This is a genomic window from Pseudomonas ceruminis, from assembly GCF_021602025.1.
GTDB classification, from domain to species: Bacteria; Pseudomonadota; Gammaproteobacteria; order Pseudomonadales; family Pseudomonadaceae; genus Aquipseudomonas; species Aquipseudomonas ceruminis.
On record NZ_BQHW01000021.1, the window covers coordinates 57,672 to 115,342 of the forward strand.

Annotated in this window: 40 protein-coding genes and 6 pseudogenes (2 of these 46 cut by a window edge); 25 read left to right on the forward strand and 21 right to left on the reverse strand. The window is 58.6% G+C overall.

What is annotated here, in order from left to right:
- From L6D80_RS21765 to L6D80_RS21780, 4 genes are all read right to left on the reverse strand, one after another.
- A protein-coding gene (locus L6D80_RS21765) for an IclR family transcriptional regulator (protein WP_176515458.1) crosses the window boundary here: on the reverse strand, nt 1–570 show its 5' portion. Its footprint begins 204 nt before the window's first position; 570 of the gene's 774 nt are visible here — the first part of the coding sequence; it begins with the start codon at nt 568–570; its stop codon lies off the left edge, out of view.
- A 73-nt stretch (nt 571–643) separates the two neighbouring features.
- Complete coding sequence (locus L6D80_RS21770) at nt 644–2,098, reverse strand: amidase (RefSeq protein WP_176515460.1); 1,455 nt, start codon at nt 2,096–2,098, stop codon at nt 644–646.
- Complete coding sequence (locus tag L6D80_RS21775; protein ID WP_176515462.1) at nt 2,095–3,405, reverse strand: citrate-proton symporter; 1,311 nt, start codon at nt 3,403–3,405, stop codon at nt 2,095–2,097. Before L6D80_RS21775 ends, L6D80_RS21770 begins: the two co-directional genes overlap by 4 nt.
- Before the next feature lie 96 nt (nt 3,406–3,501).
- Nucleotides 3,502–4,677, reverse strand: coding sequence for a M20 aminoacylase family protein (locus L6D80_RS21780; protein ID WP_176515464.1), 1,176 nt, complete (start codon nt 4,675–4,677; stop codon nt 3,502–3,504).
- Nucleotides 4,678–4,945: 268 nt separating this feature from the next.
- Between L6D80_RS21780 and L6D80_RS21785 the strand changes: the two genes are divergently transcribed.
- The 5 genes from L6D80_RS21785 to L6D80_RS21805 all read left to right on the forward strand — a co-directional run bounded on the left by L6D80_RS21785 (nt 4,946) and on the right by L6D80_RS21805 (nt 9,618).
- Nucleotides 4,946–5,380 carry a hypothetical protein gene (locus L6D80_RS21785; RefSeq protein WP_176515466.1) on the forward strand — a complete coding sequence of 145 codons (435 nt, stop codon included), beginning with the start codon at nt 4,946–4,948 and terminating at the stop codon, nt 5,378–5,380.
- A gap of 14 nt (nt 5,381–5,394) precedes the next feature.
- Entirely contained in the window at nt 5,395–6,060 is a 666-nt protein-coding gene (locus L6D80_RS21790; RefSeq protein ID WP_176515468.1) for a hypothetical protein, read from the forward strand.
- A complete protein-coding gene (locus L6D80_RS21795; RefSeq protein WP_236183064.1) occupies nt 6,053–6,715 on the forward strand; it encodes a hypothetical protein in 663 nt (220 codons plus the stop codon). Before L6D80_RS21790 ends, L6D80_RS21795 begins: the two co-directional genes overlap by 8 nt.
- Nucleotides 6,716–6,788: 73 nt before the next feature.
- A complete protein-coding gene (locus tag L6D80_RS21800) occupies nt 6,789–8,237 on the forward strand; it encodes a M48 family metallopeptidase (protein WP_236183065.1) in 1,449 nt (482 codons plus the stop codon).
- A gap of 242 nt (nt 8,238–8,479) precedes the next feature.
- A protein-coding gene (locus tag L6D80_RS21805; protein WP_176515472.1) for an IS3 family transposase occupies nt 8,480–9,618 on the forward strand; the annotation gives its coding sequence in 2 pieces (ribosomal slippage) (nt 8,480–8,723 and nt 8,723–9,618; 1,140 coding nt in all).
- Nucleotides 9,619–10,074: 456 nt separating this feature from the next.
- Here L6D80_RS21805 and L6D80_RS21810 read toward each other — a convergent pair.
- The 17 genes and pseudogenes from L6D80_RS21810 to tssI all read right to left on the reverse strand — a co-directional run bounded on the left by L6D80_RS21810 (nt 10,075) and on the right by tssI (nt 33,161).
- A complete protein-coding gene (locus tag L6D80_RS21810; protein ID WP_176515474.1) occupies nt 10,075–10,551 on the reverse strand; it encodes a hypothetical protein in 477 nt (158 codons plus the stop codon).
- A gap of 321 nt (nt 10,552–10,872) precedes the next feature.
- Nucleotides 10,873–12,428: pseudogene (locus L6D80_RS21815) on the reverse strand (RHS repeat domain-containing protein); the annotation flags it as partial.
- A gap of 90 nt (nt 12,429–12,518) precedes the next feature.
- Nucleotides 12,519–12,830, reverse strand: a pseudogene (locus L6D80_RS30550) (DUF6531 domain-containing protein); the annotation flags it as partial.
- 156 nt (nt 12,831–12,986) lie between these two features.
- Entirely contained in the window at nt 12,987–13,598 is a 612-nt protein-coding gene (locus tag L6D80_RS21820) for a hypothetical protein (RefSeq protein ID WP_176515478.1), read from the reverse strand.
- Nucleotides 13,599–13,979: 381 nt separating this feature from the next.
- Nucleotides 13,980–15,665 (reverse strand): annotated as a pseudogene (locus tag L6D80_RS21825) (RHS repeat-associated core domain-containing protein); the annotation flags it as partial.
- A gap of 202 nt (nt 15,666–15,867) precedes the next feature.
- Nucleotides 15,868–16,305 carry an NTF2 fold immunity protein gene (locus L6D80_RS21830; RefSeq protein ID WP_176515481.1) on the reverse strand — a complete coding sequence of 146 codons (438 nt, stop codon included), beginning with the start codon at nt 16,303–16,305 and terminating at the stop codon, nt 15,868–15,870.
- A gap of 199 nt (nt 16,306–16,504) precedes the next feature.
- Entirely contained in the window at nt 16,505–16,915 is a 411-nt protein-coding gene (locus L6D80_RS21835) for an immunity 22 family protein (protein ID WP_176515483.1), read from the reverse strand.
- Between the two features lie 388 nt (nt 16,916–17,303).
- A pseudogene (locus L6D80_RS21840) lies at nt 17,304–20,307 on the reverse strand (RHS repeat-associated core domain-containing protein); the annotation flags it as partial.
- 187 nt (nt 20,308–20,494) lie between these two features.
- Nucleotides 20,495–20,866, reverse strand: coding sequence for a hypothetical protein (locus tag L6D80_RS21845; RefSeq protein ID WP_176515485.1), 372 nt, complete (start codon nt 20,864–20,866; stop codon nt 20,495–20,497).
- A 146-nt stretch (nt 20,867–21,012) separates the two neighbouring features.
- Nucleotides 21,013–21,251: pseudogene (locus tag L6D80_RS30395) on the reverse strand (hypothetical protein); the annotation flags it as partial.
- Nucleotides 21,250–21,858: a hypothetical protein gene (locus L6D80_RS21855; RefSeq protein ID WP_176515486.1), complete on the reverse strand. Its 609-nt coding sequence runs from the start codon at nt 21,856–21,858 to the stop codon at nt 21,250–21,252. The gene L6D80_RS21855 and the pseudogene L6D80_RS30395, both read right to left, overlap by 2 nt.
- A gap of 16 nt (nt 21,859–21,874) precedes the next feature.
- Nucleotides 21,875–24,429, reverse strand: a pseudogene (locus L6D80_RS21860) (RHS repeat-associated core domain-containing protein); the annotation flags it as partial.
- A 1,154-nt stretch (nt 24,430–25,583) separates the two neighbouring features.
- On the reverse strand, nt 25,584–26,048 hold the full coding sequence (locus tag L6D80_RS21865) for a hypothetical protein (protein ID WP_176516906.1): 465 nt from the start codon (nt 26,046–26,048) through the stop codon (nt 25,584–25,586).
- Nucleotides 26,042–30,202, reverse strand: a complete 4,161-nt coding sequence (locus L6D80_RS21870; RefSeq protein WP_236183067.1) for an RHS repeat-associated core domain-containing protein — start codon at nt 30,200–30,202, stop codon at nt 26,042–26,044. The genes L6D80_RS21865 and L6D80_RS21870 overlap by 7 nt, the downstream gene beginning before the upstream one ends.
- A 4-nt stretch (nt 30,203–30,206) precedes the next feature.
- Nucleotides 30,207–30,674, reverse strand: a complete 468-nt coding sequence (locus L6D80_RS21875; RefSeq protein ID WP_176516744.1) for a DcrB-related protein — start codon at nt 30,672–30,674, stop codon at nt 30,207–30,209.
- A gap of 38 nt (nt 30,675–30,712) precedes the next feature.
- A complete protein-coding gene (locus tag L6D80_RS21880; protein ID WP_176516746.1) occupies nt 30,713–31,300 on the reverse strand; it encodes a hypothetical protein in 588 nt (195 codons plus the stop codon).
- Nucleotides 31,301–31,310: 10 nt separating this feature from the next.
- Nucleotides 31,311–33,161, reverse strand: coding sequence for a type VI secretion system Vgr family protein (gene tssI, locus L6D80_RS21885; RefSeq protein WP_176516748.1), 1,851 nt, complete (start codon nt 33,159–33,161; stop codon nt 31,311–31,313).
- A 243-nt stretch (nt 33,162–33,404) separates the two neighbouring features.
- Here tssI and L6D80_RS21890 point away from each other — a divergent pair, with 243 nt between their 5' ends.
- The 20 genes from L6D80_RS21890 to tssM form a co-directional block, all read left to right on the forward strand.
- Nucleotides 33,405–34,412 carry a hypothetical protein gene (locus L6D80_RS21890; protein WP_176516750.1) on the forward strand — a complete coding sequence of 336 codons (1,008 nt, stop codon included), beginning with the start codon at nt 33,405–33,407 and terminating at the stop codon, nt 34,410–34,412.
- 4 nt (nt 34,413–34,416) lie between these two features.
- Nucleotides 34,417–34,977 carry a hypothetical protein gene (locus L6D80_RS21895; protein WP_176516752.1) on the forward strand — a complete coding sequence of 187 codons (561 nt, stop codon included), beginning with the start codon at nt 34,417–34,419 and terminating at the stop codon, nt 34,975–34,977.
- Nucleotides 34,978–35,297: 320 nt separating this feature from the next.
- Nucleotides 35,298–35,840 (forward strand): hypothetical protein, encoded by a 543-nt coding sequence (locus L6D80_RS21900; RefSeq protein ID WP_176516754.1) that lies wholly within the window; start codon nt 35,298–35,300, stop codon nt 35,838–35,840.
- 332 nt (nt 35,841–36,172) lie between these two features.
- Entirely contained in the window at nt 36,173–36,733 is a 561-nt protein-coding gene (locus L6D80_RS21905) for an ABC transporter permease family protein (RefSeq protein ID WP_176516756.1), read from the forward strand.
- Nucleotides 36,734–36,776: 43 nt separating this feature from the next.
- Nucleotides 36,777–37,118: a hypothetical protein gene (locus L6D80_RS21910; RefSeq protein WP_176516758.1), complete on the forward strand. Its 342-nt coding sequence runs from the start codon at nt 36,777–36,779 to the stop codon at nt 37,116–37,118.
- Nucleotides 37,119–37,284: 166 nt separating this feature from the next.
- Nucleotides 37,285–37,743, forward strand: a complete 459-nt coding sequence (locus tag L6D80_RS30400) for a hypothetical protein (RefSeq protein WP_176516760.1) — start codon at nt 37,285–37,287, stop codon at nt 37,741–37,743.
- Nucleotides 37,744–37,946: 203 nt separating this feature from the next.
- Entirely contained in the window at nt 37,947–38,495 is a 549-nt protein-coding gene (locus tag L6D80_RS21920; protein WP_176516798.1) for a hypothetical protein, read from the forward strand.
- A 579-nt stretch (nt 38,496–39,074) separates the two neighbouring features.
- The gene (locus L6D80_RS21925; protein WP_176516761.1) at nt 39,075–39,824 is read left to right on the forward strand and encodes a hypothetical protein; all 750 of its coding nucleotides are present in this window, start codon (nt 39,075–39,077) and stop codon (nt 39,822–39,824) included.
- Between the two features lie 64 nt (nt 39,825–39,888).
- Complete coding sequence (tssB, locus tag L6D80_RS21930; protein ID WP_176516769.1) at nt 39,889–40,422, forward strand: type VI secretion system contractile sheath small subunit; 534 nt, start codon at nt 39,889–39,891, stop codon at nt 40,420–40,422.
- 14 nt (nt 40,423–40,436) lie between these two features.
- Nucleotides 40,437–41,939, forward strand: coding sequence for a type VI secretion system contractile sheath large subunit (gene tssC, locus L6D80_RS21935; protein WP_176516771.1), 1,503 nt, complete (start codon nt 40,437–40,439; stop codon nt 41,937–41,939).
- 27 nt (nt 41,940–41,966) lie between these two features.
- Nucleotides 41,967–42,449: a type VI secretion system baseplate subunit TssE gene (gene tssE, locus L6D80_RS21940; protein ID WP_176516773.1), complete on the forward strand. Its 483-nt coding sequence runs from the start codon at nt 41,967–41,969 to the stop codon at nt 42,447–42,449.
- Complete coding sequence (gene tssF / locus L6D80_RS21945; RefSeq protein WP_176516781.1) at nt 42,449–44,269, forward strand: type VI secretion system baseplate subunit TssF; 1,821 nt, start codon at nt 42,449–42,451, stop codon at nt 44,267–44,269. Before tssE ends, tssF begins: the two co-directional genes overlap by 1 nt.
- A complete protein-coding gene (tssG, locus tag L6D80_RS21950) occupies nt 44,233–45,303 on the forward strand; it encodes a type VI secretion system baseplate subunit TssG (RefSeq protein ID WP_176516783.1) in 1,071 nt (356 codons plus the stop codon). Before tssF ends, tssG begins: the two co-directional genes overlap by 37 nt.
- The gene (gene tssH / locus L6D80_RS21955) at nt 45,300–47,897 is read left to right on the forward strand and encodes a type VI secretion system ATPase TssH (RefSeq protein ID WP_176516785.1); all 2,598 of its coding nucleotides are present in this window, start codon (nt 45,300–45,302) and stop codon (nt 47,895–47,897) included. The genes tssG and tssH overlap by 4 nt, the downstream gene beginning before the upstream one ends.
- Nucleotides 47,898–47,922: 25 nt before the next feature.
- Entirely contained in the window at nt 47,923–48,642 is a 720-nt protein-coding gene (gene tssJ / locus L6D80_RS21960; RefSeq protein ID WP_176516787.1) for a type VI secretion system lipoprotein TssJ, read from the forward strand.
- The gene (gene tssK, locus L6D80_RS21965; RefSeq protein WP_054901377.1) at nt 48,639–49,982 is read left to right on the forward strand and encodes a type VI secretion system baseplate subunit TssK; all 1,344 of its coding nucleotides are present in this window, start codon (nt 48,639–48,641) and stop codon (nt 49,980–49,982) included. Before tssJ ends, tssK begins: the two co-directional genes overlap by 4 nt.
- Entirely contained in the window at nt 49,979–50,695 is a 717-nt protein-coding gene (gene icmH, locus L6D80_RS21970) for a type IVB secretion system protein IcmH/DotU (RefSeq protein ID WP_054901378.1), read from the forward strand. The genes tssK and icmH overlap by 4 nt, the downstream gene beginning before the upstream one ends.
- A gap of 30 nt (nt 50,696–50,725) precedes the next feature.
- Nucleotides 50,726–54,532, forward strand: coding sequence for a type VI secretion protein IcmF/TssM N-terminal domain-containing protein (locus L6D80_RS21975; RefSeq protein ID WP_176516789.1), 3,807 nt, complete (start codon nt 50,726–50,728; stop codon nt 54,530–54,532).
- Nucleotides 54,529–55,437 carry a type VI secretion system-associated protein TagF gene (gene tagF, locus L6D80_RS21980; protein WP_054901380.1) on the forward strand — a complete coding sequence of 303 codons (909 nt, stop codon included), beginning with the start codon at nt 54,529–54,531 and terminating at the stop codon, nt 55,435–55,437. Before L6D80_RS21975 ends, tagF begins: the two co-directional genes overlap by 4 nt.
- Nucleotides 55,434–57,671: the 5' portion of a type VI secretion system membrane subunit TssM gene (gene tssM, locus L6D80_RS21985; RefSeq protein WP_054901381.1), read on the forward strand. The gene runs 258 nt beyond the window's last position; the window shows 2,238 of its 2,496 coding nt (coding positions 1–2,238); it begins with the start codon at nt 55,434–55,436; the stop codon falls past the right edge of the window. Before tagF ends, tssM begins: the two co-directional genes overlap by 4 nt.

Consider the following 57,671-nt stretch of genomic DNA (forward strand, 5'->3'; position numbering starts at 1 on the left):
GCGCTGCCCGAAGCCCTTGTGCGCGTCCGCCTCGATATCCCGCAACACCCCCTCGTCGCCTACCCGCTCATGGGCCGCCAGGCGTTGCACTTCATCCTCTGCTAGCTCCTTCAGGCATGCCCGGCCCATCGCTGAATGGAACAGGCTGGCATGGTGCCCAACGATCTGGCAGTTGCTGGGGTAGCGCTTGCGCAGCACCTGTGGAATCGCACTCTCCATCACCTCGAGGCGCTCGCCGTCGAAGCACGAGAGGTCCGCCACCAGCCCGGTACGCTCGCTCAGGTCCAGCAACAACGGTGCTGCGCGCTCCACCAGTTGCCGCTTGAAGCGCTGCTGACCGTCGCCGAACAGGCGCCGGGCACACAAGCGATAACGCCGATCGCTCAAGCCCCGGTACACCCAGCCCTGCTCCTGCAAGGTGGCGAGCATGCGCGACACCGTGGCCTTGGGCAGCGCGGTGAGGTAATGCAGCTCCTCCAGCCCCAGCGCCTGGTGTTCACCGAGCAGTTCGACGATGGCCAATGCCCGCTCCACCGAACGGACGCCGCCGCTGTCTGGCGTAATACCCATGGGGTTCGACCTCCCTGACTGTGCGTGGATGGTCATCATGCGCAGCAAGATACGGGCCTGCCCAGGGAGTGCATCACCCCCGCAGGCACCCCGGCGGTCGCCGCTCGACCCAGCGGGTCAGCTGCTCGTGGGCGAACGCCAGCTGCAGTACCGCATGATCGGCCTGCGCCGGGCCTATGATCTGCAGGCCCATCGGCAGCCCGGCAGCGTTGAAACCCACCGGCACGCTCATGCTCGGCAAGCCCGCCAGGGTGGGACCGATCACTACCTCCATCCAGCGGTGGTAAGTGTCCATCGCCCGCCCGCCTACCACCTTCGGCCACGGCACCGCTGCGTCGAAAGGGAACACTTGGGCGGCGGGCAGCAGCAGGAAATCGTAACGTTCGAACAACTGGCTCATTGCCTGGTACCAGGCGCTGCGGTCCAGCGCAGCGCGGTACACCTGTGCCGCCGTCAACCGCAGCCCGCCTTCCACTTCCCACTGCGCCTCGGGCTTGAGCAGCGCGCGCTTGCGTGGGTCTGCATAGGCCGCGCCCAGGTTACCGTGCACCAGGAAGTGGCGATGGATGAGCCAGCATTGCCATAGACGCGCCATGTCAAAGCCTGGCTGGCACGCCTCGACCCGGCAGCCCAGCTCGGCGAAGTCCGCCAGCGCGGCTTCGCACAGGCCCATTACCCCATCCTCCATCGGCAGGTAGCCGTCATGATTCCCTAGCCAACCGACCCGCACGCCCGTGAAGTCACGCTGCAACCCGACAGCGTAGTCACGCGGCCTGTCACGCAGCGACAACGGCACCCGTGGGTCATAGCCGGCCTGCACCGACAGCAGCCGCGCCACGTCCGTTACCGTGCGGCCCATCGGCCCCTCAGTGGCCAACTGCTGCATGAACAGTTCCGGCGTCGGCCCATAAGGCACCCGCCCTTGCGAAGGGCGCAGGCCGTAGACGTTGTTGAACGCCGCCGGGTTGCGCAGCGAGCCCATCATGTCGCTGCCGTCGGCCACCGGCAGCAGGCGCATGGCCAAGGCCGCTGCAGCGCCGCCGCTGCTGCCGCCTGCCACACGGCTGTGGTCATAGGCATTGGTGGTGGTGCCAAACAGCGTGTTGTAGCTCTGCGAGCCCAGGCCGAATTCAGGCACATTGCTTTTGCCAACGATCAGCGCCCCACTCGCCCGCACCCGCGCCACGCTGATCGCATCCTGCGTGGGTACCTGTTCGGCGAACAACGGCGAGCCCAGGGTGGTACGCAGCCCGGCGGTGGCCGCCAGGTCCTTGATCGCCTGGGGCATGCCATGCATCCAGCCGCGTGACTGGCCACGGGCCAGCTGCGCATCGCATTGGTCGGCTTCGCCCAGCAGCACCTCGCCATCGCGCAGCGATACCAAGGCATTGACCAACGGGTTGAACCGCTCGATATGGCCCAGGTAGGCCTGCATCACCTCACGGCACGACACCTGGCGGGCATGGATCGCCTGAGACAACCCGTGGGCATCGAGGGCGACGATCGGGTCAATGGCTAACGGGTTCACGGTTTCACTCCCAAGTTGAAGGCAACAGGCTTGCCGGCGCGCGGTGCCTCTTTCAGGCAATAGGTGCCCAGCAATGTCAGCAGGCAGGCGAACAGTACGTAAAACGACGGTGCCACCGGGGTGCCCAGTGCCTTGCTCAGCCAGGTGACGATCAGCGGCGCGAAGCCGCCGAATACCATCACCGCCACGTTATAGGCCACCGACACCCCTGTGGAGCGCACCTCGACGGGGAACTGCTCGGCCAATGCGGTGGGTGCAGGGCCGAAGAAGCCGCCAATGGCTGTGCACAACAGCAACTGCATCACCAGCAGGCGTTCGATCGACGGCGCCGCGGCCACCCAGACATACAGCGGGTAGACCATCACGAAGAATGCCAGGGTGAACGCCATCAGCACCGGTCGCCGGCCAAGGCGGTCTGACAACGCACCGGCCAGGGGGATCACCACCGTCATCAGCCCCACCGCCAGCATCTGCACCAACAGCACCTGGTCCAAGGGCAAGCCCAAGTTTTTGTGGGCGAAGGTCGGCATGTTCACCAGCACCACATAGAACGATACCGTCGCGCCACAGGCCAGGCCCATCGACACCAGCAGGCTACGCCGATGCTCACGCAGCACCTGCCACAGGCTTGGCGCGTGGCCCTTGGCCTGCCTGCGAGCTTCGAGAAATTCCTCGGGTTCTTCCATGTGCTTGCGAATCCACAACCCCACGGGACCGATCAGCAAGCCCAGCACGAACGGAATGCGCCAGCCCCAGCTTTCCAGCGCCTGCGGCGAGCACAGATGCGTCACCAGCGCCACCATCGCCGCCCCGGAAAACACCGCCAAGCACTGCCCGACCAATTGCCATGAGCCATACAGCCCCTTGCGATGGGCCGGCGCGCTCTCCACCAGAAACGCCGTGGCACTGGCGTACTCACCGCCCGTGGCAAAGCCCTGCAGCATGCGCGCCACCACGATGAGCAGGGGTGCACCCATGCCGATGGCCAGGTAGCTGGGCGCGAAGGCGATCATCGCGATGGACAGCGTCATCAGGCGGATGATCAGTTGCATCGCCGCCTTGCGCCCCTTGCGGTCGGAATAGATACCCAGCAGTACCCCGCCCACCGGGCGCATGAAAAAGCCCACGCCGAAGGTGGCCAAGGCCATCAGCAGCGAGGCGTACTCGTCATCGGAGGGAAAGAACTGCTGGGCGATGATGCTGGCCAGAAAGCCGTACACGATAAAGTCGTACCACTCCAGGGCATTACCGATGACCGCCGCGACCACTTGCCGGGTACGCGACGCGCCTGTGTTGGAAGTCTGCATGCGGAACACTCCATCAATCTGTTGGCCAGAAACGGTTCAAGTGATCGCCCAGGCGCGATCGCACCCGGGTTCCAGCGGCAGTCGTCAATGAAGGGGTCAGGCGGGTTTGAGCCAGCGCTCGGTCAGCGCGCCCCAGTAGGCGGCGCCGGTCAGCAGAATGTCGTCGTTGAAGTCGTAGGCCGGGTTATGCACCATCGGCCGTTTCTCGCCATTGCCAATGAACAGGTAGGCGCCCGGGCAGCGCTGCAGCATCCAGGCGAAGTCCTCGCTGCCCATCAGCTTGCGGGTATTGCCGTCCACCGCCTCAGCCCCGAGCAACTCGACCCCGACCTGGTGGGCGAAGGCATTTTCCGCCCCGTGGTTGACCAGCACCGGGTACGCCGGGCGGTGCTCGATACTGGCGCTGCAGCCGTAGCTCTCAGCCTGGTGGATAATGATCGCCCGCACCCGTTCCAGGGTCTGCGCCCGCACCTGGGCGTCGAGAGCTCGCAAACTCAGGCGCAGCAGCGCCTGCTGTGCAATCACGTTGGCGGCCTCACCCACCTGCAACGCGCCGACGGTTACCACCGCCGCCTCCTGCGCATCGATATTGCGTGCTACTACCGTCTGCAGCGCCATCACCACACTGGCGGCCGCCACCAGCGGGTCGATCGTCAAGTGCGGCATAGAGCCGTGGCCACCCACACCCTCGATGGTCACGTTGAGCAAATCCTGCGAAGCCATCATCGGCCCCTCACGAAAGCCCAGGTGCCCCGCTGGCAGCCCCGGCATGTTGTGCATGCCGAACAGCGCATCACAGGGGAAGCGCTCCAGCAGCCCATCGGCCAGCATCGCCTCGGCCCCGCCCTGTCCCTCTTCAGCCGGCTGGAAGATGAGCGTCAGCGTGCCATCGAACTGCCGCGTCGCCGCCAAGTAGCGCGCTGCGCCGAGCAGCATGGTGGTGTGCCCGTCATGCCCGCAGGCGTGCATGCGCCCTGGGTGGCGGCTGCTGTAGGTGGCGCCCGTCGCCTCGTGGATCGGCAGCGCGTCCATGTCCGCGCGCAGGCCGAGCTTGCGCGTGCTGCTGCCATTGCGCAGCACGCCGACCACGCCAGTCTTGCCGACGCCGGTGTGCACTTCATAGCCCCAGTCCTTGAGCCACTGGGCGACCAGTGCCGCGGTGCGGCTTTCTTCGAAACCGAGTTCGGGGTGAGCGTGGATATCGTGGCGGATGGCGTGCAGGTCGCTGGCCACGTCGTTGAGCCAGGCCAGGATGTGCTGATGCTGCGACATGTGGAATCTCCTCGCGCGGGTGGGGTCCCGTTCTTGTTGTTCGCTGCCAGATCACGACGGGTAAGGCAGGTCGTGGTTGGCGACAGATAAGCGCGAGTGGGCCGGGAGTACAATGGAATGTGGTTCCACTGGGTGGAACCAGCCTGTTGAAAATTGTGAACACGCCCACACCTTAAACCTGTTAAACGTACGCAAACGCACGGCTTGGTTGGCAGTACAAGGTGCGTTTGTTTCAATACCCGCCTTTCGAAAATCAGGATTGAACACGATGCTCTCTTATCGCAAATGGATGGCCCTGCTGGCCACGTCGCTGACCCTGTGGATGGGCCTGGCCCACGCGCAAGCGCGCCCACCTGTAGCCGACAATGTGGTCGCCTATCAGGGCCAGCAAGGGATAAAGGTCTGGACCCTGCGCGTCGGTGAGCGCAGCGCCAACGAGGCGTTGGTACAAATCGAAGGGGTCGACCACGACTGGAACATGCGTATCCAGAAGATGTCGGTGGAAAAAACCAGCAAGGACACCCGCTATTTCACCACGGTCGATGGCCAGAGGTTCGTGGTGCTGATCATCCAGGGCAACTGGGGCGGTGAGCTGTACCTGCCCGGCGAAGCTCAGGCGCTGATGGTCGGGTATTCCGAAGGCCTGTCCAATCAGGGCAATGCCCAGGCCTTTCTCACTGACTACCTCAACGCACAGCAGTAATAAGGACGTTCCCCATGACCCTACCTGATCAAAATGACCCGCTGTCCGACCTGTCCGGCTCGCTCAGCGCTGAATACGACCAGTCCCGCGACGCCCAGCGCGACCGCGTGATCGCCGAGCTCAAACAGGTGATCGAGCGCGTGCCCGAGCAAACCGAGTTCACCAACTCACGCCGTTACCGGCTGTGGGGCCCGTTGATGTTGTTGGTGTCACTGGTGATCTTGGCGGTGACCTTCAACACGAACCGGGTCGCCCCGGTTGCCGGCGCAGCGTTCCTGGTCCTGATTGCGGCGGCCGTGACGTGGCAGCACCGCAATGCCGGTACTCAGGTTTTCATGCGCCTGACGCGTCGCCAACTGTTCGTCGATACCTTGGATGGGCCGGTCGACATGGCTCAAGTGGAGGACATCTCCGTCAAGGATGAAGGCATGGTGCTGGTGCAGACTCTGGAGATGAGCAGCGATGCCGTACTGCCAAACCACCGTGTGGCAAGGCTGCAGTTCTTTGGCAACCAGGCCGTGTCGCTGAAAAAGCCACGGTTGCAGATCCGCATCATGTCGGCCGGTCTGGCTACCGGTGGACGCAAGCTCGACACCGAGGAAGTGCTTGCACTGCTGGCCGCCTACCGCGACGCGGCCCATGCGCAGCAACAGCTGGAGCTTTTGCAAGCCCATGGATAACGCCGAGCGCGAAGCTCAGCTGGACTATCTCCAAGCGCGGGCCGACGGGCCCACGCAGGTGCTGGATATCTACGAGCATTCATTGAACAAAGCGCTGGTGTGCGCATTGTCGGGGTTGCTGCTGGTCTGCCTCGGCGTGTGGCTTGCCACGCTGCCGATGCTCTTCGGCCCACACACCCCGCAGCCTGTGAAGTGGCTGCTATGGGGCTTTGGTGTAGGGATGCTGATGGCCGGGCTGGCCGGGCTGGCGCTCGCTGAGGCGCTGCGCCGGCGCCATGGTCAGCGCGTACTGGGCGTGACACCCGACACCCTGTGCTTTGCCAACTCGCCAGCGCCAGTGCCGTGGCACAGCTTCGACGCCTTCGAGATCGACCAGCGCCACCTCAGCACGGTGCTGGTGTTCAGCGTCTCGGCGTTCAGCCATGCTCCCTCGCTGGGGCCTGCCTGTTTCAAGTCTCTGGCCGCGCCGCACGCCGTGCCGATCGCCGGTGGGCTACGCATCAGGCTGTGGCTGTGCACCCCGACCGTAGCAGGCAAGCGCGTGGACGCAGAGCAGCTGGTCGAGCTGCTGTACCCCTACCTGGAAGCAGCCCAGGCTCGACGTACCCTGGCACAGTTGTTCCCCGGCGTGGCACGGCTCGGGGAACGCACCTGACCCGCCGCAGCATGCTGAACGGCGTCGCAATTTCCCCATCAACCGCAATGTTCCTTTTTCCGGAGAATGGCCAGTGCGCCAGATAACTCAGTTACGGTGGGCACTGGCCATGCTGTTGCTTCCACTGGCGCTGGCAGGCTGGACCAGCCTGCAGGGCTGGCGTGCCGACAATGCGCTGCAAACGGCCGAAACCATTCGCCAATGGCTCGCCGTGCCCAGCGATACGTTATTGCAGCGCATTCCCAAACGTGAACGCAATGAAAGGCTCCGCGAAGCGGATCGTCGCGAGGCCTTTCAACGCCAGGTCGATCTCGCCGATGCTGACCGTGCTCAGCTGGGTGCCCGTCAGGCCCTGGCGGCATCGAGCCACTGGCTGGCTATTGCCGCACTGCTGACCGGCGCAGCCGCCTGGCTCATGCTGCGAATTGACGCCTGGCGGGCACGCGCCTCGCGCGACTTCCTCCATCAACAGCTCTCCCGCAGTTGGCATCGGCTGGGACAATGCCTGACCGCATACACCGCGCTGCTGGTAGGGGCGCTGGGCCTGTCGGCGCTTTACGAAATGAGCTGGGGGTGGAGTCATTACCACGAGGGAGGCCTGATCATTCTCGTGGTGGTACTGCCGATGCTGTCGATGGTCTGGATCGGTGTGATGCTGATTCTGCGCCTGCGCACCCGCTGGCGGTTGACCGAAACACCTTCCTGCGCCTTCCTCGGCCGCCCATTGACCCGCCAGCAGGCACCCGGCCTTTGGGCCTGGGTTGAGCACTTGGCCGCGCAACTAAACGCCCCAGCGCCTGAGCACATTGTGGTCGGCATAGACCAGTCATTTTTCGTTACCAGCACGCAGGTGGTGCTGCAACCCTCCGGGGAGGTGCTGAACGGACGCACGTTGTACCTGCCATTGACCTATCTCTCGGCCCTCAGCCAGCAAGAGACTGCCTCGATCATCGGTCATGAACTGGGTCATTTCAGCAGTCGAGATACCGAGCGAGGCAGTGAAACCAGCGCACGTTTCAGCTTGATGTACACGCACTTCTCGAGCATCGCCACTGCCGAAGAGGCGCCCTCCTGGATCGAACGCCCCACGCTGTGGATGACCGGGCATTTTCTGCACCACTTCCAGATTGCGGTTCATCACTGGAGCCGTGCCCAAGAGTTGGTAGCGGACCGGGCCGGCGCACAAGTGGCCGGTGCGCGCACGTTCTGCCAGGCACTGTTGCGGGTGATTGCCCTGGACAACGAAATCGACACGCTGCTTCACGGGCCGCGGCGCGACCATCTGGTCCAGGCGCTGGCACAGCATCTTCAGCATCACCGCTTGCACCTGAGCGAACAGGCGCTCGAGATCGCCATCACCCACCCCTTCGACACACACCCCGCCACTGCCGTGCGCTTGCAGCAACTGGGCGTGACCCTTGACGCCCAGTTGCTGGCCGAGGCGACACGCGCACCGACCGAGTCGGATAGCCGTTGGTTCAACCAACTGCTAGGCAACCTGCCCGCTCCCGAGGCGCTATAGGCCTGGCTGTTTTCTCTGCGTCCCCCGCGCTCTGAAGATCGCGGGGGGGGGGGGCAGTGTGGTCAGGTTGCTGAGTGGGTCGTACTCATAATCCAGCGCACTTAGGGCGTAAGTTCCTGCGTCAGGCGTCCCAGCAGGTCGTAGCGGTAACTCAGCTTTTCATCCGTGATGCCCAACTGTGAATCGCCCCTGGTTTCGTAGACACCTTCAAGCCTCATAATGAGGCCCAAATAGGAGGTGTCATGAGTCGCCAGCGTTACCCCGAAGAATTCAAAATCGAAGCGGTCAAGCAAGTGACCGATAAAGGCAAACCTGTCGCCGAGGTCGCCCAGCGCCTGGGGATGTCCGTTCACAGCCTTTACGCCTGGATCAAGCTCTACAGCAAACCTCAAGAGCAGCGTCAGCAAGACGATGATCAGCAGGCCGAGTTGCGCAAGCTACGCGCCGAGCTCAAACGCGTGACGGAAGAGCGAGACATCTTAAAGAAGGCCGCCGCGTACTTTGCCAAGGAGTGCGGCTGAAGTACGCCTTCATCAAGACGCACTCGACGGATTACCCGGTGCGGCGCCTTTGCCCAACCCTCAAGGTGCATCCCAGCGGCTACTACGCTTGGTTGGCTGAGCCTCAATCTGCCCGAGCAAAAGAAGATCACCGTCTGCTTGGCTTGATCAAACATGCTTGGCTCGAAAGCGGAGGTGTGTACGGCTACCGCAAAATTCACGATGACCTGCGTGAGCTGGGAGAGACATGCGGGCGAAATCGAGTCGGTCGTTTGATGCAGGCAGAGGGGGTACGTTCACAAACGGGCTATCGCCGTCGTCCTGCGTTTTATGGCGGAAAGCCAACAGTGGCATCTCCCAACCACCTTGCGCGGCAGTTCAAGGTCAGCGAGCCGAACAAGGTCTGGGTGACAGATATCACTTACATCCGCACCTATGAAGGATGGCTTTATCTGGCGGTAGTGCTGGATCTCTTCTCACGCCAAGTCATTGGTTGGTCAATGAAGCCAAGGATGTGCAGCGACGCGATGTTGATGGCCGTTTGGCGACGCAAGCCACAGCAGCAAGTGATGATTCACTCAGACCAAGGCAGTCAGTTCAGTAGCTCCGATTGGCCAAGCTTCCTTAAGGCCAACAATGTGATTAGCAGCATGAGCCGACGGGGAAACTGCCACGACAATGCCGTAGCCGAGAGCTTTTTCCAGCTTTTGAAGCGGGAGCGAATCCGACGAAAGATCTACGCAACGCGTGACGAAGCCCGAAGTGATATTTTCGATTACATCGAGATGTTCTATAACCCTAAACGCCGACACAGCAGTGCTATGCAGCTGTCGCCGGTAGAGTATGAGAAACGCTATTTTCTGAGCTTGGAGAGTGTCTAGGAAACCAGGGGCGATTCAAAAGCCTTACGAATCCGCCCCTCAACTGCACTGATAACAGGCGTAATAGCCGGTGGCTGCTGGAAAGTAATTAGGTTTCTGACATCATCTCCTGAGCCGCCTAGCTGACGGCCCAATCAGTGGCCGCGAGCCCTGTTTGGGCCTGCTCCGGTAATGAGCCCTGAAGGCTGTATGCCAGGATTTCCATGTATACCTTAATTGATATAACTTGCATCGAGTCGCGCTTGCGTAGCTTTTGATATCCTCACGCGCGGCAATGAGCTCGACAAAATCCCTACTGCAGATTGAAACGAATCTCAATGAATTGGGGCGTTTACCGCCCCACATATACCATCTCCTATTTTAAAGAGCACGACCTCTATTTGACCTGTAGAACATACACATTTTGGCGTTAAAGCGCATCCAATTAAGCATGAGCTGCCCCACCCGGCCACGAGCTCACTTAACGTCGACAAAACCTATAACTTGATCAGCATATTTTTTTGCATTTGGAATTTTAGATTTTTTTAAATATTGAAGCAAAGGCTCGACCCCTTTGATAGCCAAAGCGTACTCTATAGTATTGGTAACAAAAAGGCCTTGCGAATACTTGCCTACCTTGAGTGTTTTGCTTCTCTCATCATCAGGGGGAGCCAGTCCCGGAGAATACTCTTCATCCTCTTCATCTTTGGCAAGTGCAGACAGTTTAACGATAGAATATTGTTTTATGGCGTCATATTTATCGCTCATAAAAACCATTATATCTTGAGCGCTTAGACCCGCTCTAACTAGCTTCGCTGCATCGAGCCTTGCGAAGACCTCCGCATATTCTGGCTCGATCTCAATTCCACCGACGCTAGTTAATTCCGACATCATTTTTTGATAGAGCTCAGAACTAACAATTTGCACCAAATCTGAATAAGCTTCGATCACCATATATCAACTCCTTTAATAACGCGAATCAGATCTGACCCTACATGTCTAAATTGGTCTACTGCCTCATGCTCTCACGAAGTAAGTGCCAGCAAGTTAGACGGATCATGCCCCCCCTGCGCCACCCACTCGCTGCGGGATATCATTATGATGTAACTCCATACTCATTTCTTTTATGGAAATCTGATCTGATTTCCGGGAAATTACTTCTACCGTCATTTTAGGAGCTTTACCGTCCGCCATCCGGGCGAGGTTTGCTGGAGAGTATGTACGACTTGGAGCTTTAGCTTCCGCTTTCCAATAGTTTTTACGGCCAGTGCTCTAGCACTCCCACCCCCAGGGATCAATCCATCCAGTCGGACTCGGAACGTAGCTATAGAGATTAAAGCCACCATCTAAACCAATTGGATCTTGAGTGACGAAACGTCCAACTCCAGAGTCGTAGTACCTAAATGTGTTGTAGTGCAGACCTGTTTCAGTATCTAAATACTGGCCTTGGAATCGCAGATTCTGCTCGACTTCATTGATCGTCAGCTGCTCAATCGCTCCCCAGGATCGATAGGTCGCCTGCCAGACAATCTCACCCTCGCTATTGCTCACTTCTAGGGGCGTACCGATCTGATCGGTATGGAAGTAGTAGACCTTCTGCGCGCCCCCTTCCGCCTGATCGACCCGTGCCAACGGCGCATAGCTGTCCGGCTCATAGAAATACAGAATGCTCTGCTCAGGCGTCTCCTCACGCAGCATCCGCAGCCCTTGCCAGAGGAAGCGCTTCTGCTCCTTGATGCCGTTGATCTCCGACTGCTTGGCAACCCGCCGCCCCAGGCTGTCATACCGGTACTGCCCGGTGCTTTCCAACTTGCCATTGACCAACGTCTCAGCGCGAACTAGCCGGTTCTCACAGTCATAGCTAAAACTCTGAAGCTTGCTATGCCCCGAGCGCTTCTCGATCAGGTTGCCCTACGGGTCATAGCGATACTCCTGATCCCGCCAACGCTTGATGCGGTTGTCTTGGACCTTTTCAAACTGACGCGCATTGAAGTCCAAGCGGTTGGCTGCAGCGTCATAGCGGAACTCTTCGCTTCCCACCAACGAGCCGGTATCACGGCTGTGCAACTGGCCGTTGGCTTCGTATTCGTACTCGATCTCCCCGCGTAGCTTGTCCAACGTACGCACCAGCTCCCCGGCCGGGTCGTACTGGTAACGGCGGTGAATCGGGTTGTACGCATGTTCCACCAGCAACGACGTATTGATGCCGGGGTTGTGCACTTGCGATAGCTTTTCTGCCGGCAGGGTCGATGCAAACTGCCAGGCCTTGCGTCCCATCGCATCGTAACCAAAGCAACTGGTGAGCTTGCCCTGCGTGCGGAACACCTCGCGGCCCAGTACATCGGTGGCCCAGCTGGTGCGCTGGGCGAAGTCGTAGCGGAAATGGTAATGCTCGCCGTCGCTGGTCCAGTGCTCCACCACCCGGGGCTTGTCGCTTTGGGTTTGCCAGCGGTACTCGCAGATCAGACCAAGGGCGTTGCTGTGGCGGACCATCAGGCCTTCGCCGTAGGCGAAGCGCCGCGCTGAATCGCCGTTGCGGTTGATGACTTCGTTCAGCTGGCCGTTGTCGTCGTAACGGTAGCGCACGAGGGTTTCCACGGCTTGCTGGTCGACGATGCGTTTGACTTCGGTCAAGCGACCGAGCGGGTGCTCGTAATGCAGGTGCACCCGCACACCGCCGGGCGCGCTGATATCGGTCAGGCGCTGATCGGCATCACGGGTGAAATGCAGGTAGTGGCCCAGCGCGTTTTCCAGGCGTACAGCGGTACAGCAGTGTTGTCGTCCGGTACTTCACCGAAGTAGAAGAACACATTGTCCAGAGTCTGCAGCAGGTAGTGGCCGCCTGCCGTGCGGACCAGATGGATTTTCTCGTTCGGGTTGTAGATGCTTTCGCCCGGCTCAAGGTCAATGAACGGAACGCTGCGCCCCTGGTTGTCGGTGTGATACACGAAGCCGCCGCTGCGGCGCAGGCTTTGCTCCCAAGGCAGCACCCAGCCTTGGCCCAGCACGCTGTCGATAGCCAGGTCGCTGGCATAGAAGCGTGGCCACTCGATTGGCATCATCCCGGGCAGGACGAAATCCGTTTCGTTGACCAGCAATTTGCGGTCAGTCGTCATGTCCAACGGATTGCCGGTCAGGTCGCCGATCACCTGGCGGGCGACGGGTTCGGCCACATAACGGCTGGCGACTTCGCCAGTGACGAAGCCTGAAATTAACTTGAGGGCGCACGGCATGATGATTTGATGCCGGTCTTAACTCAATAAGAAAGCATTCGCAATGATGCCTAGCTAAGTGAGGCGCGTAACGCCTCACTTTATTAACTTAGAATGTTAAAGATCATTTATGCTACTTTCACGATAATTTTTACCAATGAGTAGCTCTATGCAACCTCAAATCAAGCTAGTTAGAAGCGGAATATCATAATCCTTGTTTTTTACAATTTTTTTAGATTTTAACGCCTCGCTTAAATCAACCAATCTTTCACCCCGACTTAAGCTTGCGGCGCAATGTATAAAAACTGCAGAGTAGGCGTAATCATCGGGTGATGACAAAACATCCGTAATCGTCCGATTAGTTGGAGAAATACAAGCTAGAATTTTCGGAATGTAAAAATCCTCCAACACCGCTTGAATGTGCGCACACACTTCGCCAACTACATTTGGGGCTGGCGTTTTTATCGCCCCACCTAGATTGCCACTGAGTTTTTTATCTTGCTCACCCGACGAAATAAAAGAAAAACACGACTCATTGAACAAATTACTCTTATACGGAGGAGCAAACTTAGACGAACATTCAAATATCGCACCCCCATATACCATCCCACCTAAAATGTAAGAATCAACCCGAGACAGGTGCTCAAAAAAAAGCTCTGCTACATTTTTTTTGTTGTACTTGAATTTTAATTTGTTTTTTGAGGCCGTAACGCCGTCAAATTTGGACGCTGCTAACTTAAGCACTCTTAGCAATTCCAACTCAAAAATATCGCGATCATCAGGACTCATATACTACCTATACTTAAGAACATTGAACACTGCATCATGAACAGCACCTTTACCCCCAAGCAGCTTACCACGCGCGCTCTTAGTATCAATCTTTAACTTTGCAGTGGTTCCACTTGACGGCTTAATAACCCCACCACCTAGATGCTGAGTTGTATTCGCGGGATTGCTCATATCGAACACGCCGGATGCTTTCTGATTTTTGGTTAATGAGCCCGAACCCTGTTTAACTTCGAATATATGCAAATTACCTTGAGCATCTCTAGCAACGAAGTCAGCTCTCACTCTACTTCCGTTTACTTTCATCGTCACTTCCTCAGCGACAACTTTAAACCCATTCCGCTCTAGGTCATGCATCGCCTTGGTACGACCTTTATCGCTGCTAGCAGCGCTTTTGCATAGACCCAAAGGATCAATCCAAATCACGGCACTGGGAGCGTATAAGTATAAGTTGTAGCCGCCTTCCAATCCGATAGGATCTTGAGTAACAAATCTACCTAGATCCGAATCGTAGTATCTAAAAATATTGTAGTGAAAGGCCGTCTCTTCGTCTAAATATTGCCCTTGGAAACGCAGATTTTGCTCAACTTTATCTACTGATATCTGCTCAACCGCTCCCCACGACCGATAGGTCGCCTGCCAGACGATCTCGCCTTCGCTGTTACTCAACTCCAGCGGCGTACCGATCTGGTCAGTATGGAAGTAATAGATCTTCTGCTCGTCCCCTTCCGCCTGATCCACCCGTGCCAGTGGCGCATAGCTGCCGGGCTCGTAGAGATAGAGGATGCTCTGCCCCGGCGTCTCCTCACGCAGCATCCGCAGCCCTAGCCAAAGGAAGCGCTTCTGCTCCGTGATTCCGTTGATCTCCGACTGCTTGGCAACCCGCCGCCCCAGGCTGTCATACCGGTACTGCCCGGTGCTTTCCAACTTGCCATTGACCAACGTCTCAGCGCGAACTAGCCGGTTCTCACAGTCATAGCTAAAACTCTGAAGCTTGCTATCCCCCGAGCGCTTCTCGATCAGGTTGCCCCACGGGTCATAGCGATACTCATGATCCCGCCAACGCTTGATGCGGTTGTCTTGGACCTTTTCAAACTGACGCGCATTGAAGTCCAAGCGGTTGGCCGCAGCGTCATAGCGGAACTCTTCGCTTCCCACCAACGAGTCGGTATCACGGCTGTGCAACTGGCCGTTGGCTTCGTATTCGTATTTGATCTCCCCGCGTAGCTTGTCCAGCGTACGCACCAACTCCCCGGCCGGGTCGTACTGGTAACGGCGGTGAATCGGGTTGTAGGCATGTTCCACCAGCAACGACGTATTGATGCCGGGGTTGTGCACTTGCGACAGCTTTTCTGCCGGCAGGGTCGATGCAAACTGCCAGGCCTTGCGTCCCATCGCATCGAAACCAAAGCAACTGGTCAGCTTGCCCTGCGTGCGGAACACCTCGCGGTGCAGGTCATCGCGTTCCATGTCGCTGATCACCTGGCCGTCCAGGTTCAGCTGGTGCAGGTGGCCACTGCCGTAGTACAGATGATTGACCTGGCGGCCATCCGGCAGGGTCAGTGTGGTCAGGTTGCTCAGCGGGTCGTACTCATAGTCCAGCGCACCGCTCGGGGTCAGCTCCTGCGTCAGGCGTCCCAGCAGGTCGTAGCGGTAACTCAGCTTTTCATCCGTGATGCCCAACTGTTTACCCAGACTGCTCGCCGTGCACTGAATACTCAGCAGACGGTCGGCCTCGTCGTACTCGAAATCCTGACGGGCATCGCGGTTGACCTTGGCCAGCAAGCGGCCAATCGCGTCACGCTCGAACAGCGTATTGCGCTCCGGGCGCTCGCCGTTTTCGCCATAGCCGATTTCGTCCAGGCGAACCAGATTACCGCCAGCGTCATAGCTGAAGCGCCGGGTCAGGTTGTCCACCCGCACTTCTTCACTCAGGCGATCCGAGGCATCGTAGGCAAAGCGGTACACCGCGCTGTTTTCGTTGACCAACGCAGTCAGGCGAATCGCCTTGTCGTACTCGTAACGAATCCACTGCCCTTTGGCATCCTGGCGGCTGATGGGCACACCGCGGGAGATAAGGCGCAGGCGGGCTGCGCAATTGCGGTACTGCGCAGCAGCAAACACTCGCCGCTTAGTTTTGAGGCGGTCTATATAGTAGTAATCAAAACTTACAATTTTAAAGAACACGCCTCATAAGAAAAACAACCACCTCCACAAGACTTCCCAACACGCCACGCTTTCCGGAGCTCAAAATTTCTTCACACGTCAGCCACTAAACATAAGTTCTTTGCCATCTCTGACCAACTTGCAGATCTCGCCTGCTAACCTTACATTCATTACCCTCCATAATGAGAGTTAATTTAAAGGAAGCGCGCAACCCTGTTTGTTTTCTGACAATCACCGAGACCGAATTCCCATTATCTTCACACACCTCAATTTCATCACTTCCAAGATCATACTCAGGAAATCTGCCGCAAACCGCATTTTCTACCCGATCATAGTTCCTCCCTTCGCCTACAACATATTTATTAAAAATCAGCAAAAGGTCATTTTTCACACTCTGCTCAAGATCCTCGCCTATGGAATCATCCGAAAAAGCCGCCAAAGTTTTTTTGTAACCAGATGACTCCCACTCATACATAGCGCGCATGAATCCCGTCAGAGCATCTTGATATTCATCTCGCAAGTTAGTTACTGAATATTTTTCCATCTAGCAGCTCACCATTTCTGAACACGTTATAAAGGACTTTGGTGTTTCCCTGCACCCGCTTCATTAGGTTTGGTAGGAGGCGGCAATGCTGCAAGAAGATTATTTATTGACATAATCACATCCCAGGAGGGTTAAGTACTGTAACATGCTCAAAAAGTCTCCCCCACAGTCAGATGTTCGCCACTACCCTACTTCGATGTTAATTACCTTCAAAAAGACCTATATATTTCAATCCGTTATAAGCAGTTTTGATTGGCTGTGACAGAATAGTGCCTCCATCAGAGTACCAAAAAATAGCATTAGCCTTTGTGACTCCCAACCTCAAACACTCTGCTTTAAGTCTATCCATATCATCCATGTCGACGGATGACTCCGTCAAAATATCATCAAGACTTACCTCGCTCGATCTTCTTGGTATAATCCCGATAAAGTCTTCGTCATACCACCTAATCCCCACATCCTTACAAAAACCACAAACCTTGTACGCCGGATCATCAAAATCGACCGAATAGTCCAATTCGAAATACTTCAAATATTCAGCTTCACTTGAAAAGTTGGCACCCACCCAAACATGTATTTTCTGATAACGCTCAATATCATAAGGATCCATCTAACACGCTCCCAGCTTCATATGTTTACGGTGATGCGCATCAATCACACTAAGCGCTTCCGTTTTACTTTGAGCCTTACTCAAATCGATGATCAACTTATTGTAGAAGTTTCTACCAGCACTACTGCCATGATGTGGTCCATCGGGCACGGGATTACCACGCCTATCTGTAACTCCGACAAAAGTCTTTAGTAGGCACTGTCATTTCTTTGAGCTCCTGCGCCGTAAACCCAAGCTCTTTGGCTTTCGACGCAATAGACACAGGAAACATTTCATGCTTTCCACCCGGCCTTCTCAACGCATCTTCAACGGCCTTTTTGTTATCGACCACATCTTGGACCGAAGCACTATTAAACCAGCTATCGAAGCCATTTTTTTCCCAAGGTAACCAACCCAATGGATCGATCCAAAGCGTTGGAGCAGGCACGTAGGCATAAAGATTAGCACCACCTCTTAGCCCTATTGGGTCTTGACAGATGAAACGACCAATCTCCGAGTCATAGTACCTGAACGTATTGAAATGCAGCGCTGATTCTGCATCGAAATATTGCCCTTGGAAACGTAGATTCTGCTCGACTTCGTTTACTGCAAGCTGATCTACAGAGCCCCATGAGCGATACGTCGCTTGCCAGACAATTTCGCCTTCGCTATTACTCATTTCTAGGGGCGTACCGATCTGATCGGTATGGAAGTAATAGACCTTCTGCTCGTCCCCTTCAGCCTGATCCACCCGTGCCAACGGCGCATAGCTACCCGGCTCGTAGAGATACAGAATGCTCTGCCCCGGCGTCTCCTCGCGCAGCATCCGTAATCCTTGCCAGAGGAAATGCTTCTGCTCGGCTGCTTGGCAATCCGTCGCCCCAGACTGTCATAGCGATACGCGCCGGTGCTTTCCAGCTCGCCATTCACCAGCGTCTCCGCCCGCACCAGCCGGTTCTCGCAGTCATAGCCAAAGGTCTGTAGCTTGCTGTGCCCCGAGCGCTTCTCGATCAGGTTGCCCCACGGATCATAGCGGTACTCCTGATCCCGCCAACGCTTGATGCGATTGTCCTGACCTTCTCCAGTTGCCGCGCATTGAAGTCCAGCCGGTTGGCTGCCGGGTCGTAGCGGAACTCTTCGCTGCCCACCAACGAGCCAGTATCGCGGCTATGCAACTGGCCGTTGGCTTCGTATTCGTACTTGATCTCACCGCGCAGCTTGTCCAGCGTGCGCACCAATTCGCCCGACGGATCGTATTGGTAGCGACGGTGAATCGGGTTGTAGGCATGCTCCACCAGCAACGAGGTGTTGATACCGGCAGCGTGGACGCAAACTGCCAGGCCTTGCGCCCCATCGCATCGTAACCAAAGCAACTGGTCAGCTTGCCCTGGGTGCGGAACACCTCGCGGTGCAGGTCATCGCGCTCCATGTCGCTGATGACCTGGCCGTCCAGGTTCAGCTGGTGCAGGTGGCCGCTGCCGCAGTACAGGTGGTTGACCTTGCGCCCGTCCGGCAGGGTCAGTTGCCGCTGGGTTGACGTTGGATGCTCAGCAACCGGTCGACATCGTCATACGCATAGTCTTGTCGCGCATCGCGGTTGAGCTTGGCCATCAGACGGCCAATCGGGTCGCGTTCGAACAGCGTTTCGCGCTGGGGTTGTTCACCGTTCTCGCCGTATCCGATTTCGTCCAGCCGGGTCAGGTGGCCGCCGTCGTTGTAGGTGAAGCGCCGGGTCAGGTTGTCCACCCGCACTTCTTCAATCAGCCGGTCCGAGGCATCGTAGGCAAAGCGGTACGGCATGCTGTTTTCGTTGACCAACGCGGTCAGGCGCACGGCCTTGTCGTACTCATAGCGAACTTGCTGACCTTTGGCATCCTGGCGGCTGCTCGGCAGGCCTCGGGCGGTGCGCAGCAGGCGTGTAGTCTGGCCCTTGCCATCGGTGTGGCTCAGCACCTGGCCGTAGACGTTGTAGGTAAAGGTCTCTGCCGTGCCGTCCGGATGGTCGATCTTGACCACCTCCCCGTCCGGCTTGCGTTCCAGCGTGGTGGTTTGCTTCAGCGCATCGGTCACCGCCACCAGATGCTGGCGCTCGTCATAGCGGTAGTAGGTGCTCTTGCCCGAGCAGTCCTGAAAACGCTCGACCTGGGCCAGGGTGTTCCACCACAGGTACTTGGATTTGTACGTCGCATCGATGATGGTGTGCGGCAGGCCATCTTCGCCGTTGAGGTACTCGGTCATCTGGCCCAGCGCATCGAACTCGGCCAGCAGGTTGCCCTTGTCGTCGTAGCGCGCCTGCCACGTGCTGCCGTCCGGGTGGGTGACCTTGGTCACCAAGGTAGTCAGGTGGTGGTATTCGTAGGCGATGGTGCGGCCCAGCGGGTCGGTTTCTTCGAGCAGGCGGGCGAACTCGTCGTATTTAAAGTGCAGTTGGTTACCGTCCGGCAGGGTCAGGCCGACCATGTTGCCGAAATCGTCCAGGTCGATGGCGTAGCGTTCGCCGCCGTAGTCGCGGCAGGCGATGACGCGGTGGTCTTCGTTGTAGTGAATCTCCAGCTCGCGGCCCAGCACGTCGGTGGCCCAGCTGGTGCGCGCTGCGAAGTCGTAGCGGAAGTGGAAGTGCTCGCCGTCGCTGGTCCAGTGCTCGACCACGCGCGGCTGGCCGTCGAGGGTCTCCCAGCGGTAGTGGCAGCCCAGGCCAATGGCGTTGCTGTGGGTCACCATCACGCCGTCGGCGTAGCTGAAGCTGCGCACGGTGTCGCCGTTGCGGTTGACCACGGCACTGAGCTGGCCGTGTTCGTCGTAGCGGTACTGGGTCAGCGTTTCGACAGCCTGGTTGTCGACCACCCGCTTGATGTCGGTCAGCCGGCCGAGGGGGTTGTCGTAGTGCAGGTGCACGCGGGTGCCACCGGTGGCGCTGATGTCGGTCAGCGTGCCTTGTTCGGTGCGGGTGAAGTGCAGGAAGTGGCCTAGAGCGTTTTCGATGCGCTGCAGTGGGACATCGGTGTCGGTGTCCGGCACTTCGCCGAAGTAGAAGAACAGGTTGTCCAGCGTCTGCAGGATGTAGTGGCCGCCCTCGGTGCACACCAGGTACACCTGCTCGTGCGGGTTGTAGATGCGCTGGCCCGGCTGGATGTTCACGAACGGGACTTCGCGGCCCTGGTTGTCGGTGAGGTAGACGAAGTTGCCGCTGCGGCGAAGGCTTTGTTCCCACGGCAGTACCCAGCCGCGGCCGAGCACGCTGTCGACGGTGAGGTCGCTGGCGTAGAAGCGAGACCATTCGATCGGCATCAGGCCCGGCAGGCTGAAGTCGATTTCGTCGGGGATCAGTTTACGGCCGGTGGTGAGGCGACCGGTTCGACCACGTAGCGGCTGGCGACTTCAACAGCGATTAAGCCTGCGGTGAACTTGAGGGCACGCTACGATGGATTTCTTGGCGGACTTAATTTGTTACGGAACGTTCACGATGACGATTGGTTATCGTGAGGCGTTATACGCCTCACGATATTAATTTAAAATTTTAAAGATCGCGTGATGCTCCAATCCCGCACCACAATCAGCTCTCACCTGCACTCAAATCGCCGCTTATAACATCAAGCAATCTTAAAGCAGAAGCACTACTTGACTGCCAGTGAATATCTTGCTCAAGTAAGTATGCAGCTTAGATATTTCGTCCTTCGTCACTCCATGCCCCAGCGGGAATTCACCAACAATTTTGGCTCCGCCAAAGTGATCGACGAATTTTGGCTTTACAAGCACCTCCAGATAATCCTGATTCAGAACAACAGCTTTAATCGCGTCGGCTGCTTCATATTGAGACTTGCCAGTTTGTAACCCAATGCATTGATCTACAGTTTCATTATCTTCATCGTCTAAGCGACTTATTATTATGAAGTTTTGAGGATCGAACGCATCGTCGCCCAATGCCACTGTTAGAACAGCATCTTCCTCATAACATTCGACTGTCGCAACCATGAATTTAATCATATTGTTCTACTCACCCACACCCAGCCCCAAAGATCCTACCAACATTCTTCGCCTTAGCGGCCGAGGCCGTTGAAAGTTCAGGATTCTGCCGTGCCATCCGGGTGGTGGCTACCCAGCACTTCGCCGTCGGGTTATCCCTCCAGCGTAGTGGTCTGGTTCAGCGCATCGGTGACGGCGATCAGGTGCTGCAGCTCATCGTAGCGGTAATAGGTGCTTTTGCCCGAGCAGTCCTCAAAGCGATCAACCTGGGCGTAGGCGTTCCACCACAGGTACTTGGACACGAAGTGGGCATCAATGACGGTGTGCGGCTAGCCGTCTTCCCCGTTTAGATACTCAGTCTTGTGGCCCAGGGATCGATTTCGATTATCAGGTTAACATGGAAAACGTTGTTCTTGATAACCTTCAGGGAAAACATTCACTATCCGAACCAGCTCATCACCGTTATATTCAAAAACAACCTCGAACTCGGAGAACTCGCTATTTGAATGCTCTTTTTGCCGTACTTTTATTTTCTCCAGCTGTGTACTGGAGTACTCATATAGCGATTCGCTACAGCCAAACGCCCCCCAATTAAAATCTCGAGATATCAGCCCCCCCTCGACCTCAGACAACAAGATATTTCTCAGCTTACCGACGCTGGTAAAATGTATACGTTCAATCGAGCCATCGTTATATTTATAAAACTCTTTACTCACTATATTTTCTGACTGGCCATACACTTCCACAAACAGGATACGCTCGCCTTCATCGAGATGATATACGTGCGTATTTTTTATACTTGCAGGTAACTTTTTTAACACCCTACCCTTTTTAAAACCTGCGCGCTCAATCTCATACGGGCAGATGTTATAAAAAGGCCCTTTGGTTATTACTTTTCTAGATACCTGTGACAGCGCCTCAGACAAGTAATCCGCCATAAAACTAGCGGAATTGGATTCAATTCTTTCAAATTTCTTTTTAAGGTAATTTAATTCGCCCACCAAGTCACCTCACTAATCAAAACAAACCACGAGCGATTTCTGAGTTAATTTTATTCAGCTCACTCAAGAAGTCAGTGCTATTATTTACTGAAATTAGTCTATCATAAACCTTTTGCTTGTAGGCGTTCGTATGGATGCTCGCGTGATTAGGCAGCGTACTACCTGCAGGAAGTTTTACCTTGCTATTAGATGGCAAGAATATTCCATTTTCCGATGTATTAATGTCGATATCTAATTTATTCATTTTAGTTTGAAGAGCAACCATCCGCACATCTGTAGAGTTAGACATCACAATATGGTGAGCCGAATTCTTGAAAGCAGGCTCGGACTTGCCTGCCGCAACCATATTTGCTCTGAGAGCTTTAGCATCAGTCGAACATGTCAACCCCCATGGATCGATCCACACCACGGAGTTCATAGCGTATTTATAGAGATTAAAACTGCCACTCAGGCCAATTGGATCTTGAGTAATGAAGCGTCCAACTCCAGAGTCGTAGTACCTAAATGTGTTGTAGTGCAAGCCAGTTTCAGCATCAGAGTACTGGCCTTGGAAACGCAGATTCTGCTCGACTTCATTGATCGTCAGTTGCTCAATCGCCCCCCAAGACCGATACGTCGCCTGCCAAACAATCTCACCCTCGCTATTGCTCATTTCTAGGGCGTACCGATCTGATCGGTGTGGAAGTAGTAGATCTTCTGCTCTTGTCCCTCCGCCTGATCAACACGAGCCAACGGCGCATAGCTGCCCGGCTCGTAGAGATAGAGGATGCTCTGCCCTGGCGTCTCCTCACGCAGCATCCTCAGCCCTTGCCAGAGGAAGCACCTCTGCTCCGTGATGCCGTTGATCTCGGATTGCTTGGCTACCCGGCGCCCTAGGCTGTCATAGCGATACGCGCCTGTGCTCGCCAACTTGCCGTTGACCAGCGTCTCCGCCCGAACCAGCCGGTTCTCGCAGTCATAACTAAAGTTTTGCAACTTGCTGTGCCCCGAGCGCTTCTCGATCAGGTTGCCCCACGGGTCGTACCGGTACTCCTGATCCCGCCAACGCTTGATGCGGTTGTCTTTGACCTTTTCAAACTGACGCGCATTGAAGTCCAAGCGGTTGGCTGCAGCGTCATAGCGGAACTCTTCGCTTCCCACCAACGAGCCGGTATCACGGCTGTGCAACTGGCCGTTGGCTTCGTATTCGTACTTGATCTCCCCGCGTAGCTTGTCCAACGTAGGCACCAGCTCCCCCGCCGGGTCGTACTGGTAACGGCGGTGAATCGGGTTGTACGCATGCTCCACCAGCAACGACGTATTGATGCCGGGGTTGTGCACTTGCGACAGCTTGTCGGCGGGTAGCGTTGACGCAAACTGCCAGGCCTTGCGCCCCATCGCGTCGTAACCAAAGCAACTGGTGAGCTTGCCCTGGGTACGGTACACCTCGCGGTGCAGGTCATCGCGTTCCATGTCGCTGATGACCTGGCCGTCCAGGTTCAGCTGGTGCAGGTGGCCGCTGCCGTAGTACAGATGATTGACCTTGCGGCCATCCGGCAGGGTCAGCGTGGTCAGGTTGCTGAGCGGGTCGTACTCATAGTCCAGCGCACCGCTCGGGGTCAGTTCCTGCGTCAGGCGTCCCAGCAGATCGTAGCGGTAACTCAGCTTTTCATCCGTGATGCCCAACTGTTTACCCAGACTGCTCGGCGTGCGCTGAATACTCAGTAGACGGTCGGCCTCGTCGTACTCGAAATCCTGGCGGGCGTCGCGGTTGACCTTGGCCAGCAAGCGGCCAATCGCGTCACGCTCGAACAGCGTATTGCGCTCCGGGCGCTCGCCGTTTTCGCCATAGCCGATTTCATCCAGGCGCACCAGATTGCCGCCAGCGTCATAGCTGAAGCGCCGGGTCAGGTTGTCCACCCGCACTTCTTCACTCAGGCGGTCCGAGGCGTCATAGGCAAAGCGGTAGGCCGCGCTGTTTTCGTTGACCAACGCAGTCAGGCGAATCGCTTTGTCGTACTCGTAACGAATCCACTGCCCTTTGGCATCCTGGCGGCTGCTGGGCAAGCCACGCGAGGTGCGCTGCAGACGCGTGGTCTGGCCTTTGCCGTCGGTGTGGGTCAGCACCTGGCCGAGGGCGTTGTAGGTAAAGGATTCTGCAGTGCCATCCGGGTGGTGGATACGCAGCACTTCGCCGTCGGGTTTGCGCTCCAGCGTGGTGGTCTGGTTCAGCGCGTCGGTGACGGCGATCAGGTGTTGCCGCTCATCGTAGCGGTAGTAGGTGCTTTTGCCCGAGCAGTCCTCGAAGCGATCAACCTGAGCGTAGGCGTTCCACCACAGGTACTTGGACTTGAAGTGGGCATCGATGATGGTATGCGGCAGGCCGTCTTCGCCGTTGAGGTACTCGGTCTTGTGGCCCAGGGGATCGATTTCGGCGATCAGGTTGCCCTTGCCGTCGTAGCGGGACTTCCAGACGCTGCCATCGGGGAACTGGGTTTCGGTTACCAGCGGGGTGGCGAGGTGGTGCTTGTAGCGGATCGTGCGGCCCAGGGGGTCGGTTTCTTCGACCAGGCGGCCAAAGTCGTACTTGAGCCTCGAGGCGATCAAATCAGGCGTAAATGTTGACACCAGGAATAGAATTTAAGATGACTTACCATTAGCCATGAAATGATAAATTGTTAAAGAGCCGAGAACGCACGTCATTCTATATCATTGCATATAAACTAAACGATTAGTCAGCAATCCAACCCCCTAATTACTCCAGCCCACCTAAATGGCCGACGAGGTCGATCTCTTGATGGATCAGCTGCATAGCTCAATTCAGTGCGAACTATGTGGCGGTTCGCCTCCTCAATTAGCCCATGTAGTCATATCATAATCCGAGACGCTATTGTCGCCAGACAGCATGAAGTCCCAAGCACTGGACGCTTCTAGGCTCATGTCGCAGCCCTTGCAACCCAAAGATTCACCGCCTATGGGCGCCACAGCACCCAACTGTTTGAACACAACATTTAAATGGCAATACCCCACAGACCACCTTCCTAAGAAGTACGGATCAACGACTTTGGACCACGCGCATTTATCCCCATAATAGGATTCAGATACATATTATCCTAAACGCAAAGCACGCAGCATTCCGTGCGGCAATGCTAAAGTCATGCGACCTATAAACGAACTTATCCTTTGGAAAACTTTTAATCGACTGCAATACTGCCTTACTAACTCTGAGGCGCGAACCCACTAACTCTTTGGGCGACTTACGGAATACTGTGAAAGGATCCTGTTGAGTAGGCGAAGTCGGAAGCCACTCAAGATCCTTGTAAAAACCTTCGAAATCGCTTTCAACAGGCTCTAGGATAATCTTAAATATACTCTCCACATAAACCACTCTACTTTTTCAAATCCGAGGCGCAGCCCATTTTTAAAAAAATTCGACACACCCCACTTCATCAATTTACTCATCAACATCAAACATATCACATTCATCTTTCATCTTTCATCTTTCATCTTTCATCTTTCATCTTTCATCGGAGTTACGAAAATCACTACGCTGCACTTGTACTTCTCCAATCATAATCATAAATTTTCGTTGCAGCAAAGGCATCTGACTACAATTAAAACCAGCAGCAAGATCGCAACTCCGGGAAAGAGAAAGCCAGTGCGTGCCCTGAGAGCACATGCTGAAACAACAAAACCAAAAGCGGACCCGAAGCACACTTCTTAAGGCAGCACGTACGGCACGTTCTTTAGCGGGCGATTACTACATACATCTTAGTAAGTTGCGCCGTATATTTTTTTGCTCCTGGCATCCTAATAGCTTTAAGATAACCTTCAAGCCCACTGGGATTAAAAATCAGAAAGTGTAACTCAATTAAATAAATGTTTAGAAAATTCCGATAGAACGGATGCGTTTCTAAAACAAGATCATCCTCATCCTCTGGATTTCTACCTTCTTGCTCATCAGCACTGCCGCCGAGCGCCTGAAGTTTCGCACCTACATACTTCCGAATCAGATCAACATTGGACGCGATAGCACCTAGATCCGCCGGCTCCAAACCAGCAGCATTGAATTTATTGGCATCGTGTTGAAGAACTACATCTGGAATTGCATCAGAATTTACAGGCAGGCGCAGCGATCCAGCTACATCTTCCAGCAAACTTAGGTAAACATCAGCCTCCACCCAAGCACGAACGTTTTCTACACTTACCATATATCAAGCCCTCTAATGATCCGGACCAAGTCACTTCCGGCATGCCTGAACGGATCCACTGCTTCGTGTTCCCATGGAGTCAGCGCATCCAGATTTTGAGTTTTATGCACACCATCCCCACCAATCCGCTGCGGAATATCTCTGTGGTGGAGCTCCATTGAAACATCTTTCGTCTGTGGAAGGCCCGTCCTTCTATTGATCACTTCTACAGTAATCCTAGGTGCCATGCCATCTGCCATTCTAGCCATATTCGCTGGAGAATATGCCTGAGTGGGCGTTTTCGCCTCCGCTATCCAGTAATTTCTCCTAGCGCTACTCCAACACTCCCACCCCCACGGATCAATCCAGGTATTGGGATTAGGCACATAACGATACAGGTTTAATCCGCCATCTATACCTATAGGGTCTTGAGCAACGAAGCGTCCGATCTCAGGGTCATAGTACCGAAAGGTGTTGTAGTGCAGTCCATTTTCAGCATCAGAGTACTGGCCTTGGAACCGCAGATTCTGCTCGACCTCATTGATCGTCAGTTGCTCAATCGCCCCCCAAGACCGATACGTCGCCTGCCAAACAATCTCTCCCTCGCTATTGCTCATTTCTAGGGGCGTACCGATCTGATCGGTGTGGAAGTAGTAGACCTTCTGCTCTTGTCCCTCCGCCTGATCAACACGAGCCAACGGCGCATAGCTACCCGGCTCATAGCAATACAGAATGCTCTGCTCAGGCGTCTCCTCACGCAGCATCCTCAGCCCTTGCCAGAGGAAGTGCTTCTGCTCCGTGATGCCGTTGATCTCGGAGTGCTTGGCTACCCGCCGCCCTAGGCTGTCATAGCGATACTCGCCTGTGCTCGCCAACTTGCCGTTGACCAGTGTCTCCGCCCGAACCAGCCGGTTCTCGCAGTCATAGCTAAAGGTTTGTAGCTTGCTATGCCCCGAGCGCTTCTCGATCAGGTTGCCCCAAGGGTCATAGCGATACTCCTGATCCCGCCAACGCTTGATGCGGTTGTCTTGCACCTTCTCAAACTGTCGCGCATTGAAGTCCAAGCGGTTGGCTGCAGCGTCATAGCGGAACTCTTCGCTTCCCACCAACGAGCCGGTATCACGGCTGTGCAACTGGCCGTTGGCTTCGCATTCGTACTTGATCTCCCCGCGTAGCTTGTCCAACGTACGCACCAGCTCCCCGGCCGGGTCGTACTCGTAACGGCGGTGAATCGGGTTGTACGCATGCTCCACCAGCAACGACGTATTGATGCCGGGGTTGTGCACTTGCGACAGCTTGTCGGCGGGTAGCGTTGACGCAAACTGCCACGCCTTGCGCCCCATCGCGTCGTAACCAAAGCAACTGGTGAGCTTGCCCTGGGTACGGTACACCTCGCGGTGCAGGTCATCGCGTTCCATGTCGCTGATGACCTGGCCGTCCAGGTTCAGCTGGTGTAGGTGGCCGCTGCCGTAGTACAGATGATTGACCTTGCGGCCATCCGGCAGGGTCAGCGTGGTCAGGTTGCTGAGCGGGTCGTACTCATAGTCCAGCGCACCGCTCGGGGTCAGTTCCTGCGTCAGGCGTCCCAGCAGATCGTAGCGGTAACTCAGCTTTTCATCCGTGATGCCCAACTGTTTACCCAGACTGCTCGGCGTGCGCTGAATACTCAGTAGACGGTCGGCCTCGTCGTACTCGAAATCCTGGCGGGCGTCGCGGTTGACCTTGGCCAGCAAGCGGCCAATCGCGTCACGCTCGAACAGCGTATTGCGCTCCGGGCGCTCGCCGTTCTCGCCATAGCCGATTTCATCCAGGCGCACCAGATTGCCGCCAGCGTCATAGCTGAAGCGCCGGGTCAGGTTGTCCACCCGCACTTCTTCACTCAGGCGGTCCGAGGCGTCATAGGCAAAGCGGTACGCCGCGCTGTTTTCGTTGACCAACGCGGTCAGGCGAATCGCTTTGTCGTACTCGTAACGAATCCACTGCCCTTTGGCATCCTGGCGGCTGCTGGGCAAGCCACGCGAGGTACGCTGCAGACGCGTGGTCTGGCCTTTGCCGTCGGTGTGGGTCAGTACCTGGCCAAGGGCGTTGTAGGTAAAGGATTCTGCCGTGCCATCCGGGTGGTGGATACGCAGCACTTCGCCGTCGGGTTTGCGCTCAAGCGTGGTGGTCTGGTTCAGCGCATCGGTGACGGCGATCAGGTGTTGCCGCTCATCGTAGCGGTAGTAGGTGCTTTTGCCCGAGCAGTCCTCGAAGCGATCAACCTGAGCGTAGGCGTTCCACCACAGGTACTTGGACTTGAAGTGGGCATCGATGATGGTATGCGGCAGGCCGTCTTCGCCGTTGAGGTACTCGGTCTTGTGGCCCAGGGGATCGATTTCGGCGATCAGGTTGCCCTTGCCGTCGTAGCGGGACTTCCAGACGCTGCCATCGGGGAACTGGGTTTCGGTTACCAGCGGGGTGGCGAGGTGGTGCTTGTAGCGGATCGTGCGGCCCAGCGGGTCGGTTTCTTCGACCAGGCGGCCAAAGTCGTCGTACTTGAGCGCCAGGCGATTACCGTCCGGCAAGGTGAAGCCCACGATGTTGCCGAACGCATCGAAATCCATGCCGTAGCGCTCGCCGCCAAAGTCGCGGCTGGCGACGACGCGGTGGTCTTCGTTGTAGTGGATCTCCAGCTCGCGGCCCAGTACATCGGTGGCCCAGCTGGTGCGCTGGGCGAAGTCATAGCGGAAATGGGAATGCTCGCCGTCGCTGGTCCAGTGCTCCACCACCCGGGGCTTGTCGCTTTGGGTTTGCCAGCGGTACTCGCAGATCAGACCAAGGGCGTTGCTGTGGCGGACCATCAGGCCTTCGCCGTAGGCGAAGCGCCGCGCTGAATCGCCGTTGCGGTTGATGACTTCGTTCAGCTGGCCGTTGTCGTCGTAACGGTAGCGCACCAGGGTTTCCACGGCTTGCTGATCGACGATGCGTTTGACTTCGGTCAGGCGACCGAGGGGGTGCTCGTAATGCAGGTGCACCCGCACACCGCCGGGCGCGCTGATGTCGGTCAGGCGCTGATCGGCATCGCGGGTGAACTGCAGGTAGTGGCCCAATGCGTTTTCCAGGCGGTACAGCGGTACGGCGCTGTTGTCGTCCGGTACTTCACCGAAGTAGAAGAACACATTGTCCAGAGTCTGCAGCAGGTAGTGGCCACCTACCGTGCGGACCAGGTGGATTTTCTCGTTCGGGTTGTAGATGCTTTCGCCCGGCTCAAGGTCAATGAACGGAACGCTGCGCCCCTGGTTGTCGGTGTGATACACGAAGCCGCCGCTGCGGCGCAGGCTTTGCTCCCAAGGCAGCACCCAGCCTTGGCCCAGCACGCTGTCGATAGCCAGGTCGCTGGCGTAGAAGCGTGACCACTCGATTGGCATCATCCCGGGCAGGACGAAATCCGTTTCGTTGGCCAGCAATTTGCGGCCTGTTGTCATATCTACAGGGTTACCAGTGAAACCGCCGATCGCACGTTCTATGGCCGGGCCAACGATGAAGCGGCCGGCAAGGTAGCTGCCCGCGATCGTCGCGCCGGTCTGCAAGGCACAGGGGCCGGCAGCCTTGAGGCCTGCCTGTAAGCCCAAACGGCCAACCGCAAGTATCGACCGGCCCATTGAAGCCGCGATCATCAGCACGTCGACGGTGACACGCAGCCATTCCGGGACTTCTTCGTCCACCGGCAGATAGCGCTGGGTACCGCCGCCGATGAAGACGTTGTTCGAGCCGCCGGAGATCTTCGCACCGCAGGTGAGCTTGTCGCCTTTGCGCGACGCCGCTACGCCGTTGATGAATACATTCGAAGACCCTTCGGCCACCAGCACCGGTGGTGGATGCTTGTCGCATTTAGCGGTGCTCAGTTCAGCATGAGCAGCATTGCGATTGTTGATGAAAACATTGGTCGAACAGCCGGCTAACTCGATCTGCCCAGCCGGTGAGCTGAACATTGACCCGAATTTCTCCCCCATCATTGGCAGCAGGCCTGCGCCCAGGCCAATAGCCGCGCCCAGCAAAAAACCGCCAAGGCCAGCCGTGCAAATCGTGAAGGCTGCGGCCGTCGCGATCGCCAGCCCAATTACCGCACCGGCAAGAAACCCGGCCAGGGCGCCAGTGTGTTCGATCTCATCACCCAACCGCGCTGCTTCAAACATGAGCTCAGTCCTGAGTAGCGTTTTCGGACGATGCCGTTGCATCCTGGCGCGGCTGGAAGCTGCTCAGAAGCTCAAGCCAGCGTTCATTCTGCTTGCCGCTGAAATCCTTCTGGCTGGTGGTGGAGAACACCAGGATTCGGCCTGGGGCGACTTCAAAAGCGGCCTGGCGCTGATACACAGGGCGGCCTTCGTTCATGTAGTAGGCTTCGATCTGCAGCCCTGGAAGGGGTTGGCTGGAGGACAACTGCGCAGGCGTTTTGCTGAGCACGGTGTACCCGCGCAGCTTGGTGGCGATCAGTTTCACCTGGCGATCGATATACGCCGTGAGGTCTTCTGCAGGTAACAAGTTGTCACGCGAAAGGGTGATATTGAGTGGTGCTGGGACATTGTTGCCCAGGATGAACATATTCACCGTTCGGTCCTGAAAGCCTTCCGGCAACGAGATAGATCCTTCCTGAAGCTGATAGTCCATTGGTTTTCAAATTCCATTAAGCGAAAAAATTGGTGGGCTTACTGTGCCGTTATGTCGGCGAGCATGGCATCGAACGCGACCAACCAGTCGGCCAGCCGCTCCTTGTCGGGGTCTATGAGCGTGGACACCTCGAACCATTGGCGAGACAGTTCGTCGCCGCTGCTGATGATCGCGCACACGGTGCGCCCATGGCGGCGCTCCTGCCCAACCGTGAACAGGTAATCCAGTGCAATCGCCGCGTGCCCCGCCAGCAAGCCCTCAGCCTCGCGCACCAGGGTCATCCCGACATGAAGATCACGCAGATTCTTCACATAGCCCTCAACCGCTTTTGCGAGGGGCAGGCCCTGAGGGGCGATTCTGCGGCGCGCGCTGAAGGTTACTTCGCAACCGGCGAATTCCAGGGTGGTGTCAATTTCGCGAAATCCAAAACCCTTTGGCACGCGCATATTGAGCCCTGCGATCTGGAACGCGTTCTGACCGACGTCCAGAGGTAATACAGGAACCGGAACAGGCATCTTGCTCATGGCTTCAGCAGCCACTCGCTCCTCCTCGGCCTGCTGCCGAGCGAGTGCCTCGGCAGCATCGCGCTTTTGAGAGAGTCTGTCGTAGATGCTGGTGGTGGCCATTGGCTGCGCCTTATTCGTTGATGTCGACGCGATCACCTTTGACGAAGGTGTTCTTACCGAGAATGTCGATCTTGTCAGCTTCGATGGTGATGCCTTGTGGGGTCATTTTGATCTTGCTACTCCCCACCTGGAGCAGGATGCTCTCGTTGGCACTCACCTGGATGAACTTGTTGTCCACCTGCAGGGTGTAGCTGCCCTCCTGGACATTCACCACGGTGTCTTTCTTGACGATCTCCGTGTGCGCCCCACCCACCGTAATCGTCCGATTGTTCCCCACATCGTGCTTCTCATCCAGCTCGATCTCGGTATCCATGTTGCGCTCGGCATGCATGATGATCTGCTCGGCGCCGGCCTTGTCCTCGAAGCGGAAGAAGTTCGCGGTACCGCCGTCGCCTTTCATGGAACGGGTGAGGAAACCACTCTGGGTCTTGTTCGCTGGCAACGACCATGGGGGGATGTTGGTACCGTTGTACAAGCTCCCCATGATCAGCGGGCGGTCGGGGTTGCCGTCAAGGAACACCACCACCACCTCGTCGCCGACGCGGGGGATCAGGATACTGCCGAAGCCGCCGCTGGCGCCGGACTGGGCGACGCGGACCCAGCAGGAGCTCTGGTCGTTGAACTCGCCGTTACGGTCCCAGTGGAACTGCAGCTTCACACGCCCCAACTCGTCTGTGTAGATCTCTTCGCCGGGTGGGCCGACGACGATGGCAGTTTGTGGGCCGGTGATGCCAGGGCGCGGCGTACGGAGGGAAGGACGGAATGGAATTTTTCGGCGAATACAGGTGAAACCGTTGCGATAACCTGCCTCGCCGTCGCCGGAATAATTATTCTGCGCCCAATGATTAACGGATAGGATGAGGAACTGACGATCTTCTGCAGCGTCGTTATCATGATCGTAGTGCTGAGTCAGCTCGAAGTAGTGCCCCGGTTCCATTGCCCGACAGTTACTTTCACCACTGAAAGTTTTCCCATTTACCTCCATGGCCTCTAGACGATGCCTTGCTTTGCGCAAGCCCTCATCTGTGTCGGCGTAACCATACAATCCCTCATACTCAAATACTTCGAATTGACCGACTTCGCCCTGTTGATTAAGCGAATTCAGTTGTACCAAATGCGGATTCTTTGGCTGCTTGTAGTCAAACGACTTAAGGGTAAGCTTTGTAGGTTGGAAGCGACGCGCTGAAGACCAGGCGGTGATGGAATCAGCCGTTTCGGTGACTGAGGCGCTGTGGTAACGAATGACGGGTTGGCGCTCAAGTTGCGGCAATAGGCTGCTGTCATCGCTGATAACCATGCGGTGCCCCTCAGGATTGTGCAGGAAGGTAAAAAACAAACCCTCCTGCTCAAGCAAGCGGAGCACGAAATCCAGGTCTGATTCCTGGTATTGGGTACAGTAACTTATCGGCTTGAGTGATTTGCTTAGACGAAATTCGTGATCTGCCAGCGATAGGTAATAGGCGAAGACCTCCTTGACGATCTGCTCAGTGGTCATGTCCTGAAAAATGCGCGAATCACGACGCCGACTTAGAATCCAGATCCAAGGCACCAGCTCGGCACTGTAGTTCGCAATTCCACCATCAGCGCCAGTGTGCACGAAGTCAGAAACGTGCGCACTGATGTGTTTCGTTCCGCCATCGGCCAGGGCGATACCTATGGCGACCTTCTTTCCGATGAGTTTTTTGAGCTCGATTCGCGCATCCTGGGAGATGAGGTCCACTTGGAAGCTGAACAGCTCGGACACCGCCTCACGGCCGGTGAAGCTGAGTAGCTGAAGCTCTTGATCGGGGGGCAACGGGGAGTCAAAAGTAATGAGGCGCTGGTGCTGGGTGAGCATCGACTCGATGGCGTCCGTAATCATTAGAATGCATCCTGCATCAAGCTGGAAATCGGCTAATGAAAACGCGGTCAAACAAAGCTGTCAAATGATGCCACATGGCTATCATCCTGGAAATGCTCTGCACTCAGCAAGCTAGTGGCAGCCGCAAGCTAGATACAACCGCTGCTGAAAGCGCTATTGGTTTGCGCCGTCTGCGCCGGGCGTGTAGGCTCGCTCACGATGCCAGTGAGGCAACCTCGCAAATAGACCAAGGAGTAGCTGACCATGTTCGTGAGCAAGGTAATGCTCGATCAGTTAGCATATGAAATGGAGAAAAATAACCGCGAGATGGTGGTTATGCTCTTGAGCGATCTAAGGATAGATGCAAAAAACGTCCAAGGCACACACGCGGCTACACAACCTCCCCAAAACTGCAATCTCAATCAGCGCTACTGGCTCGACTGTGCCTGGAATGAGATGAAAACCAACTATAACGGAATCCCACACACGTTCGTCAATACGAACTGGGGCGTTCCTGCTGGTTTAGCAGCTGTCGATGCTAAAAACATTGCCATTCTATTACGCGATATCGGCGGATTCGGGACAAAAGCCCGGGTATCGGTGCGCAATGGTCAAGAATATTTAATACTTACCGGTTATCCAGGCCTCAGGAGAAAGTTAAAAGGAACACGCTATGGCGTTCGCAATGCGCAACTTCTGGAACTGGGCATAGGTAAATATGGCATTCGCGGATCGTCAATTCAAGGGTTCAAAATTTCGTGCTGGGTGGCCGTCGGGATTGAAGTAGCAGAGTGGGCATTCAACGATGAAGCTGTACTCACTGATCTTTTTGGGGGCATTGGGGTGGAACTGGTCAAGGCCGGAATCGCTACCACTGTGGGCTACGCCGCAGGGGTATTTGCAGGCACCCTCATAACCGCCGCAGCCGCACCCGTGGCAGCAGGGGCGATATTTGTTTTCATCGTTGGTTACGGCCTCAATGTGATAGACAACCATTACGGCATTAAAAACGCGGTCAAAGCTAGCCTGCGCCATGCCGTTACCCACTTCGAAAACATCCAAGCGCAAGTCACGAAAATTGACGTGGATGAAATAAAAGAAGAGGTGGAGCAAAGTATTGCAGACATGGCCGCACAAACTGCTGAATATCTCTACGACGAGGCAAAAAGGTGGGCCATTCGAAAAATACAGCCGGGCGAACTGAGATTCCCTCGCTTACCCTCCGGAGGCAATCTGCCAATGCTTAACAATTTTAAGATACCAAAAATTTGACGATATGAAAAAAAATCAAACCCACCGTCGCTCAGGCGACCCGTCGCCGCTAAAGATAAGGCTCACTGCGTTAATATTTATTCCCATGTCATTAGTCGCGTGCGGGCTGGCCTTATACTGGCTGAGCTATGACATTTTACCTCTATTCGGGCGAATTTATCGAGACGCCCCCATCGTGGAAACACCTTACTTAGGTTTTTTCTTATTAATGGGGCCACCTGGTCTACTTTATTTGATAGTCGCCTCAGCCCTTGCCGCTTGGAATGGGAAAAGATTTGACCCACCGCGAAACTCGAAGCTGTATCGATTCCAGTCACTCATGCTGGCTGTATCGATAAAAACTGCGGTATTTGTTGCACCCGCACTCATAGCCATAACCACCCTTACTTTAATGTGGCGCGACTACTCTCCATGCCCGAAGCTATTGATATCAGGCTCTGGATGGCAATTGTTCTGGGTCAACGATGATAAGGTCTGCTTCAAACCGGAATATTATATCAACGATCACTGGCCTTGCAAAAAAGAGAATGGTAAGGAAATCTGCGTACAGGCCGATGGGCGATAATCTAAGGGTATCCAGTCCATCCCGAGGCTGGGTACAAACTCCACGGCGACATTTGGCAGGTTGATGAACCACAACCTGATGTGGGAACCAGGCGGCAGTCCAGGCGCCCTCTTCACCCTAAGGGCACAAGGGCAAGGGTATTATGGACGCCGTGCAACTCGCCGTCACAAAGCTCCGTCGGCTGCTGGAGCATCACCACTGCGTAGCCGCTCGCAGCATCATGGCTGCAGACGCTGCGCAGTTTGATTGCACGGGCCGAAAACCAACATAACAAACGCCAGGTGTTCAATGCATCACTCGCCGCCCCTCGAGAACGTCCAATGTTCGCTACCCCACTAGGGTTCGCCTCCCTGAAGTTCAGGCTACTCGCCGCACTGACGCTCCTGATCTGCTCTGCCGTGGGCATATTCTCGAGCTATTGGCTAATTGCACACGTGCTGCCAATCTACGGACAGATCTGGCGCCAAGCCTCTGCCATTGAAGTGCCCTATATGGCTTTTGGTTTGCTCATGGCGCCGCCGGTCATGCTTGCGTGCGTTGTAGCGAGCGCATTCGCAATCTGCACTGGCAAAAAATTTGCACCGCCCGCCAAGTCGGGGCTTGCAAAGTTTGAGACCGGAATGATGAAAACTTCGGTTTACGCTTTAGTTGTAATTGCACCGTCCGCGGCCATTGCCACCACGCTGACACTCAACGCCCTGGACTATACAACGTGCCCACAATTGAGAAAATCTGGCTCGGCTTGGCAGACCTACTGGGTAAGCCACCCTGGTTTCTGTTTCGTGCCTGATAGTTACACAGAAAATGGATGGCCCTGCAAAATGGTAGATGGAAAAAAATTATGCCTTAACATGAATGAGTAACCACATTGCCAGCAGGCAGCGTTTGAAGCGGCTCTTGACCATGGCAGCATAGTTTTACGAGTTTGTCGAAGCGGTGATTCCGCCGGCCGCGAAACCGTTGAAAGACTGCGTCAACACGCCATTCGCGTGGGCACTGAGGATATGAAAAGATACGCAGAGGAGAAAATCACTAACTTAGCGGGTGAAATCGCGGACAACCTCTAAAACGAGGCCAAGCGCTGGGCGCTGCGAAAACTCCAACCGGGAGACCTCAATCTACCTGGTTGGCCGTCGATGCCTGAGCTACCCTCTATGCCTTCACTCCCGACTTTCAATCTGCCAAAGTTCTGATAATGACCACACATCAACCCTACGAGTTTCACGAACGCTCTCCCCACCTATTCCGTCTTGTGGCTTTTATCACCTGCCTGTTTACCATCGCTATGGGCCTGTTGTCGGGGTACTGGCTGATTAACGATGTGCTGCCATTATTCGGTAAGTTATTAAGCAACGCGCCCCTTGTGATTACGCCCTATCTGGGGTTTATGCTAATTGGCATGTGCACGGTTAGCCCCATACTGGTCATCACGACAGCCTATGCCTGTTGGCGCGCAAAGAAATTTGATCCACCCACCCATTCTCTCCTCTTCAAATTCCAATACTACTCGTACAAATTAACTCTGTGGTCAATGATCGGCATGGCGCCGGCAATTGCGATACTTGTGACACTTGGCTTATGGGGCAAGGGTTACACGCCCTGCCAAAAATTATTAATTTCGGGGTCGGCATGGAAAGTGTACTGGGTCAATGATGCACAGTATTGCTTCAAACCTGATTCTTACACCAGCGACAACCAACCTTGCAAGCGTGTAGGGGATAAGAATATTTGTCTACAGGCTGATGGGCAGCGATGATTACTCCGAATATGATAGGCACCATTTCCAATCAGAGCTGAACATGAACACTCAATCGCTAAAGCAGAAGTCACTGAAACTTCGGCTGATCATCGATAGCCTGAAAGCGCAAGATCCCGCTGCCCTGAAATTGAGCGTCGAACTTGAGCCGTTGATGACCGCGGCAGATCAGGAGTTGATTCGTACCCCGATGGAGTGGCGCGATATCCCGGGTCGCTACCTGTTTACCGAGGAAGGGCTGCGGAGATATAGAGAACTGGAACACGCTTTTGCGGAGTTTCGCATCGAATTGTCGGGCGGGGAGTCACCTACCCTGCGACGCCCGTGTTCGCGGGGCGAGCCCGCTCCCACACGGACCGCGCAAGCAGTGAGAACGCTCCAATGATCGTTAGCCCTCTAGGTATTGCCTCCTGAAATTCAGACTACTCGCCACGCTGACGCTTCTGATCTGCTCTGCCGTGGGCATATTTTCGGCCTATTGGCTAATTGCACATGTGCTGCCAATCTACGGACAGATCTGGCGCCAAGCCTCTGCCATTGAAGTGCCCTATATGGCTTTTGGTTTGCTCATGGCGCCGCCGGTCATGCTTGCGTGCGTTATAGCGAGCGCATTCGCAATCTGCACTGGCAAAAAATTTGCACCGCCGGCCAAGTCGGGGCTTGCAAAGTTTGAGGCTGGAATGATGAAAACGTCGGTTTACGCTTTAGTTCTAATTGCACCGTCCGCGGCCATTGCCACCACGCTGACACTCAACGCCCTGGACTATACAACGTGCCCACAATTGAGAAAATCTGGCTCGGCTTGGCAGACCTACTGGGTAAGCCACCCCGGTTTCTGTTTCGTGCCTGATAGTTACACAGAAAATGGATGGCCCTGCAAAATGGTAGATGGAAAAAATTATGCCTTAACACGTGCAAGGTCTGTCGCTGAGCCAGGCGGGCTTGATACGTGGCAATTCGGGTGCATCGGGCTGCAACGTGTAATCTATGCGCTGCTGCAACTGAGCTGACCATCCAGGGAGCAGGTTGCCGTAGCGCTCTGCGTAAGCGCTGAGGGTTGCATCCGGGCTTCTCAAGTCGATCATGCCTGCTCCTTGCCGTGTCTGGTCATGGTCCAGAAGCGAAGTGTCCAGGCTATCTGGCGCCTTGGCAACGATGCCAGCGGGCACCTGGCCATAGCAAAATGAAACTCAGCAAGGAACGCTGCAAGCACGTGAAAAACCATCCTGAACTGCACATCAGATCGCCCATCCTGTTCAGGCTAACAGCCATTGGCCTCGGTCTTTGCATGTTCGGTGTAGGCGCAATTGCGCTCAACGCGCTCTGGGAGGCGCTCATTCCGCTCTACGGTCGTCTTTACCGGAATGCGCCAGTCGTTGAGACGCCCCTCATGGCCTTTCTAGCGATCTCCGCGATCCCGGTCACTCCCGTGATAGTCGTGACAAGCGCGTACTGCGTCTGGACTGGCCGCAAGTTCGACCCGCCGGTGAAATCATGGCTGTATGCGTTCCAGTTGCGCTCCTATCAGCTGACGCTGGCGATGATGTGCGCTGCCCCTGTAATCATGGCTGTAACCTGCGCCACGCTGCTGGCCAAGGACTACTGGTCTTGCCCCAAACTACGGATCTCCGGCTCCGGATGGCAAATGTTCTGGGTGAACGATGAGTGCATGTGCTTCACGCCCGATTCCTACATCAACGACCACTGGCCGTGCAAAGTCGTCGGGAACAAGAACATTTGCGCTCAGGTGGACGGTAGGTAGCAATTCCACCACCTGCCGCTGAACGCAAAGCGGGTCTTACTACCCTGTGGGAGCGGCTTCAGCCGCGAAGCAAGCGACGCGGTGGATGGCACCGGCTTTGCCGGTGTTCGCGGCTGAAGCTGCTCCCACAAGGACCGCGGATCTTTACGGTTTTGAGGGAGGCGGTCACTCGGAGATAGTCGCTGCATGCGCCGTATTTCGTCGCATTGCCATCATTGGATGGCCGGGAATAAAGCGCCGCGAGTGGGATTTCACACCACCAGAAATGCGACCTGCTTCACCTTTTGATAAAGATTTTCTGATCTTTTTTTGAGACCGTTTGCTTCGCCTTGAACTCCTTACCTATGGGGCCAAACCCCTATTTTACGCGCCCAAAACGGTCGCGCAATATCATTGAGGCATCATTGCGCTGCATCACAAACCGGGAAAAAATTGCGCCCCTCGCAGGAACTTCTTTCCCTAGCGAGGTGCCCTACACGGCATTACTGGCAACACGATATTCATGTGCCAGCACCGAGATTCAAGTCCACGCCACCGGCGTATCAGGACGATTCAAAAAGGCTCATGGACGATGTACCGATGACACAGACGTTCGATGTCGAAGCACTGATCCGGCTGCGCAGCCAAACGCGGGCGATTGCCGATGCGCTCAAAGCGCAGGCGTCGGATTACCTCGCTACCATGGCGCCGCTGATTCGTCCGCAGACGCTGTTTGGCGAATACCTGCAGGGCGCCCAGCGCAGTAGTGGGCGTGAAACCCAGGGTCACTTCCAGTCGCTTATCGAACTCTACGAGCGCATCGGCTCAGCCGCGCCGTTCCAGCTGGTCAGCGAGCTGGAAGTGCCGCTCAACCTCATCAGCACCACCCCCGAACTGTTCCCCCTGGAATACGACAAGGCCCTCGTCCCGAGCGGCCAGGTCATCCGCATCACCAGCCCGGTGCGCTGGGTGGTGGGTTTCCAGGGCTTCGAGCTGGCGCGCTTTCGCACGGTCATCAACGACCCCAACCGCAGCAGCGCCGAGCTGTACCGCTTCGTGGTGCACTACCTGGTGCTGTTCTACTGCCTGAGCAAGTCGCCGGGCCTCGGCCGGCTGTTCGAAGGCCTGCGCTTCGGCTTGAGCTTCGAGCGCCTCAAGGGCCTGGGCGACCTGCCCTTCTGCGTCATCAGCTCGCCGGTGCGTTCGGAACTTCCGGACGATTCGGTCATCCGTAGCAGCACGCAAATCGCCGGTAACACCAGCTTCGAAGAGCTGGTGGGCCGCGACAACATTCTGGAAATGAACGACGAAATCCGTCAGCGCCTGCTGGCGACGATCGAAGGTCTGTAACGCGCAGGGCCGGGCAACCGGCCGTGCAATGATTCGCAGCGAACTGCTCGCACTGGAGAACACGATGGCGAAGAAGGAAAGTACCCAGCACAAACTCGACCGCGTTCGCGCGCCCCGGGTCCATATCACCTACGACGTGGACATCGGCGATGCGCTCGAGAAAAAAGAGCTGCCCTTTGTCGTCGGCGTGCTGGGCGACTTCTCCGGCAACCCGCTGGAGCCTTTGCCCAAGCTCAAGGACCGCAAATTCGTGTTCATCGACCGCGACAACTTCAACGGCGTGCTCAAGGGCATCAAGCCGCGCCTGACCTACCGCGTCGACAACACCCTGGCCAAAAACGGCACCCAGCTGGGCGTGGAGCTCAACTTCAACGCCCTGGAAGACTTCGAGCCGCAAAACGTGGTCAAGCAGGTCGAGCCGCTGCGCAAGCTGCTGGAAGTGCGTAACAAGCTGGCCGACCTGCGCAACAAGATGGGCGGCAACGACAAGCTCGAAGAGCTGCTGATGGACGTGCTGCAGAACACCGAAAAACTGAAAACCCTGGGCAAGGAATTCGGTCGCGAAGCCGCCGCCCCCGCCAACGACGGCAAAGAGTAAGCAGGAGCCAGACGATGACCGACAAGCAAACATTGCCACAACAGGACGCTGACCTGGTCGAAGTGGAAAGCTTCGCGCCGCAGGCCTCGCTGCTCGACAGCATCATTTCGCAAAGCCGTGTGGCCCGCTCCGACACCGAGCGCAACCGCACCCGCGACCTCATCGGTGAGCTGGTCAACCAGGTGCTCGAAGGCGAAATGACCCCGAGCAAAGACTTGATCGCCGTGCTCGACGCGCGCATCGCCGAGATCGACTCGATGCTCTCCGAGCAGATGAACGAGATCATGCACGCCCGTGAGTTCCAGCAGCTGGAAGCCTCCTGGCGCGGCCTGAAGTACCAGGTCGACCAGACCGAGACCAGCACCACGCTGAAGATTCACCTGCTCAACGCTTCGAAGAAGGACCTGGTACGCGACCTCAAGGCCGCCAGCGAATTCGACCAGAGCGCGCTGTTCAAGAAGGTCTACGAAGAAGAGTACGGCACCTTCGGTGGCGCGCCGTTCGGCATGCTGATCGGTGACTACGAGTTCAACCGCAACCCCGAAGACATGTACCTACTCGAAGAGATCTCGCACGTGGCCGCTGCGGCCCACGCGCCGTTCATTTCGGCCGCCTCGCCTGAGCTGTTTGGGTGGGACTCGTTCACCGACATGTCCGGCCCGCGCGACCTGGCGAAAATCTTCGACACCGTCGAATACGCCAAGTGGAAGTCGTTCCGCGCCTCGGAAGACTCGCGCTATGTCGGCCTCACCCTGCCGCACGTGCTCGGCCGCCTGCCGTATGGCCCCGATACCACCCCGGTGGAAGAATTCAACTTCGTCGAGAGCGTCGACGGCCGTGACCACAACAAGTACCTGTGGATGAACGCCGCCTACGCCCTGGGCACCCGTGTCACCGACGCCTTCGCCCGCTACGGCTGGTGCGTGGCGATCCGCGGGGTGGAGGGTGGCGGCCTGGTCGAAGGCCTGCCGACCCACACCTTCAAGACCGACGACGGCGAAATCGCCCTCAAGTGCCCGACCGAAATCGCCATCACCGACCGCCGCGAAAAAGAGCTGTCGGACCTTGGCTTTATCCCGCTGGTGCATTGCAAGGGCACCGACTACGCCGCGTTCTTCGGCACCCAGTCGGCGCAGAAGCAAAAGCAGTACAACACCGACATCGCCAATGCCAACGCACGCCTGTCGGCGCAGCTGCAGTACATCTTCGCCACCTCGCGCATCGCCCATTACATGAAGGCGATCATGCGCGACAAGATCGGCAGCTTCGCCTCACGCATGGATGTCGAGCGCTTCCTCAACCAGTGGCTGGCCAGCTACGTGCTGCTCGACGACACCGCCAGCCAGGAAGCCAAGGCCAAGTTCCCGCTGCGCGAAGCGCGCGCCGAGGTGTTCGAGGTGCCGGGCAAGCCTGGCGTGTACAAGGCCGTGACCTACCTGCGCCCGCACTACCAGCTGGACGAACTGACCGCCTCGCTGCGCCTGGTAGCCGAACTGCCACAAGGCGCGCGCGGCTGAGCCGGCCTACGTGTTCAAGGATGACACATGAGTAATCAGGCCCGCTTGCTGCCCTCGCTGCTCGACCGACTGCTGGACGACCGTCCATACCAGTCGGCCGAGCCCGCCTTGCAGCGCACCTGTTCGCTGGCCGAGTACAAGGCCAGCATCGTCCGCGACCTGGAGGTGCTGGTGAACACTCGCCAGTCCCTGGTCGCCGAAGAGCTCGACGGCTTCAGCCAGCTGGGTGGGTCCATCCTTGAATACGGCATGCCCGACTTCATCAGCCGCAGCGTGCTCGACCCGCATGACCGCCGCCTGATCCAGCAACAGCTGGAGCGGGCGATCAGCACGGGTGACCGGCGTTTCCGCCGGGTGCGCGTGCAGCTGTTGGCCCAGCAGAACGGCCATCGCATGTTGACCTTCCGCGTGGACGCCGTGTTGCGTCTGCAGGACATCAGCCGCCAGGTGTCGTTCGATGCCGTGCTGCAGGTCAACACCCAGGAATACAAAGTGCAGAACCTCAACTGATGCTCGACGAACTGCTGCCCTACTACGAAAAGGAACTGTCGCACCTGCGCTTCCTCGGCCAGGAGTTTGCTGCGCAGTACCCGAAAATCGCCTCGCGGCTGCTGATCGAGGGTGACAACTGCGAAGACCCGCATACCGAGCGGCTGATCGAGGCGTTTTCGTTCCTGTCGGCGCGCGTGCATAAAAAGCTCGATGACGAGTTCCCCGAAATCGTCGAGTCGTTCCTTGAGGTGCTGTATCCGCACTACCTGCGCCCTACTCCGTCGATGTCGATCGCCGAGCTGAGCCTGGGCAAGCACGAAAAAGTTACCGAAGCCTATTGCGTGGCTCGGCATACCGAGATGCACGCCAATGCCGTCGAAGGCGTGGTGTGCAAGTTCCGCACCTGCTACCCGGTGGAGCTATGGCCGATCGCAGTGCAACAGGCGTCGTTCGGTGAGATGGAGCGTTCGGCGTTCAATGGCCACAGTGCTGACCTGGTGGCGCGCCTGCGCATCCGCCTGCAAGCCACCGGTGATGCCCTGTTCGGCCAGATGGAACTTGATCGTTTGCGCTTCTTCCTCGATGGCGAAGCGACGCTCATGCACCAACTGTACGAGCTGTTGTTCAACAACCTGGCCAAAGCCACGCTCAGCTTCCAGGATGAAGGCCGCAACCGCGAAGTCGCGCTGCCGGCCGATGCCTTGAAGGCCGTGGGCTATGCCCGCGACGAGGGCCTGGTGGACTATTCCGAGCGCTCGTTCCTGGGCTACCGCCTGCTGCACGAGTACTTCACGTTCCCCGACAAATTCATGTTCTTCGACCTTTGCGGGTTTGCCCGCATCCTGCAGGGCAAGGCCATCGAGCAGGTCGAGATCAACTTCTATTTCAACGACTACGACCTCAGCGAGCGCCTGTCGCGGTTGACCCAGAACATCGGCCGCAACAACTTCAAGCTCAACTGCACGCCGATCATCAACCTGTTCCGCCAACAGGCCGAGCCGATCAAGCTCACCCATACCCAGCACGAGTACCCGGTCACCCCGGACATTCGCCTGCACAACGCCGCCGAGGTGGTGTCGATCGACCGCGTGCGCCGCGTGCGCAAACTGGGCGGTATCGACCACGTCGGCACCTGCCAGCCGTTTTTCGAACCGCGTGGCGAGCAAGACCCGCACAACAGCTACTGGATCGCCCGCCGGCGCAACCAGGGCGATGCCACCGCCATGAGCATCCGCGTGGTCGACCGCGACCTGGAGCTGATCGACGGCAACAGCGACACCCTCAGCATCAGCCTCACCTGCAGCAACCGCGATGTACCGCTGATGCTGCCGTTCGGCGGCGAGCGTGGCGACTTCAACATCCCGGCCAACTCGGTGATCAAGGACATCCGCTGCCTGCGCAAACCCACCGCCACGGTGCGCGTCCCGCTGGGCAAGGGCCTGATCTGGCGGCTGATTGCGCACCTGTCGCTCAACCACCTGTCACTGGTCAGCCAGGGCCGCGAAGTGCTGCTCGAACTGCTGTCGCTGTACAACTACCGCAACGTGTCGGCCATCCGCAAACAGATCAACGGCATCAAGGCGATCAGCAGCGAACCGGTGGTGGCACGCATCGGCCACCCGCGGCCGAACTTCGTACGCGGCGTGGGCATCACCCTGACCTTCGACGAAAGCCAGTTCACCGGCAGCGGCGTGTTCCTGTTCGGCATGGTGCTGGACCACTTCTTCGGCCAGTACTGCTCGATGAACAGCTTCACCCAATTGACCTTGCGCACCCACCAACGAGAAAAGAGAGTCGTCCAATGGCCAGCCCGTACTGGCGATCAGCCCCTGGTCTGATCGATCAAGCCAGAGCCGAGCCGCACCGATTCGAATTCTTTCAATTGGTGCGCTTGCTCCGCCTGCATTACAGCCGCACCGGGCGCATGGACCTGGCAACCCGGCCGCACGAAGACCCGCTGCGTTTTCGCAGCCAGTTGTCGTTGGCGTTCCCGGCCAGTGAAGTCAGCGAACTGCACTTCGAACGTGAAGGCAAGGTGTCGACGGCCGGCCTGCCGCTGTCGGAAGTGCAGGTGACCTTCATGGGCCTGGTCGGGCCGTCGGGTGTGCTGCCGCGGCCATACACCGAGCTGCTGCTGGAACGCCACGTGCAGTACCGCGACGATGCCGCCCATGCGTTCCTGGACATCTTCTCGCACCGCATGACCACGCTGTTCTACGAAGCCTGGCAAAAGTACAAGTTCCACATCGAGCACGAGCGCAACGGCACCTCGGGTTTCGATGGCTACCTGCTCAACCTCGTCGGGCTGGGCCCGCGTGCGCAGCAATTGAAGTTCGAGCAGCCGCAACCTGTGCTGCGCCGCGAACTGTTCAGCTACTTTGCCGGGCTGCTCAGCCAGAAGCCGCGCAACGCGCTCAACCTGGAGCGCATGCTGGGCTTCTATTTCGGCTTGCCGATCCAGGTCAAGCAGTTCGCCGGCCGCTGGCTCAAGCTGCAGCCCGAGCAGTGCACTCAGCTTGGCCGCAAGAACGCCCAGCTCGGCCACAGCGCCGTAGCCGGCAACCGCGTGTGGGATTACCAGTCGTGCATCCGCATCGACCTGGGCCCCTTGGCCCTGGCCGATTACCAGCGTTTTCAACCGGGCACCGAGTGCTACAACAAGCTGGTTGAGCTGGTGCGCTTCTATATAGGTGCCGAGCTGGACTTCGAAATTGCCCCTCGCCTCAAGCGCGAGGCCGTGCCGCGCGCCCAGCTGGGCCGCAGCGGCAATGTCGCGCTGGGCTGGCTGGGCTGGCTCAAACGCCCTGGCCGTGACGCGGAGCCTTCGCGTTGCGCCGTCTTCCACATTCCTTACGATGGGGTCGCCTTGTGAACCTGAAGTCTCTGTTCGCCAAGCTCAACGAAACCAGCCGCACGGCCACTGAAAGCGCGGCGGCCCTGTGCCTGTCGGAGCACCACTATGACGTCGAGGTCGAGCACCTGCTGCTGCAACTGCTCGACAACAGCGACAGCGACCTGCCGGTGATCCTGCGCCACTACGATGTGGTGGCCGAGCGTCTGCAGGCGCAACTGGTCACCGCCCTGGGCACCTTCAAAAAGGGCAACACCCGCACGCCAGCGCTGTCGCCGCACATCACCCGCATGATCGAACAGGCCTGGGTGCTGGCCTCGATCGAGTACGGTGTCGGCCAGGTGCGCAGCGCCCATCTGCTGCAAGCGTTGCTCGACGACGCCGAACTGCGCCGTGTGGTAATCGCCTCTGCACCGGAGCTGGAAAAGGTCAACGCCGACGACCTGCGCCTGAACCTGGCGGTACTGGTCGAAGGCAGCGCCGAATCGAAGCTGGCAAGCCCCTTGGCCAGCCCAGCTGCGCCGGTGACCGGCGCTGGCAAGGTAGGTGGCAAGACCCCTGCCCTGGACCAGTACACCGTCAACCTCACGCAAAGCGCCCGGGACGGCCGTATCGACCCGGTGCTCGGCCGCGAGTTCGAAGTGCGGCAGATGGTCGATATCCTCACCCGCCGCCGCCAGAACAACCCGATCCTGACCGGTGAAGCCGGGGTCGGCAAAACCGCTGTGGTCGAAGGCCTGGCCCTGCGCATCGCCCAGGGCGATGTACCGGCGGTGCTCAAGGACGTGGCCCTGCACACCCTCGACCTGGGCCTGCTGCAAGCCGGCGCCGGGGTAAAAGGCGAGTTCGAAAACCGCCTGAAGGCGGTGATCGAAGAGGTCAAGCGCAGCCTGCACCCGATCATCCTGTTCATCGACGAAGCCCACACCCTGATCGGCTCGGGTGGCCAAGCCGGGCAGAACGATGCCGCCAACCTGCTCAAGCCAGCCCTGGCCCGTGGCGAGTTGCGCACCATCGCCGCCACCACCTGGGCCGAGTACAAGAAGTACTTCGAGAAAGACGCCGCCCTCGCCCGCCGCTTTCAGGTGGTCAAAGTCGAAGAGCCTGACGAAGACAAGGCCATTTACATGCTGCGCGGCCTGCTCGGCAAGATGCGCGAACACCACAAGGTGGCGGTGATGGACGAAGCGCTGGTACAGGCTGTGCGCCTGTCCAACCGCTACATCACTGGCCGCCAGCTGCCGGACAAGGCAGTCAGCGTGCTCGACACCGCCTGCGCGCGCATCGCCCTGGCGCAATCGTCGCAGCCAGGTGCATTGGAAGACAGCCGCCGCCACATCGACAACCTGCAGGCCGAAATCGCCGTGCTCGACCACGAAGCCGGCAAAGGCCACGACCATGCTCGCCGCCTGGCCGAGCTGCAGGCCGCCCTGCAGGCCGAGCAGGCCCAGGAACAGCGCCTGGCCGCCCAATGGCAGCAAGAGCTGGAACTGGTCGAGCAGCTCAAGGCCCTGGACAGCGCCAAGCAGGCCGATGCCGAACAACTCAACGCCCTGCGCGCCGAACTCAGCACTGTGCAAGGCGACCAGCCACTGGTGCACGCCTTGGTCGATGCCGGCGCCATCGCCCAAGTGATCAGCGGCTGGACCGGCATCCCCCTGGGCAAGATGCTGCGTGACGAGATCGACACCGTGCAGCGCCTGCCAGCCCTGCTCGGCGAACGGGTGCTGGGCCAGGACCACGCCCTGCACGAGATCGGCAAGCGCATCAAGATTTCCCGCGCCCGCATGGAAGACCCGAACAAACCGATCGGCGTGTTCCTGCTGCTCGGCCCCAGCGGCGTCGGCAAGACCGAAACCGCGCTGGCCCTGGCCGACACCTTGTACGGCGGCGAGCGCAACCTGATCACCATCAACATGTCCGAGTATCAGGAAGCCCACACCGTGTCGAGCCTCAAGGGCTCGCCGCCCGGCTACGTCGGTTACGGCGAAGGCGGCGTGCTGACTGAGGCCGTGCGCCGCAAGCCGTACAGCGTGGTGTTGCTGGACGAGGTGGAAAAGGCCCACCCCGACGTGCTCGAGCTGTTCTTCCAGGTGTTCGACAAGGGCGTGCTGGACGACGGCGAAGGCCGTGAGATCAACTTCCGCAACACGGTGATCATCCTTACCTCCAACACCGGCACCGAACGCATCATGCACACCTGCCTGAACGCTGAAACGCTGCCCACGCCGGAGGCTATCGTCGAAGGCCTGCGCGATGAGCTCAACCGAGTGTTCAAGCCGGCCTTCCTCGGCCGCCTGAGCATCGTGCCGTTCTACCCGGTACAGGACCAGATCCTCGAGCGCATCGTCGCGCTCAAGCTCGACCGCATCGCCAAGCGTTTTGCCCGTAACCATCAGGCTGAACTCAGCTACGGCGATGCGCTGGTCAAGGCCATTGCAGCGCGTTGCACCGAGGTCGACAGCGGCGCGCGCAACATCGACAACATCCTGTCGCGCACCTTGATGCCCGAGCTGGCCCAGCACGTGCTCGAGCGCATGGCGCAGGACGCACCGATCGAACGCCTGACGATCGAGCTGGGCAGCGATGGCGATTTCGCCTATCGCCTGGCCTGAATCAGTACCTGGAGGTTTAGCCGTCATGCAACGCAGCCACACCACACTCAAGCGCCTCAGCGCTGTCGCCCTGCTGCTGGCACTCGCCGGCTGCGGGGTCACCGACCGCATCGGCAAGCGCATGGACGACAGCTGGGCCGCTGACATGCTGGCCGACAGCGAGAAGGTCATCCTGACCTCCGATGGCGGCAACCAGCTCAACCCCGATGCCGAGGGCAAACCGTTGTCGGTGGTGTTGCGTGTTTACCAGCTCACCGACCTCGAACGCTTTGCTGCCAGCGATGCCGACACCCTCTGGGATGCCCCGGAAAAAGCCCTGGGCAACACCCTGGTGGAGGCCCGCGAGCTCACCCTGCTGCCGGGCATCGGCCAGGTCGACCAGTGGCCGCTGGCCAAAAGCGCCCGTTACGTCGGTATGGCTGCCTTCTTCCGCGACGACCAGGATGCCCGCTGGAAGGTTGCCTTCGACGCCAACTCGCTGCGCAAGGACGGCATCTGGTTCTCCTCCGATGGCCTGCGCATTCTCGTCGACAAGACGGCAATCACCGCCGTGCGTGGCGTGGACGTGCTGAACAAGCCGCCCACCGCCGAGCAAGTGGCGGCCGCCCAGGCCAAGGACGCCGCACCGACCATCAGCGACAAGGTGCAAGACGCGGTGATCGACAAGGCCACGGACGCTGCCGGCCAGTCGGCGCGAAACGCCATGGATTCAAAATTCAACTCTTTAGTGGATAGCGTCAAATGAGCAAGCAGAGCCGAGTGATGTGGTCAGAAGGCATGTTCCTGCTGCCCCAGCACTTCCAATACCAGGATGAGTTCCACCAGCACCAGCTGGCCGAAGCGACGCTGCGCGGCACCCCGTTCCATTGGGGCGTGCAGGCGTTGCAGGTGGACGAGGATGCCCTGGCCAACGGTTCGCTGCAGCTCAAGCGCCTGAAACTGGTGTTCCCCGACGGCAGCCTGTACGACGCACCGCAGCACGACCCGCTGCCGGCCGCACGCGACCTCAAGGACCTGCTCAAGGCCAACGACCTGAAGGTTTATGCCGCACTCAAACTGCCCGAGCCCTTCGGCCTCAACTATGTCGAGGATGGCCAGGAGCACAAGGCTGCGCGGCGCTTTCGCAAACAGTTCGATACCCTGCCCGACCTCAACGAAGGCGAGCTGGAAAACGAAATCACCAGCCTGCGGCTGAACGTGGTGCTGCTGGTGGACGGCGACAGCCTTGATGGCTACAGCCATTGCCCGTTGGCCAAGCTGACGCGCAACAGCATGGGCGGTTTCAACCTCGACCCGCATTTCGTTCATCCCACCCTGCACCTGGGCAGCCACGATACCTTGGCCGGCATCGGCAAGCGCCTGCTCGGTGCCCTGCAGGCCAAGAGCAAGGCTCTGTCGGGCCGGCGCCGAGAACGCGCCGACCAGATCGCCGAATTCGGCTCCAGTGACGTGACCCTGTTCTGGCTGTTGAACACCGTCAACCGTGCCCACCCACAACTGGCCCACTTGCTGGCCCACCCGCGCCTGCACCCGGAGCGCCTGTACCTGTTCCTGGCGGACCTGGCCGGCGGCTTGCTGACCTTTACCCTGGACACCCAGCTGAGCGATGTGCCCGATTACGACCACCACGACCCGGCGGCCTCATTGGTCAAGCTCGACGAAATGATCCGGGTGATGCTCGACAACGTCGTGCCCAACCAGTGCATCGTCATCAACCTCACGCAGACCAAACCGTCGTACTGGCAAGGGCAACTGCGCGACCCGCGCCTGGCCGAAGCCGACTTCTATATCTCGGTACACGCCGACATGCCCGGTGCCAGCCTGCTGGAACTGGTGCCGCGAGCGTTCAAGGTCGGCTCGCCGGAAGACATCGAGGTGGTGGTCAACAGCGCCATGCCGGGGGTCACCCTCAACCATGCCGCACGGCTGCCCAACGCCATTCCGGTGCGCCTGGACAACCAGTACTTCGCCATCGAGCCACACGGCAATGTCTACGAGCGAATGATGAACGCCCAGACCATCTGCTTCTACGCGCCCAGCGCCTTTACCAACCTCAAGCTTGAACTGATGGCGGTGCTCAAATGACCGAAGCCGTATTGCAGCAAGGCGCCGTTGCGGCCGCCGACGACAAACCAAAGCTCAAGGACCTGGTCCAGGACTTCATCAGCATGGCGCTGATCGTGCGCCGCGGCCGCCAGGTCACTTCGGTGCAGGCCTTCGAAGGCAGCGTAGAGCGCTTCTTCGCCAACCTGGAGCGCGATGCCCGTGCCGCCAACTACAGCGTCGAGCAGGTCAAGGACACCCAATACGCGCTGTGCGCGTTCCTCGACGAAAGCGTGCTGCGCTCGGGCGATAGCGAGCTGCGCCGGCACTTCGAACTACAGCCGCTGCAGTTCCGCTACTTCGGGGTGCACCTGGCCGGTGAAGGCTTCTTCGAGAAGGTCGACGCCCTGCGCGCCGACGTGAAACAGAACCTCGATGTGCTGGAGGTGTACCACCTGTGCCTGGCCCTGGGCTTCGAAGGCAAGTTCAGCCTCGGCCAGAAAGACCAGCTGCGTTACCTGGCCAATTCCCTGGGTCAGGACATCGCGCGCTACCGCAAGGCGCCCAAGGCCCTGTCGCCCGACTGGGCCCTGCCCGACCAGGTGTCGCAGATGCTGCGCCACGAGGTGCCGCTGTGGGTGTACCTGGTGTTGATTGCGCTGGTCTGCGTTGCGGTGTACCTGACGCTCGACTGGTTGCTCGACAAGGACGTCGCCGCCCTTTCCGAACAAATCCGCCAGCTGTTCAGTGCCTGAGCCCATTTCAGGTAGCCGAGTCAGGAAGACATGAAAACATTACTGCGTCTGTTGAAGAGTTTCTGGATTCTCCTGCCACTGCTATGGCTGGTGAGCTTGTTGATTTGCTGGCTGGTAGCCCCACTGGTGCCGTGGCTGCGCCACCACGTGCCTGAAGCGTTGGCCATTATCAGTGCCTGCTTCTTGCTGGTGATCGTGCTGCGCCAGTACCAACGCATCCGCGCCGAACAGAACCTGGAAAACCTGCTGCAGCTTGAGGTCGACCGCTCGTGGAACGCCACGGGCGAGTTCCGCGACCAGCAAGTGTTGCGCGAGCGCCTCAAGCACGCCATCGCCATGCTGCGCACCGACCGCTCCGCCGGCGGTGGTGGCAAGGCGGCGCTGTCGGACCTGCCCTGGTACCTGGTGATCGGCATGTCGGCCGCCGGCAAAACCTCCCTGCTGACCCACTCGGGGCTGTCGGCGAGCATTGCGACGGCCAACGACAGCGAAAGCGGCACCCAGCACTGCGACTGGTACTTCAGCCCCGACGCGGTGATGATCGACACGGCGGGCCGCTACCTGCGCGACGACCAGTCTGCCAGCGAGTTCTCGGCCTTCTTGCGCATGTTGCGCAAGCAACGCGGCAAGGCAGCGATCAACGGCCTGGTACTGGTGGTCAGCCTGCCCGAGTTGCTGGCGGCCAACAGCGACGAGCGTAACGCCCTGGCTGCACAACTGGTGACGCGGGTCGAGGAATACGCCGAGTGCCTGGGTACCAACCCGCCGATCTACCTGATGCTCAGCAAGACCGACCAACTGCCAGGCTTCAACCAGGCATTCGAAGGCCTCGACCTGCACCAGCGCCAGCAGCCACTGGGCATGACCTTTGGCCTGTCGGAGATCCGCAACAACGGTTTGCACAGCGTCATCAGTGCGCGCCTGACGAACCTGCAGAGCCACATTCGTCAGCATGTTGATGCGCAGATGGCCAGCCTGGGCGCCGATGCCGACAGCACCCTGGTCAACTTCCCGCAATACTTCGCTGCACTCAATGGCGTGCTCGAGCAGTTTCTCGAACACTTCACGCGCAGCCAGCACGGCAGCGCCCCGCTGCTGCTGCGCGGCCTGTACTTCACCAGTGCACTGCAGACCGAACAGCAGTTGGGCCACGTCTATGAAGACGCGATCGCCGACAGCTTTGCCCTGCAAGCGGCCTATGATGATGGCGCGCAGGCCAATGGCAAGGCGCCGGGCAACCGCAGCTACTTCATTACCGACACCTTCCGCCAGGTGATTTTCCCCGACCGCGACCTGATCCTTTACCAGTCGCGCCTGGGCCGCCAGGCCGCGTTCAGCCCGCTGCTGCTGGGCCTGGCCGCTGCCGCCGGGGTAGCGTTCATCGGCTGGCAGGCGCTGTCGTTCGCCAACAACCGCCAGTGGCTGGACAGCCTGCGTGGGCAACTGGCCGAGATCGAGCAATCGGCTGACCGCGAACAACTGCTGGCAGCCGGCAAAGGCCTGGAAGTGCTGCGCGGGCAGATGGCGACGGTCGAAGCTCACCGGCTGCAGGGGGTGCCGCTGCAGCTGAGCGCCGGCCTGTACCATGGCGAAGCGATCCACCAGGTCGCCCGCGCTGCTTACCTGGCGCAACTGCGCAGCCAGGCACTGGAGCCGATTGCCCGCAATCTGCAGGTACAGATGCGTGCCTTCAACACCTTTGCCAGCGGTATCAATCAGGAACTGGAATTCACCCCGGCACCCAAGAGCCGCAATGGCAAGCCACTGGCGCCACGCCTGGCGGCCAAGGCCCAGGCCGCGCTGAACAAGTCCCGCGCCGGCGCCTACGCCGCCAAGGTCAACCTGGCGACCGCCAGTGATGCTGCCGAGCTGTCCGCAACCACCGGCGGCCTGTCGCTCTCCGAAGAGATGCTTGGGCGCCTGGATGAGCAACAGGTCGCGTCGATCATCGAGGCCTACAACACCCTCAAGCTGTACCTGCTGCTGACTGAGCCGCAGGCCCACGCGGACGCCGCCTTCGTTGCCGCCAGCCTGCCACAGGCCTGGGCCGCTGCCGCTTCCGAAGGTACACCTGCAGACGAAGGGGTTATCAGCGAGAACGCACCGCTGTACGTGCAACTGCTCGAACAGGGCCAGGCCCCGTCGCTGCCACGCAACGCACAATTGATTGACGAAACCCGGCAGAACCTCAAAGCATTCATGATTTCCAGCTCGCTGGTCGACCGTGAATACCTGCGCCTGCAGCTGGAGTCGAGCCGCCAGTTCCCGGCCCTGAGCCTCAACGACCTGGTGCCGATGCCAGGCCGCACGCTGCTGTACAGCTCGGCGGGCGTGCCGGCGATCTACACCCGCCAGGGCTGGGACACCTTCGTCAAGCCTGAACTGATCAAGCTGGTGTCGGCCAACCTGCGCAACGATACCGATTGGGTACTCGACGGTGAAGGCGGCGATGCCATCGTGCAGAAGGCCAACTTCGTGCGCGAGTTCATGACCCGCTACAAGCGTGACTACACACAGGCCTGGTACAAGATGGTCAACAGCGTCGGCGTGCGCCACTTCGCCGACCTGGCTTCGGCCACCGAGCACCTGGGGCTACTCAGCGACGTACAGAACTCGCCGGTGAAAAACCTGCTGGCCGCGGTCAATGACAACACCCAGTGGGACCTGCCGACACAGCGGGAAGCCACGCCTACGGGCAATGCCCGCGTGGACGGTTTCTGGAGCAAGGTCAGCGGCCTGCTCGACGACGCCAAGGACACCGTCCCGGACGCCGTGGCGCCGAGCCTGCCAGCGGTCGACGACGGCAGCCTGGCCAAACGCTTCGAACCGGTGGCGCGAGTGTTTGCCGCCAACAACGCCGAAGGTGCCGACAGCACCATCATGGACCGCTACCTGGCCGCCCTGCGCAAGCTCAAGGTGCGCATGAACAACATCCAGCGCTCGCAGGACGTCGGCAAAGGCAGCAAGCTGCTGATCAGCGAAACCCTGGAAGGCCAGCCGAGCGAAGTGACCACCGTGCGCAACTACGTGGAAACCAGCGTCGACACCAGCCAGGATGGTCTGTCGCGCTCGCTGCAGGGGCTGTTCAGCCTGCCGATCCAGTACGCCTGGGAAACCCTGCGCGACCCGGCCGGCCAACAGATTGCCAAGGCCTGGGCACAGCAGATCGCCAAGCCCTGGGAGCAGGTCATGGCGCACCGCTACCCGATCGCCACCGGCAGCCGCAACGAGGCGTCGGTCAAAGACCTGCAGCGCTTCGTCGACCCCGACAGCGGTCTGCTGCCGACCTTCAAGCGCAATGAAATCGGCAACCTCTCCGGCGGTGAAGGCCTGGGCCTGAGCAACGGCAAGGCGCCGGCCCTGGTCAACCCTGGCATGCTCAACAGCATCGACAAGGCCAGCGCTGTGGGCCAGGTGATCGCCAGCCTGTCGGACCGCGACAACGGCTTCGAAATCATGCTCGAGCCGTCGGCCAACTTCACCGACATCGTGTTTACCCTCGACGGCCAGGAACAGCACTACCGCAACGGCCGCAGCAGCTGGAATCGCTTCGCCTGGCCGGGCACCAGCAACGCACCGGGCGCACGCCTGGACGTGGTGACACTGAGCGGCGCACGCCTCAACGTGTTCGACTTCCCGGGCCGCTGGGGGCTGCTGCGCATGAACGAAAGCGCGCGGGTGGACGACCTCGACGGCATCCAGCAACGCTTTAGCTGGAACACGGCCAATGGCCGCGTCAGCCTGGTGGTGCGCAACTTCGGCGGCGTCAAGCTGACCGACCTGGGCGACGTCAAGGCCTTGAGCGCGCTGAACGGCGCCGGCAGGGGCGCACAATGATCGGTTGCTTCGGCAAGCTCCCGTCGAGCGCGGACTTCGTCAGCCTGCATGGCGCGGCGGAGGAAGTCTGCGAGTTCGACGCCTGGCTGCAGGCCTCGCTGGCGGCGATGCGCCACCGCGAGGACTGGCAGGCGTTGTTCGACGCGCTGCCGATGTGTTTCTTCAGTTACCGCGCGCGCAATGGCAACCGGTTGCTGGGCGGCCTGCTCAGCTCCCGCGATGCCAGCCAGCGGCGCTACCCGTTTTTCATCTTCCAGGTGCTCAAGGGCCAGGAGGGTGAGGCGCTGCTCAACCCGTTCACCCTGGGTGAGCTGTTCAGCGCACAGATCAAGCCGCTGCTGCACCAGGCGGTGCAAGGCACCGAGCCCGCTGCCGTGTTCGAGCGCATCAAGGCCTTGCGCCCCTTACAGGCCCAAGACCTTGACCTGTTCCGCCGGGTGCACGCCAAGTTTCTCCACGATTTCAGCTTTGCCGACGTTGCCAGGGCGCTGCACGGTTCCTGGCCCACCTTTGACGGCGCTACCGCGCTGGCACGCTTGCAGCTTGCACACGCGTCGCTGCACAGCGACTTCGAGGGCGCTATCGAGTTGCCTCTACCCGCCGAGCGTGGTCTGAAAAACCCGACCGCCGACCTGTGGCTGACCTGGCTCACGCGCATGAGCGGGCGCCAAGGTGCGCCGGCGGTCAGCCTGCTGGCAGACGACTTCATGCACCCACGGCTGCTGTGCTTCCCATCGCGCCATGCCAATACGGCCTATCGCCTGCTCAGCGGCACTGCCGATGCCCGCCAGCACCTGGAACTGCTCAGCCCCTTGGCGCAACCGGCCCGCGCACACGATTACGACCGACCTCTTGAACACGTCATCGACCAGTTCGTCGATACGCTGGATGCGACGCCTGTATGAACAAGATCAAGTACTACTGCCTGCGCTACCAACCCTACCTGCTGGGGCTGGCCTTCTTCCTGGCGATTTTCGTGGTCTGGGCCATTGGCCGGGCCCTGGGCTTCGCCTCGCTGCACAGCCTGCTGGCGGGCATCGGTGTGTTCCTGCTGCTGTCGGCGGGCTATGTCCTGCTGCTGTACCGCGGCGCCGGCCAGCACCACAACCTCGAGGCGTTGCTGCGTGATGACGCCGACCAGGCCGTGCTCAACGCCACCCCGGCCGACCGCGAGGAGGTCAGCCTGCTGCGCGAGCGGCTGCTGCAGAGCATCGAGCGCCTGCACAGCAACAAGCCACGTGGCACGCCAGCCAAAGACGCCCTCTACGCCCTGCCCTGGTACCTGGTGGTGGGCCAGCCCGCCGCTGGCAAGAGCACCATGATCCTGCAATCGGGGCTGAACTTCCCCTATGCCGAGCGTGAAGGCGCACGGGTCGCAGGCCTGGGTGGCACACGCAACTGCGATTGGTTCTTCAGCTCCGAAGCCGTGCTGCTGGACACCGCCGGGCGCTACATGAACAGCCCTGAAGAAGCCGGCAAATGGCGCGGTTTCCTGCAGCTGTTGCGCCAGCATCGCCAGCGCCGCCCGCTCAATGGCTTGATCGTCAGCGTCAGCATCGCCGACATCCTGCACGGCTCGGCCGACGATCAGGAGCGCGTGGCCAAGCGCTTGCGTGAGCGCATTCAGGAAAGCTGCGCGTTGCTCGAAGTGCGCCTGCCGATCTACCTGGTGTTCACCAAGTCCGACCTGATCCCGGGCTTCACCCCCTTCTATCGCCAGCTGGACGACGCTGCACGTGGCGAGGTAATGGGCAAGACCTTCTCGCACAAAGGCTTCGAGCAGGCCGACTGGGGCCAGCGCTTTGGCAAGGCCATGGACGAGCTGACCGGTTACTGGCAGCAGGTCGCGAGCCAACAGCTGGTGCAGCAGGACATCCAGGTCACCCGGCAGAACGACGCGGCCTACCGCTTCCCGCTGGAGCTGGCCGCGCTCAAACCGCGCCTGCAACGGTTCGTTGACAGCCTGCTGCGCGCCAACCCGTACCAGAATGCCGAGCTGCTGCGTGGTTTCTACTTCACCGCCGCGCTGGAAGCCGACGAGGCCCAGTGGGGCAGCCACGGTGAGCATGTGGCCGAGCGCTTTGCCCTGGCCCATGGCGAGGGTGCCGCCCAGGTCGGTAGCCAGCCGGCGCCGCTGTTCATCAACAGCCTGTTCCGCAAGGTGATCATCCCCGATCAGCACCTGGTGGCGCTGTACACCAGCAACCGCCGCGAGCGCCGGCGCAAGGCTGCCTGGGTGGGGGCCGCCAGCCTGGCGGGCTTGCTGCTGTGCAGCTTGTGGGGCTGGTCCTATTTCAACAACCGCGCCACGCTCGGCAGTATCGCCGGCGAGCTGGCCCAGGCCAAACGCGATGACCAGGCCAACCCCGGGCAGTACGCCGCCTGGCACAGCCTGGACCGCCTGCGCTTCTGGGCTGCGCACTACTACCAGCAACACCACGAGCAGGCCGTGCCACTGGGTATGCGTCTGGGTCTGTACCAGGGCCATGCGGTCGAGCCGGTGCTGCGCACTCGCTACTTCGCCACCCTGCAGAACGTGATGCTCAAGCCCACGGCGGACAACCTCACCCGCACGCTGTACCTGCTGACCACGCTCAAGGTGTACCAACGCAATACCCGCGAGCTGCAACCGGTCACCGGCGTGGACAGCGTCGAGGCCGAGGCCCTGCCCCACGACAACCGCGCCCAGTCGATCGCCGATTTCGGCAAGGCAGCCCTGGACACCTACGTGATGCTGTCGCCGGCGCAGCGGGAAAAGGCCGACCCGGCGTTCCTCAAGGCGCGCCTGCCAGACTACTGGTACCCCGCCATCGCCCGTCACACCGGCAAGAACATGGTCGCCGCCGGCAGCGACAACACCGCCAGCCAGGACTACCAGTACGCCAGCCGGCAGATCGTGTTCTACAGCGACCAGATTCGCGAACCGGACGTGCCGCGCATTCTCGACAATGCGTTCTTGATGTCCAGCTCGCGCAACTACATCAACAGCCTGCTGACCCAGTCGCTGCGCTCGATCGAGACCATCACGCTGGAGTCCGACACCCTGTTCGCCTTCGCCCGTGCCGACTTCCAGAGCCTCAAAAGCGAAGGCCAGAGCCAGCTGAGCGCGATCGCCAACAAGCTGCTGAACACACCGAAC

Coding starts and splice junctions, on each gene's coding strand:
- L6D80_RS21775 (WP_176515462.1), bottom strand. CDS start 3,405: ATGCAGACTTCCAACACAGGCGCGTCGCGTACCCGGCAAGTGGTCGCG.
- L6D80_RS21780 (WP_176515464.1), bottom strand. CDS start 4,677: ATGTCGCAGCATCAGCACATCCTGGCCTGGCTCAACGACGTGGCCAGC.
- L6D80_RS21785 (WP_176515466.1), top strand. CDS start 4,946: ATGCTCTCTTATCGCAAATGGATGGCCCTGCTGGCCACGTCGCTGACC.
- L6D80_RS21790 (WP_176515468.1), top strand. CDS start 5,395: ATGACCCTACCTGATCAAAATGACCCGCTGTCCGACCTGTCCGGCTCG.
- L6D80_RS21795 (WP_236183064.1), top strand. CDS start 6,053: ATGGATAACGCCGAGCGCGAAGCTCAGCTGGACTATCTCCAAGCGCGG.
- L6D80_RS21810 (WP_176515474.1), bottom strand. CDS start 10,551: ATGGTGATCGAAGCTTATTCAGATTTGGTGCAAATTGTTAGTTCTGAG.
- L6D80_RS21820 (WP_176515478.1), bottom strand. CDS start 13,598: ATGAGTCCTGATGATCGCGATATTTTTGAGTTGGAATTGCTAAGAGTG.
- L6D80_RS21830 (WP_176515481.1), bottom strand. CDS start 16,305: ATGGAAAAATATTCAGTAACTAACTTGCGAGATGAATATCAAGATGCT.
- L6D80_RS21835 (WP_176515483.1), bottom strand. CDS start 16,915: ATGGATCCTTATGATATTGAGCGTTATCAGAAAATACATGTTTGGGTG.
- L6D80_RS21845 (WP_176515485.1), bottom strand. CDS start 20,866: ATGGTTGCGACAGTCGAATGTTATGAGGAAGATGCTGTTCTAACAGTG.
- L6D80_RS21865 (WP_176516906.1), bottom strand. CDS start 26,048: ATGGTAAGTGTAGAAAACGTTCGTGCTTGGGTGGAGGCTGATGTTTAC.
- L6D80_RS21870 (WP_236183067.1), bottom strand. CDS start 30,202: ATGTTTGAAGCAGCGCGGTTGGGTGATGAGATCGAACACACTGGCGCC.
- L6D80_RS21875 (WP_176516744.1), bottom strand. CDS start 30,674: ATGGACTATCAGCTTCAGGAAGGATCTATCTCGTTGCCGGAAGGCTTT.
- L6D80_RS21880 (WP_176516746.1), bottom strand. CDS start 31,300: ATGGCCACCACCAGCATCTACGACAGACTCTCTCAAAAGCGCGATGCT.
- tssI (WP_176516748.1), bottom strand. CDS start 33,161: ATGATTACGGACGCCATCGAGTCGATGCTCACCCAGCACCAGCGCCTC.
- L6D80_RS21890 (WP_176516750.1), top strand. CDS start 33,405: ATGTTCGTGAGCAAGGTAATGCTCGATCAGTTAGCATATGAAATGGAG.
- L6D80_RS21895 (WP_176516752.1), top strand. CDS start 34,417: ATGAAAAAAAATCAAACCCACCGTCGCTCAGGCGACCCGTCGCCGCTA.
- L6D80_RS21900 (WP_176516754.1), top strand. CDS start 35,298: ATGTTCGCTACCCCACTAGGGTTCGCCTCCCTGAAGTTCAGGCTACTC.
- L6D80_RS21905 (WP_176516756.1), top strand. CDS start 36,173: ATGACCACACATCAACCCTACGAGTTTCACGAACGCTCTCCCCACCTA.
- L6D80_RS21910 (WP_176516758.1), top strand. CDS start 36,777: ATGAACACTCAATCGCTAAAGCAGAAGTCACTGAAACTTCGGCTGATC.
- L6D80_RS30400 (WP_176516760.1), top strand. CDS start 37,285: ATGGCTTTTGGTTTGCTCATGGCGCCGCCGGTCATGCTTGCGTGCGTT.
- L6D80_RS21925 (WP_176516761.1), top strand. CDS start 39,075: ATGACACAGACGTTCGATGTCGAAGCACTGATCCGGCTGCGCAGCCAA.
- tssB (WP_176516769.1), top strand. CDS start 39,889: ATGGCGAAGAAGGAAAGTACCCAGCACAAACTCGACCGCGTTCGCGCG.
- tssC (WP_176516771.1), top strand. CDS start 40,437: ATGACCGACAAGCAAACATTGCCACAACAGGACGCTGACCTGGTCGAA.
- tssE (WP_176516773.1), top strand. CDS start 41,967: ATGAGTAATCAGGCCCGCTTGCTGCCCTCGCTGCTCGACCGACTGCTG.
- tssF (WP_176516781.1), top strand. CDS start 42,449: ATGCTCGACGAACTGCTGCCCTACTACGAAAAGGAACTGTCGCACCTG.
- tssG (WP_176516783.1), top strand. CDS start 44,233: ATGGCCAGCCCGTACTGGCGATCAGCCCCTGGTCTGATCGATCAAGCC.
- tssJ (WP_176516787.1), top strand. CDS start 47,923: ATGCAACGCAGCCACACCACACTCAAGCGCCTCAGCGCTGTCGCCCTG.
- tssK (WP_054901377.1), top strand. CDS start 48,639: ATGAGCAAGCAGAGCCGAGTGATGTGGTCAGAAGGCATGTTCCTGCTG.
- icmH (WP_054901378.1), top strand. CDS start 49,979: ATGACCGAAGCCGTATTGCAGCAAGGCGCCGTTGCGGCCGCCGACGAC.
- L6D80_RS21975 (WP_176516789.1), top strand. CDS start 50,726: ATGAAAACATTACTGCGTCTGTTGAAGAGTTTCTGGATTCTCCTGCCA.
- tagF (WP_054901380.1), top strand. CDS start 54,529: ATGATCGGTTGCTTCGGCAAGCTCCCGTCGAGCGCGGACTTCGTCAGC.